Source organism: Nostoc sp. (genome assembly GCF_036917575.1).
In the GTDB taxonomy this organism is placed as follows: Bacteria; Cyanobacteriota; Cyanobacteriia; order Cyanobacteriales; family Nostocaceae; genus Nostoc.
This window is the reverse complement of record NZ_JBALDC010000065.1, coordinates 1-57,671: the sequence shown is the minus strand read 5'-3', so window position 1 is coordinate 57,671 and position 57,671 is coordinate 1. Positions and strand designations below refer to the sequence as shown.

General features: G+C 39.1%; 55 protein-coding genes and 4 pseudogenes (1 of these 59 running past the window's edge). 36 read left to right on the top strand and 23 right to left on the bottom strand.

Going from position 1 to position 57,671, the window contains the following annotated elements:
• On the bottom strand, nt 1–43 hold the 5' end (the start) of the coding sequence (pgsA, locus tag V7K79_RS19370) for a CDP-diacylglycerol--glycerol-3-phosphate 3-phosphatidyltransferase (RefSeq protein ID WP_335049613.1). 485 nt of this gene lie to the left of the window's left edge; only the first 43 of its 528 coding nucleotides appear in the window; the start codon lies at nt 41–43; the stop codon falls past the left edge of the window.
• Between the two features lie 168 nt (nt 44–211).
• On the opposite strand from pgsA, the gene V7K79_RS19365 reads away from it, so the two are divergent.
• The 3 genes from V7K79_RS19365 to V7K79_RS19355 all read left to right on the top strand — a co-directional run bounded on the left by V7K79_RS19365 (nt 212) and on the right by V7K79_RS19355 (nt 3,894).
• Entirely contained in the window at nt 212–1,633 is a 1,422-nt protein-coding gene (locus V7K79_RS19365; RefSeq protein WP_335049612.1) for an aspartate ammonia-lyase, read from the top strand.
• Nucleotides 1,634–1,718: 85 nt separating this feature from the next.
• The gene (locus V7K79_RS19360; protein WP_335049611.1) at nt 1,719–2,690 is read left to right on the top strand and encodes a DUF362 domain-containing protein; all 972 of its coding nucleotides are present in this window, start codon (nt 1,719–1,721) and stop codon (nt 2,688–2,690) included.
• Between the two features lie 1,018 nt (nt 2,691–3,708).
• Complete coding sequence (locus V7K79_RS19355) at nt 3,709–3,894, top strand: hypothetical protein (RefSeq protein WP_335049610.1); 186 nt, start codon at nt 3,709–3,711, stop codon at nt 3,892–3,894.
• A gap of 297 nt (nt 3,895–4,191) precedes the next feature.
• Here V7K79_RS19355 and V7K79_RS19350 read toward each other — a convergent pair whose 3' ends face one another.
• The 3 genes from V7K79_RS19350 to V7K79_RS19340 form a co-directional block, all read right to left on the bottom strand.
• Complete coding sequence (locus V7K79_RS19350) at nt 4,192–4,554, bottom strand: hypothetical protein (protein WP_335049609.1); 363 nt, start codon at nt 4,552–4,554, stop codon at nt 4,192–4,194.
• A 197-nt stretch (nt 4,555–4,751) separates the two neighbouring features.
• On the bottom strand, nt 4,752–5,702 hold the full coding sequence (locus tag V7K79_RS19345; RefSeq protein WP_335049608.1) for a hypothetical protein: 951 nt from the start codon (nt 5,700–5,702) through the stop codon (nt 4,752–4,754).
• 4 nt (nt 5,703–5,706) lie between these two features.
• Entirely contained in the window at nt 5,707–6,063 is a 357-nt protein-coding gene (locus tag V7K79_RS19340) for a PadR family transcriptional regulator (protein WP_335049607.1), read from the bottom strand.
• 239 nt (nt 6,064–6,302) lie between these two features.
• On the opposite strand from V7K79_RS19340, the gene V7K79_RS19335 reads away from it, so the two are divergent.
• From V7K79_RS19335 to V7K79_RS19315, 5 genes are all read left to right on the top strand, one after another.
• Nucleotides 6,303–6,428, top strand: a complete 126-nt coding sequence (locus tag V7K79_RS19335) for a hypothetical protein (protein ID WP_335049606.1) — start codon at nt 6,303–6,305, stop codon at nt 6,426–6,428.
• Nucleotides 6,429–6,465: 37 nt separating this feature from the next.
• The gene (locus V7K79_RS19330) at nt 6,466–6,978 is read left to right on the top strand and encodes an inorganic diphosphatase (protein ID WP_335049605.1); all 513 of its coding nucleotides are present in this window, start codon (nt 6,466–6,468) and stop codon (nt 6,976–6,978) included.
• Nucleotides 6,979–7,144: 166 nt separating this feature from the next.
• A complete protein-coding gene (panD, locus tag V7K79_RS19325; RefSeq protein WP_292723737.1) occupies nt 7,145–7,528 on the top strand; it encodes an aspartate 1-decarboxylase in 384 nt (127 codons plus the stop codon).
• Nucleotides 7,529–7,539: 11 nt separating this feature from the next.
• Complete coding sequence (locus tag V7K79_RS19320) at nt 7,540–8,445, top strand: MBL fold metallo-hydrolase (protein WP_335049604.1); 906 nt, start codon at nt 7,540–7,542, stop codon at nt 8,443–8,445.
• 48 nt (nt 8,446–8,493) lie between these two features.
• Entirely contained in the window at nt 8,494–8,706 is a 213-nt protein-coding gene (locus V7K79_RS19315) for a hypothetical protein (RefSeq protein WP_335049603.1), read from the top strand.
• Nucleotides 8,707–8,716: 10 nt separating this feature from the next.
• Here V7K79_RS19315 and V7K79_RS19310 read toward each other — a convergent pair whose 3' ends face one another.
• The 4 genes from V7K79_RS19310 to V7K79_RS19295 form a co-directional block, all read right to left on the bottom strand.
• On the bottom strand, nt 8,717–9,712 hold the full coding sequence (locus tag V7K79_RS19310; RefSeq protein ID WP_335049602.1) for a WD40 repeat domain-containing protein: 996 nt from the start codon (nt 9,710–9,712) through the stop codon (nt 8,717–8,719).
• 219 nt (nt 9,713–9,931) lie between these two features.
• Entirely contained in the window at nt 9,932–11,146 is a 1,215-nt protein-coding gene (locus V7K79_RS19305) for an HhoA/HhoB/HtrA family serine endopeptidase (RefSeq protein ID WP_335049601.1), read from the bottom strand.
• 267 nt (nt 11,147–11,413) lie between these two features.
• On the bottom strand, nt 11,414–12,736 hold the full coding sequence (locus V7K79_RS19300; RefSeq protein WP_335049600.1) for a D-alanyl-D-alanine carboxypeptidase: 1,323 nt from the start codon (nt 12,734–12,736) through the stop codon (nt 11,414–11,416).
• Between the two features lie 617 nt (nt 12,737–13,353).
• Nucleotides 13,354–14,424, bottom strand: coding sequence for an LOG family protein (locus V7K79_RS19295; protein WP_335049599.1), 1,071 nt, complete (start codon nt 14,422–14,424; stop codon nt 13,354–13,356).
• A 673-nt stretch (nt 14,425–15,097) separates the two neighbouring features.
• Here V7K79_RS19295 and V7K79_RS19290 point away from each other — a divergent pair.
• The 4 genes from V7K79_RS19290 to V7K79_RS19275 all read left to right on the top strand — a co-directional run bounded on the left by V7K79_RS19290 (nt 15,098) and on the right by V7K79_RS19275 (nt 21,330).
• Nucleotides 15,098–15,925 carry a GNAT family N-acetyltransferase gene (locus tag V7K79_RS19290; RefSeq protein ID WP_335049598.1) on the top strand — a complete coding sequence of 276 codons (828 nt, stop codon included), beginning with the start codon at nt 15,098–15,100 and terminating at the stop codon, nt 15,923–15,925.
• Nucleotides 15,926–16,428: 503 nt separating this feature from the next.
• Nucleotides 16,429–18,081 carry a glycosyltransferase family 39 protein gene (locus tag V7K79_RS19285; protein ID WP_335049597.1) on the top strand — a complete coding sequence of 551 codons (1,653 nt, stop codon included), beginning with the start codon at nt 16,429–16,431 and terminating at the stop codon, nt 18,079–18,081.
• Between the two features lie 574 nt (nt 18,082–18,655).
• A complete protein-coding gene (locus tag V7K79_RS19280; protein ID WP_335049596.1) occupies nt 18,656–20,278 on the top strand; it encodes a glycosyltransferase family 39 protein in 1,623 nt (540 codons plus the stop codon).
• A 332-nt stretch (nt 20,279–20,610) separates the two neighbouring features.
• On the top strand, nt 20,611–21,330 hold the full coding sequence (locus V7K79_RS19275; RefSeq protein ID WP_335049595.1) for a DUF4079 domain-containing protein: 720 nt from the start codon (nt 20,611–20,613) through the stop codon (nt 21,328–21,330).
• A gap of 183 nt (nt 21,331–21,513) precedes the next feature.
• Here V7K79_RS19275 and V7K79_RS19270 read toward each other — a convergent pair whose 3' ends face one another.
• Together V7K79_RS19270 and V7K79_RS19265 are read right to left on the bottom strand one after the other, a co-directional pair.
• Nucleotides 21,514–22,692 carry a hybrid sensor histidine kinase/response regulator gene (locus tag V7K79_RS19270; protein WP_335049594.1) on the bottom strand — a complete coding sequence of 393 codons (1,179 nt, stop codon included), beginning with the start codon at nt 22,690–22,692 and terminating at the stop codon, nt 21,514–21,516.
• A 552-nt stretch (nt 22,693–23,244) separates the two neighbouring features.
• A complete protein-coding gene (locus V7K79_RS19265) occupies nt 23,245–23,445 on the bottom strand; it encodes a hypothetical protein (RefSeq protein WP_335049593.1) in 201 nt (66 codons plus the stop codon).
• A 337-nt stretch (nt 23,446–23,782) separates the two neighbouring features.
• Between V7K79_RS19265 and V7K79_RS19260 the strand changes: the two genes are divergently transcribed.
• A complete protein-coding gene (locus V7K79_RS19260) occupies nt 23,783–24,280 on the top strand; it encodes a GNAT family N-acetyltransferase (protein ID WP_335049592.1) in 498 nt (165 codons plus the stop codon).
• A gap of 100 nt (nt 24,281–24,380) precedes the next feature.
• Here the strand turns inward: V7K79_RS19260 and V7K79_RS19255 are convergent, their stop codons facing one another.
• Nucleotides 24,381–24,998 carry a class I SAM-dependent methyltransferase gene (locus tag V7K79_RS19255; RefSeq protein WP_335049591.1) on the bottom strand — a complete coding sequence of 206 codons (618 nt, stop codon included), beginning with the start codon at nt 24,996–24,998 and terminating at the stop codon, nt 24,381–24,383.
• Between the two features lie 294 nt (nt 24,999–25,292).
• On the opposite strand from V7K79_RS19255, the gene V7K79_RS19250 reads away from it, so the two are divergent.
• The 8 genes and pseudogenes from V7K79_RS19250 to V7K79_RS19215 all read left to right on the top strand — a co-directional run bounded on the left by V7K79_RS19250 (nt 25,293) and on the right by V7K79_RS19215 (nt 30,814).
• Nucleotides 25,293–25,361, top strand: a complete 69-nt coding sequence (locus V7K79_RS19250) for a Mo-dependent nitrogenase C-terminal domain-containing protein (protein ID WP_335049625.1) — start codon at nt 25,293–25,295, stop codon at nt 25,359–25,361.
• 194 nt (nt 25,362–25,555) lie between these two features.
• Nucleotides 25,556–26,230, top strand: coding sequence for a response regulator transcription factor (locus V7K79_RS19245; RefSeq protein WP_335049590.1), 675 nt, complete (start codon nt 25,556–25,558; stop codon nt 26,228–26,230).
• 312 nt (nt 26,231–26,542) lie between these two features.
• A pseudogene (gene arsM / locus V7K79_RS19240) lies at nt 26,543–27,385 on the top strand (arsenosugar biosynthesis arsenite methyltransferase ArsM); the annotation flags it as partial.
• Nucleotides 27,386–27,496: 111 nt separating this feature from the next.
• Nucleotides 27,497–27,622, top strand: a pseudogene (locus tag V7K79_RS19235) (arsenosugar biosynthesis arsenite methyltransferase ArsM); the annotation flags it as partial.
• Between the two features lie 134 nt (nt 27,623–27,756).
• Entirely contained in the window at nt 27,757–28,722 is a 966-nt protein-coding gene (locus V7K79_RS19230) for an inorganic phosphate transporter (RefSeq protein ID WP_335049589.1), read from the top strand.
• 43 nt (nt 28,723–28,765) lie between these two features.
• Nucleotides 28,766–29,771: pseudogene (gene arsS, locus V7K79_RS19225) on the top strand (arsenosugar biosynthesis radical SAM (seleno)protein ArsS).
• Nucleotides 29,750–30,037: a hypothetical protein gene (locus tag V7K79_RS19220; protein WP_335049588.1), complete on the top strand. Its 288-nt coding sequence runs from the start codon at nt 29,750–29,752 to the stop codon at nt 30,035–30,037. Before arsS ends, V7K79_RS19220 begins: the two are co-directional and overlap by 22 nt.
• A 6-nt stretch (nt 30,038–30,043) precedes the next feature.
• Nucleotides 30,044–30,814, top strand: coding sequence for an SDR family NAD(P)-dependent oxidoreductase (locus V7K79_RS19215; protein WP_335049587.1), 771 nt, complete (start codon nt 30,044–30,046; stop codon nt 30,812–30,814).
• Between the two features lie 322 nt (nt 30,815–31,136).
• Here V7K79_RS19215 and V7K79_RS19210 read toward each other — a convergent pair whose 3' ends face one another.
• From V7K79_RS19210 to V7K79_RS19200, 3 genes and pseudogenes are all read right to left on the bottom strand, one after another.
• Nucleotides 31,137–31,892, bottom strand: a complete 756-nt coding sequence (locus tag V7K79_RS19210; protein WP_335049586.1) for a Uma2 family endonuclease — start codon at nt 31,890–31,892, stop codon at nt 31,137–31,139.
• Between the two features lie 30 nt (nt 31,893–31,922).
• Nucleotides 31,923–32,060: pseudogene (locus V7K79_RS19205) on the bottom strand (DUF3417 domain-containing protein); the annotation flags it as partial.
• A 120-nt stretch (nt 32,061–32,180) separates the two neighbouring features.
• Nucleotides 32,181–33,164, bottom strand: a complete 984-nt coding sequence (locus V7K79_RS19200; RefSeq protein WP_335049624.1) for a Rieske 2Fe-2S domain-containing protein — start codon at nt 33,162–33,164, stop codon at nt 32,181–32,183.
• Between the two features lie 61 nt (nt 33,165–33,225).
• On the opposite strand from V7K79_RS19200, the gene V7K79_RS19195 reads away from it, so the two are divergent.
• Entirely contained in the window at nt 33,226–34,038 is an 813-nt protein-coding gene (locus V7K79_RS19195) for a TetR family transcriptional regulator (protein WP_442938955.1), read from the top strand.
• A gap of 436 nt (nt 34,039–34,474) precedes the next feature.
• Here V7K79_RS19195 and V7K79_RS19185 read toward each other — a convergent pair whose 3' ends face one another.
• A complete protein-coding gene (locus V7K79_RS19185; RefSeq protein WP_335049584.1) occupies nt 34,475–35,140 on the bottom strand; it encodes a phosphoribosyltransferase in 666 nt (221 codons plus the stop codon).
• 803 nt (nt 35,141–35,943) lie between these two features.
• Here V7K79_RS19185 and V7K79_RS19180 point away from each other — a divergent pair.
• Nucleotides 35,944–36,447: a hypothetical protein gene (locus V7K79_RS19180; protein WP_335049583.1), complete on the top strand. Its 504-nt coding sequence runs from the start codon at nt 35,944–35,946 to the stop codon at nt 36,445–36,447.
• 449 nt (nt 36,448–36,896) lie between these two features.
• On the opposite strand, the gene V7K79_RS19175 is transcribed toward V7K79_RS19180, so the two are convergent.
• Nucleotides 36,897–37,688 carry an ion transporter gene (locus V7K79_RS19175; RefSeq protein ID WP_335049582.1) on the bottom strand — a complete coding sequence of 264 codons (792 nt, stop codon included), beginning with the start codon at nt 37,686–37,688 and terminating at the stop codon, nt 36,897–36,899.
• Nucleotides 37,689–37,776: 88 nt separating this feature from the next.
• Here V7K79_RS19175 and V7K79_RS19170 point away from each other — a divergent pair, with 88 nt between their 5' ends.
• Nucleotides 37,777–38,202, top strand: a complete 426-nt coding sequence (locus V7K79_RS19170; RefSeq protein ID WP_335049623.1) for a nucleoside deaminase — start codon at nt 37,777–37,779, stop codon at nt 38,200–38,202.
• Between the two features lie 72 nt (nt 38,203–38,274).
• Here the strand turns inward: V7K79_RS19170 and V7K79_RS19165 are convergent, their stop codons facing one another.
• The 3 genes from V7K79_RS19165 to V7K79_RS19155 form a co-directional block, all read right to left on the bottom strand.
• A complete protein-coding gene (locus V7K79_RS19165) occupies nt 38,275–38,895 on the bottom strand; it encodes an O-acetyl-ADP-ribose deacetylase (protein WP_335049581.1) in 621 nt (206 codons plus the stop codon).
• An 82-nt stretch (nt 38,896–38,977) separates the two neighbouring features.
• Nucleotides 38,978–39,640, bottom strand: coding sequence for a response regulator transcription factor (locus V7K79_RS19160; protein ID WP_335049580.1), 663 nt, complete (start codon nt 39,638–39,640; stop codon nt 38,978–38,980).
• Nucleotides 39,640–40,905 (bottom strand): sensor histidine kinase, encoded by a 1,266-nt coding sequence (locus V7K79_RS19155; RefSeq protein WP_335049579.1) that lies wholly within the window; start codon nt 40,903–40,905, stop codon nt 39,640–39,642. Before V7K79_RS19155 ends, V7K79_RS19160 begins: the two co-directional genes overlap by 1 nt.
• 330 nt (nt 40,906–41,235) lie before the next feature.
• On the opposite strand from V7K79_RS19155, the gene V7K79_RS19150 reads away from it, so the two are divergent.
• From V7K79_RS19150 to V7K79_RS19140, 3 genes are all read left to right on the top strand, one after another.
• The gene (locus tag V7K79_RS19150; protein WP_335049622.1) at nt 41,236–41,748 is read left to right on the top strand and encodes a Spy/CpxP family protein refolding chaperone; all 513 of its coding nucleotides are present in this window, start codon (nt 41,236–41,238) and stop codon (nt 41,746–41,748) included.
• A gap of 224 nt (nt 41,749–41,972) precedes the next feature.
• The gene (sipA, locus tag V7K79_RS19145; protein ID WP_335049578.1) at nt 41,973–42,215 is read left to right on the top strand and encodes a regulatory protein SipA; all 243 of its coding nucleotides are present in this window, start codon (nt 41,973–41,975) and stop codon (nt 42,213–42,215) included.
• Between the two features lie 57 nt (nt 42,216–42,272).
• Nucleotides 42,273–42,830 carry a peroxiredoxin gene (locus V7K79_RS19140; protein ID WP_335049577.1) on the top strand — a complete coding sequence of 186 codons (558 nt, stop codon included), beginning with the start codon at nt 42,273–42,275 and terminating at the stop codon, nt 42,828–42,830.
• A 38-nt stretch (nt 42,831–42,868) separates the two neighbouring features.
• On the opposite strand, the gene modA is transcribed toward V7K79_RS19140, so the two are convergent.
• Nucleotides 42,869–43,663, bottom strand: coding sequence for a molybdate ABC transporter substrate-binding protein (gene modA / locus V7K79_RS19135; protein WP_335049576.1), 795 nt, complete (start codon nt 43,661–43,663; stop codon nt 42,869–42,871).
• Nucleotides 43,664–43,757: 94 nt separating this feature from the next.
• Between modA and V7K79_RS19130 the strand changes: the two genes are divergently transcribed.
• Nucleotides 43,758–44,201 (top strand): TOBE domain-containing protein, encoded by a 444-nt coding sequence (locus V7K79_RS19130; protein ID WP_335049575.1) that lies wholly within the window; start codon nt 43,758–43,760, stop codon nt 44,199–44,201.
• Between the two features lie 205 nt (nt 44,202–44,406).
• Here the strand turns inward: V7K79_RS19130 and V7K79_RS19125 are convergent, their stop codons facing one another.
• Nucleotides 44,407–45,375 carry a TauD/TfdA dioxygenase family protein gene (locus tag V7K79_RS19125; RefSeq protein WP_335049574.1) on the bottom strand — a complete coding sequence of 323 codons (969 nt, stop codon included), beginning with the start codon at nt 45,373–45,375 and terminating at the stop codon, nt 44,407–44,409.
• Between the two features lie 622 nt (nt 45,376–45,997).
• Between V7K79_RS19125 and V7K79_RS19120 the strand changes: the two genes are divergently transcribed.
• On the top strand, nt 45,998–47,590 hold the full coding sequence (locus tag V7K79_RS19120; RefSeq protein ID WP_335049573.1) for a glycosyltransferase family 39 protein: 1,593 nt from the start codon (nt 45,998–46,000) through the stop codon (nt 47,588–47,590).
• A 302-nt stretch (nt 47,591–47,892) separates the two neighbouring features.
• Nucleotides 47,893–51,798 (top strand): DUF2157 domain-containing protein, encoded by a 3,906-nt coding sequence (locus tag V7K79_RS19115; protein ID WP_335049572.1) that lies wholly within the window; start codon nt 47,893–47,895, stop codon nt 51,796–51,798.
• A gap of 95 nt (nt 51,799–51,893) precedes the next feature.
• On the opposite strand, the gene V7K79_RS19110 is transcribed toward V7K79_RS19115, so the two are convergent.
• Nucleotides 51,894–52,109 (bottom strand): hypothetical protein, encoded by a 216-nt coding sequence (locus V7K79_RS19110; RefSeq protein ID WP_335049571.1) that lies wholly within the window; start codon nt 52,107–52,109, stop codon nt 51,894–51,896.
• Nucleotides 52,110–52,322: 213 nt separating this feature from the next.
• A complete protein-coding gene (locus V7K79_RS19105; protein ID WP_335049570.1) occupies nt 52,323–53,282 on the bottom strand; it encodes an NAD-dependent epimerase/dehydratase family protein in 960 nt (319 codons plus the stop codon).
• Between the two features lie 561 nt (nt 53,283–53,843).
• Between V7K79_RS19105 and purD the strand changes: the two genes are divergently transcribed.
• The 6 genes from purD (at nt 53,844) to V7K79_RS19075 (ending at nt 57,583) form a co-directional block, all read left to right on the top strand.
• The gene (purD, locus tag V7K79_RS19100; RefSeq protein ID WP_335049621.1) at nt 53,844–55,145 is read left to right on the top strand and encodes a phosphoribosylamine--glycine ligase; all 1,302 of its coding nucleotides are present in this window, start codon (nt 53,844–53,846) and stop codon (nt 55,143–55,145) included.
• Nucleotides 55,146–55,415: 270 nt separating this feature from the next.
• A complete protein-coding gene (locus V7K79_RS19095) occupies nt 55,416–55,685 on the top strand; it encodes a hypothetical protein (protein WP_335049569.1) in 270 nt (89 codons plus the stop codon).
• A gap of 10 nt (nt 55,686–55,695) precedes the next feature.
• Nucleotides 55,696–56,082 (top strand): hypothetical protein, encoded by a 387-nt coding sequence (locus V7K79_RS19090; protein WP_335049568.1) that lies wholly within the window; start codon nt 55,696–55,698, stop codon nt 56,080–56,082.
• 51 nt (nt 56,083–56,133) lie between these two features.
• On the top strand, nt 56,134–56,628 hold the full coding sequence (locus V7K79_RS19085) for a helix-turn-helix domain-containing protein (protein ID WP_335049567.1): 495 nt from the start codon (nt 56,134–56,136) through the stop codon (nt 56,626–56,628).
• Nucleotides 56,625–57,215 (top strand): transposase, encoded by a 591-nt coding sequence (locus tag V7K79_RS19080; protein ID WP_335049566.1) that lies wholly within the window; start codon nt 56,625–56,627, stop codon nt 57,213–57,215. The genes V7K79_RS19085 and V7K79_RS19080 overlap by 4 nt, the downstream gene beginning before the upstream one ends.
• Nucleotides 57,216–57,259: 44 nt before the next feature.
• Nucleotides 57,260–57,583: a hypothetical protein gene (locus V7K79_RS19075; protein WP_335049565.1), complete on the top strand. Its 324-nt coding sequence runs from the start codon at nt 57,260–57,262 to the stop codon at nt 57,581–57,583.
• The last annotated feature ends 88 nt before the right edge of the window (nt 57,584–57,671 follow it).

The window sequence follows — 57,671 nt, the reverse complement described above, 5'->3', positions numbered from 1 at the left end:
CACCCAGAAGGCGAGAGAAGGTAATCCAGTTGGGTAGAGTCACGTTGCTTCACTCCGAATTCAAAATTCAAAATTCCCATAAATAAATTTACTTGCCCTGTTATTAAAAAGAGGGCGGAGGGGACAAACTTATTACAACTTCTCTTTGTCTCCCCACTTTCTCCCTAAGCGTGGGAAAATCTGTTTTCTGTAGCTCTCCTAAAACAATACTATGATTGAACACACAGACTCCCAATTCCGCATCGAACGCGATTCGATGGGCGATCGCCAAATTGCTAGTAGCGTTTACTACGGTATTCAAACGCTACGAGCCATTGAAAACTTCCCAATTAGCGGCATCAAGCCTTTACCTACTTACGTAGATGCTGGATTAATCATTAAAAAAGCTACAGCAATAGTGAATGGAGAACTGAATTGCATTCCCCAAGATATTAGTCAGGCGATTGTGCAAGCAACTGATGAAATCTTAGCTGGGAAGTTCCGCGATCAATTTGTTGTGGATGTTTATCAAGCGGGTGCTGGAACATCCCACCACATGAATGTCAACGAAGTTTTAGCAAATCGCGCCTTAGAAATCCTTGGTGAAGAAAAGGGCAATTATAAACGTGTTAGTCCCAATGACCACGTTAATTATGGACAGTCTACCAATGATGTGATTCCTACGGCAATTCGCATTGGTGGTTTATTGGCATTATCTAAGACATTACACCCAGCAATAGATGGTGCGATCGCATCTTTAGAAAACAAAGCTGTAGAATTTCAAGATATAGTCAAATCTGGCAGAACCCACTTACAAGACGCTGTACCTGTACGTTTGGGTGAGAATTTTCGGGCTTGGGCGCAAATTCTTGCAGAACATCAAAACCGGATTTATACCGCTTCTGGAGATTTAATGGTACTGGGTTTGGGAGGTAGTGCAGCCGGAACGGGATTAAATACTCATCCTCTGTATCGTGCCCGTGTGGTAGAAGTTCTTTCAGAATTGATCGATACTCCTTTAGAACCTGCACCCCATCTCATGGCAGCTATGCAGAGTATGGCCCCATTTGTGAATGTTTCCGGTGCTTTGCGGAATTTAGCCCAGGATTTAGTTAAAATATCTCACGATTTACGGCTGATGGATTCAGGGCCGAAAACAGGCTTAAAAGAAATTCAACTGCCCCCAGTGCAACCCGGTTCCTCAATTATGCCAGGGAAATATAACCCAGTCATGGCAGAGATGACATCAATGGTGTGTTTTCAGGTAATGGGTTACGATAGTGCGATCGCTTTAGCTGCACAAGCCGGACAATTAGAATTAAATGTGATGATGCCATTGATTGCCTATAACCTAATTCACAGTATCGAAATTCTCGGCAATACCATCGCCGCACTCACTGAACGCTGTATCAAGGGAATTACTGCGAACCAGGAACGTTGTTTAGCTTATGCCGAAGGCAGTTTAGCTTTAGTAACTGCACTAAATACCCATATTGGTTATCTAAATGCCGCAGCTGTCGCCAAAGAATCTTTAGAAACTGGTAAATCCCTACGGCAGATTGTTTTAGAACGCGGATTGATGAGTGAAACAGACTTAGCTACAGTGCTAAATTTAGAACAAATGAGTGGTATCTTACCGCTCAAAACAGAATAATAGGGTATTGGGGACTGAGAAAGTATTCCTAAATATTTATTTCCTAGTCCCCAGTCTCCAGTCCCCAGTCCCCAGTCCCCTATCTATGCAGACTCCAAAACCAGCTGTTAGTCTCATTCGGGCTACATCCTACGAAAAAGAAGCTTTACGGGAATCTTTAACGATTCTCCTGGAACCTTTTAAAGGAATCGCAGCATTTGTGAAAAAAGGCGATCGCGTTTTACTCAAACCGAATCTACTTACAGGATCGCGTCCTGGTAAAGAGTGTATCACCCGTGCCGAACTAGTTTATGAAGTTGCCCAAATGGTAATTGAAGTTGGCGGTAAGCCATTTTTGGGCGATAGTCCTGCTTTTGGTAGTGCCAAAGGTGTAGCAATAACAAATGGCTATCTGCCTATTCTAGAAGAACTCAATCTTCCCATCATCAATTTTCACGGTCAGCGTTATCAAACCGTCAGTGACAATTTTAACCATCTGCGACTGTCTAAAGAAGCAATGGAAGCAGATGTAGTGATTAACCTACCAAAAGTGAAATCACACGCCCAGTTGACATTGACACTGGGCGTAAAAAACCTGTTTGGTTGTGTCCCTGGCAAAATGAAAGCTTGGTGGCACATGGAAGCGGGAAAAGATGCAAATAGATTTGGTGAAATGTTAGTAGAAACTGCCAGAGCGATTAACCCTGACTTAACCATATTAGATGGTATCATTGGTCATGAAGGTAATGGCCCTAGCAACGGGGAACCTCGCCAACTGGGCATTTTAGCAGCCGCATCAGATATATTTGCTTTAGATCGGGCAATGGTAGAAATCCTCAATGTTTCTCCTGAACAAGTGCCCACAGTTGCAGCTTCTCAAAGATTAGGATTTTGTCCAGAACTTGCTGCCATAGAGTTTCCGCATTTAAATCCTGATTTATTAAAAATAGAAGATTGGCGGCTACCAGACAAGTTAATGCCCATTGATTTTGGTATGCCTCGCGTAATTAAGTCTACGTTTAAGCATCTTTACACCCGATTTATCAAGGAACCAATGAGTGTTTATGGAAGGGATTAGGGAGATGAAGAAGCAGGGGAGCAGAGGATAAGTTGCAGTAAGTTTTTCCCCTGTGCCCCTCCGCTTCTTGTGCCTAATCCCCAATCCTCAATTTAGTACAAATGTCGTTACAGTAATTTCATTTATTAGCACAGTAACCTGCAATTTCCTTGGATTGCTTAACCAGACCGCCCTATTATATTTAGTGGCAGTTTTTTTAGCTAATTAATTTGTTATACAATTTTTCGTCTTAGATTTTAATTTATCCAAAAAGTTATACGGATTTAGGATCTGGAAATTGGGATTGGGTATTTTGTTTAGATATGAGGAAAGTTTGGTAATAAGCCACTATGAAATCTACGCCATCTTCTAAGACTTTTTTACTCTACCTTTATATAGATTGACAAAACTACTGTAATATTACATAGATTGCAAAATAAAAATTATTAAATATTTGTATAGTGATATCACTGAATCCATTCTGTCTTATACAGTTGATGTATGTGTATTTATTCGGTAGTTATCATTGCTTAGATAAATCATTCTTCCCATCTCTTCTTTGGTGTCAAATATTTTTGTGTATAACTACTATATAACAATCAAAAGTACTGAATATATATCAGTGCTTTTGCGGTTTTGTGTCCTGTATCACAAATTAGCAATTTAAGTAAAATGACCTTATCAAAGGCATTTTAGGATGTTATAATCATGAAGTATCGGACAAATATGTTTTGCTAATTAATCTTTAATCAGCGAAAAAATGTAACTTATGATGCTGTCAAAGTGGGCTATGCGTATGCAAGGCGTTACACCATACAGAGAAACATCTGAAAATATTAATTACAAAATAAAACATGATTTGTTTACTTGTAACTTTGTATTAAGAAGTCCATGTATAAAAAGGCTACTATGAAAGTTATATAACTGGTTTAAATTGTAGAATGCTATACATTTTACAGTTTAAAAATAGCTAAAATAGCATTAATACTCTTACTTAGAGAGTAAACTTATACAGTGTTACGAAGAACTTCAATTTTGTATGAATTCAAATAGCCAGTCTGCCAATGCCGATGCATACTCCCAACGTTTGGCAGACATTGTGGGAACTGCGATCGCTCTTTTGACTCTTACCCTACCCGTCTTTGTCATCGCCCACTATTCTTCAACCAATGTTCAAAATAATCAGCAACCTCTGATTCAAAACATACAAGGAAATCAAGATTGATCGAGCTTTCCAGTCGCATTTTTTCATGGGGAGACCTACAAAAAAGCAGAGCATTGATTATGAGAGAATTTCTGTAGATATCGGTGTAGTTCGTCAAACATAAGCTAAATCTGGATTGTGTAACTTCAGATTTCAGTTGTCTTAGCAAAGTTAGGACAAAAATTCCTCTAACAGCAATTAAGGGCGGAGGATATGAATAATACCCTCTTGGAAAAAGTGTTGTGAGGAAACTTTGCAACGCTTTTTCCATTTTTTGGCTAATTTTAAGAGGCTGTTTGAAAAGTTTTGAAAAGCCAATTATTTAATTGGTTGAGTTACAGTTCCAGTAATTGGCAGTCGCTCATTAACTTGTGGCGGGTTGCTGTAAAATCGCTGTGATATTAAGAGTGCAAAAATTCCAAAAAATCCAGCCGATAAGAAACCTAGTAAACTTAAGTAAGCAATGATCAATCCTGTATTTTCGCTGCTATTACGGCTGATTTGAGAAAGTTGGCGAAATAACTGGTTGAGTTGGTTATTTGTAGTTGTCGGATATTGATGTAATTTGTGACGTAACATAGTATTAAAGTATGGGTAAGTAAAAGTTGAGATTTTTTCTTGCCAGCTTTGCCAAAGTTGAGTACCTGTCTGAAAGTTGAGAGAGTCGGGCAGGGTGCTCATTTGGTAGTAAAACTCTGATGTTTATTTGACTTTTTTAAGAATTTCAAAAATCACTCATCAATTTTTTCATCCCAGTGCAAACGAATGTCGAGCATATAAGTCCTTCTATGTAAAGGTTTTAGCATTAGATCGTTAATCTCTGTTTTGAGAGATAAACTCTTGCTCAGTAAGCGTTTCATCAATTAGGTACGTTTGCCCTATTTTGTACGCCCTTTGTTTCTGGGTAGCCAGAGATTTTCAAAATTAATTAGAATGCAGAAAGCCCACAATGATTCCAGAATAGACCGTAGAATGATCGTTCTGATAAACCAGGTAGAGCGCTGGTCAAATTTCATCTGCTGATGTAAAGCTTCTAGTTCAGCAATGCATTCTTCTGGAAGAACAATAATTAATTGACCAGTTAAAGGTAGAGATATTTTATTTCCTTGTCTCAATAACAGTAGTAGCATTAATATGAATATCAACACTGCTGATATTAGGGATACAAATTCCTGTTGAAGCTGTGTCTGGGACTGCTTTGCCTGCCATAACTGCGCCTGCACCTGCGATTGTTTTGCCTGCCATAGCTTTGCCTGTGCCTTCTTGTCCTCATAGTTTGCTAATGCCTGACCCAGCTTTGTCTGAGACTGCTTCGCCTTCTTTTCTGCCAACTCCACCTTTTGGTTCCCTTCGGTCGCTGTCAACGCCAGGTTCTGCTTCGCCTGATTCAGCTTCTTGTGATCTTCCTCCCTCTGATCCTGCCATAACTTTACCTGCTCTGGCAAAGCCTGGAACTGCGCGTTTAACAAGTTCGCCTGGGACTGTGTCAGTTTTGTCTGCGCTTGTTTTGTCTGCGCCTGCAACAACTGCGTATCCTCCTCCTTGTACTGCTTTGCCAGCGCCAGATTCGCCTGAGTTTGCTCCCTCTCCCCTTGGTATCGATCTACCTCCCCTTGGGACTGCACCATCTCCTTTTCGGACTGCATAACCTTTGCCAGTAGATCCTCCACCGACGCCTGATTATTCCACTTCGCGTGGAACTGCTCGAAATGATTGTACACTCTTGGCGCTTTTACAACTAAAAAGCCGAGCGAGGTAGATATACATAAACCTATAACTAGTCGCTCACACCAAATCCGTTTTAGTTTCCGTTTAGTATTCTTATCCACTACCTCAAATACTCCCCAGTGCAGTTTGCCCTTGAGCAGCTTGCATAGCTAGCTGAGAACGATATATTTGCCACTGGTTAAATACATTTGCACCTAACCCCGTGACTTTGTAGTATTTCCGTCTTGCACCACCAGTTCCCTCTTGTTCATCACCCCATCGCCATTCGATAAATCCCTTTTTCTCTAACCGATTTAAAGTAGGATAAAGACTACCAAAACTTAAAGAAATGGGCCTTCCTGGGTTGAGTTTCTCAAGAATTTCTAGACCATATAGTTCTCTAGCAGTTAACAATACAGTCAGAATATCTCCCTCAAGAGTTGAAATATTTAGTATTTCATCATTTTTACTTTTTTTTTCCATAGCTCCAATGACTCGGAGGTTCTATTGGTTTCAATAGTATTATATAAATCTATAAATGTCTATATTTATCTAAAAAATATTTTCGTCAGCTACTTCTATCTATTCACTGCTCACAGCCTATACTGAGATATATTTTTTACCAGCCTGTCCGGCTTTTCAAACACCCTCTAAGGGAACTAATAATTGGGGAGATGTAGCTTTAGCTTCCCACAGGGTGGTAAATGATAGAGAAATAACCAATGCTCTTCAGAATTACTGTTAGCGGTAGCGGAACATTTAGCCCAATGCCCAATGCCCTGGAACAAATACCTTGGGAAGAGATCCATATTGCCCTAAAATTCTACACGGGGAGCGAAGCTGACTGAGTGCCCCCATGATTCACCGTTATCAGAGGAGTTTTTTGTGGACTTATCTCGTATCCCTGCCCAACCAAAACCGGGTCTAATCAACGTTCTGATTGAAATTACTGGCAAAAGTAAAAATAAATATGAATACGACAAGGAACTACAAGCTTTTGCTCTAGACCGAGTACTTTATTCCTCAGTGCAATATCCTTATGACTACGGCTTTGTACCTAATACTTTGGCTGATGATGGCGATCCCCTAGATGGTATGGTCATAATTGATGAGCCGACCTTTCCCGGCTGCGTTATTGCTGCGCGACCGATTGGCTTCTTGGAGATGATTGACGGTGGCGATCGCGATGAAAAAATCCTTTGTGTTCCTGACAAAGATCCGCGCTACACTCAGGTAAAATCTCTGAAAGACCTAGCGCCACACCGCTTAGATGAAATTGCTGAATTTTTCCGTAGTTATAAAAATTTGGAAAAAAAGGTGACTGAAATTCTCGGTTGGCAAGATGTGGACAAGGTTGCAGCAATAGTTGAAAAATCCGTCAAAGCTTATAGAGGATAATAGAGGAGTTAAGAGTTATGAATTTTTATTCTTAACTTTTGTACAGACGCGATTAATGAGCCAGCGCGTTGCAGTGGCTCCCCGTTGTAGCGACTGGCGTCGTGTCTGTACTCATAGCTTTCGCTTGTTACGGATTCGCAAAAACTGCCACCAACCCCAAATCAGAATGCAGCGTACTCTCCTTTTGGCAAAAATTCATAACTGCACCCTTACGGGAGCGAACATCAACTACGTGGGTAGTATCAGCATTGATGAAATCCTTTTGGAAAAAGCTGGTATCTTACCTTATGAGCAGGTGCAAGTAGTTAATAGTGCCAACGGTCAGCGCTTTATTACCTATGCGATTCCCGCTCCAGCTCATTCAGGAATAATTGAGTTAAATGGGGGTGCGGCACGTCTAGGCATTATTGGCGATCGCTTGATTATAATGACTTACGGGCAGTTCACTCCAGAAGAGTTAAAAAGTTACTCTCCTACGGTAGTCATTGTGGACGAAAAAAACAGGCTCTTAGAAGTTCGGCGCTACGATGACCTGCTCAGTAAGGTCTAATTTCAAGGAAAATGTCAAATTTTGAGTTGTCGGATTCCCAGAGCTATATAACAGAAAAGTCATCTACCCTACCCAGTAGCCTAGCAGGAGGTGAATTTATCGTGCAATTCTGGGGTGTCAGAGGTTTGATTCCCACTCCCAGTAGCAATACTATTCGTTATGGTGGTAATACCGCTTGTGTAGAAATGCATGTAGCTGGGAAACGCTTGATTTTTGATGGCGGTACTGGCTTACGCATACTGGGTAAAACTTGGCAAGAATTGCAACAGCCACTAGAAGCCCATTTATTTTTTACCAACTGCCAATCAAATAGAATTCAAGGGTTTCCCTTTTTTGCTCCCGCATTTATTAGGGAAAATTGCTTCCATATTTACGGCACAGCTGCCTCAAATGGAGCCTCAATTAAACAATGTTTGTACGATCAGATGCTCCAGCCACACTTTCCTTACCCTTTACAAGTAATACAGTCAGAATTGCAGTTTTACAATCTGACTTCAGAAAGTGAAGTGAAGTTAAATGATGTCACCATTACAACTGCATTAATTAATCAAACTCAGCGGTCAGTTGGCTACCGAGTTACTTGGCAAGAGTATAGCGTTGCCTACATCACGGATTTGCATCAAAATGCCGATCAAGTGGAGCGAGAGCGGATTTTACGGTTCATTCAAGGCGTTGACTTACTGATTGCCAATGCCACTTACACTCCGCCTACCTCTCACAACCATGATTCTGCTGATTTACTCTGGCAAGCTGCGGTGAATGTAGCTCTGAATGCTGGCGTTCAATGGCTAGCTATTTCTCATCATCACCCAGATGACCATGATGATTTTCTTGACCGGATTCAAGTCGATATTAAATCTGTTTTTCCTCAAGCCATACTAGCCCATGAAGGTCTAGTTTTATCTGTTGGTAAGTGATTTAAACACGATCAAGTTTCTAAGAGCAGTTGATAGTCTAATTCGATCGTGAATAGTGTCGATCGAGTGCTGAAAGACGCTTTGCAACTTTCCTCTGAGCAGCAAGAAATGCTGATCAAGATTCTCCAAAACCGCCACCGCGAAAATCGTCGTGCAGAAATAGCGACGGATGCCCAACAAACGCTAGCTGATTTTTATACAGGTAAATTTCGGCATCAGTCAGCCCAAGATGTTATTTCAGCATTACGGGGGGTTAGCTAAGATAGAGGCTTTAATGATTACAGCAACTCCCATTACTATGCCAAACTTTGATGCTGTCATTAAAGGCATAGCTGACAATGGTTTTCCCATCTAGGCTAATTGTGAGATTGTCAATCCTAGACTTATGCCCATACAGTACACAAAGCTGCTGCCTATTCTCTAGATCCCAAACTTCAATTTCGTTAATATTGCCAACGGCAAGCAGTGAGCCATCAGGTGTCATAGTATTATGAGGCATACCCGAATCAGGTTCGCGCTGGCTGATACCAAGTGTATAAAGGAATTCCGTGGTTTGTATATCCCAAATGGCAACAGTCGTTTCTTCACTAGGTTTGTTCCTTTGTGCCACAGCAGCAATGATTTGACCATTTGGGCGAGTTGCAACTGCATCAAGCCAATGCCTACAAACACAGTTGGGGAAATGGAGGGAAAAATTTGAAGCTAGAGCATTAAATGTGCTGAGAACTTGCCCATTTTGCCAATCCCAAACTTGAGTTAGGAGATCAAATGCTTGAGCTACCAAAATACTACCATCTGGGCTGGCTAGTAAACAGCGAATTGGAAGATATGCATTTGCAAATAGGAAGGTGCGGAGTAATTGTCCCGTTGAGGATTCAATAACATTAATCTCAATCGTGGCATTCGTACCATAAGGAGCTTTGCAGGTAGCTGAAAATAATACTTTTCCATCAGGAGTAAATGCTAAAGCACTGGAATCTCCTTGAAAACAGAAGACTTCCTCTCCTGTCCAAAAGTCATAGGTTCGGAGATTGCCATAGCTATCATTACTGATGATGCTTTTCCAGTCTGGATTTACCAAAGTATTAAAGTGACCATACCGATCTCCATGCAGTTCAAATGAATGGTTGGTATTCCCAGTGGTTAAATCCCAAACCTTGACAAGATTGTGAAAACAGCCTATCAGAAGAATTCCATCTGGGCTTAAGCTCAAGCTGTTTAAGTACTCTGAATGAGGTTCATCAAAGGTATGAAGACATGGAAACATAAACAGACTCTAGAAAAGAGTTCAGCGATAATAAATTTTTTAAATTACATATTTGGGTGGAAAAGAAGGTAGAATCGGGAAATCTACCTCATTGGGCTGCTGCCGCTAGTAAACGAGACAAAGCCTTACAGGGGGCATTCCCAGCCAGAGGCTGGGAACGAGAGAAAGCTTTTCTAGACTGTCTAATATGCTTAAGTTGACACCAATAACAGATGTGTTCTACGAAGCATTTTGCAACTCAGCTGTGCGTACTGAAAGCTGCTGTGTTTGATTACCACGTTGCACTTTCACCTTTAATACTTGACCAAGTTGACTATCTTCGACAATATTCTGCAATTGTTCAGCACTGGTAATAGCTTTACCATCAATTTGAAGAATTACATCCCCGCGCCGGATACCCGCAGATGCAGCTGGAGAATTGGGGACAACTCGCATGACAAAAACACCATTAATTTCTGGTATTTGAATAGGAGAATTAGGATCGGTGTTATTTTCCTTGGCCAGATCGGGTGTCAAAGTTAGCATTTGCACGCCTAGATAGGGATGAGCAACTTTGCCATCACGTTGTAGTTGCGTAGCGATCGCTTTAGCTTTATCAATGGGAATTGCAAACCCAATACCCATTGCATCAGGGCGAATAGCTGTGTTAATACCAATTACTTCACCTTGACCATTCAATAGTGGCCCACCAGAGTTACCAGGGTTAATCGCTGCATCTGTCTGAATGAAATCCAAACGTTTGTCGCTAATGCCGACTTGGGCGCTGGAACGTTTGAGGGTGCTGACAATTCCCAAGGTAACAGTGTTATCAAATCCCAAAGGATTACCAACTGCGATCGCCCAGTCTCCTACTTGCACATTACTAGAAGAACCCAAGGGCGCTACTGGTAAATCATTACCAGCGTTAATTTTGATTACTGCCAAATCTGTGACTTCATCAATACCTTGAACTTTCCCTTCAAAGGTGCGACCATCTTTGAGTCGGACTGTTACTTTATCAGCCTTATCGACCACATGAGCATTAGTCATAACTAACCCGCTCTTGTCAATAATGAAACCTGAGCCTAAACCACGTAATTGCTCAGAAGGCATCTGTTGGGAGAAACCGTCACCAAAAAACCGACGAAAAAAGGGGTCTTCCATAAATGGATCGACGCGGCGAGTAATTGTCCGCTCAGTATCAATGCGGACAACTGCTGAACCAACACGATTTACTGCGGCTGTGACAAAGCTACTGCTACCGATCGCAGCGCTAGTTGGTGATTGCCGTTGAGCAATCAGTTCTGAAGTATTTCCAGCAGTTATTATGGGTGCTGGTTCGGCTTGGGAAGGTAACACCTGCAATGTGCTAACCACTAGCAGAACTCCTAGTGCGATCGCTAAAACATGAGTAGTGAGTTGACGTAAAGACCGAGATAATTTGGAAAATCGCATAATCACAACCTAATTTCTAAGCTTAATTGTTGCTTAGTCGTGACAAATCTATTTACAGTTATTTTTATTTCAGGTTTCGTCTGCTCTTTCCCCAACTGGGGTTAGGGCTTTTTGCGAACAACCTGTAATCAACTTAATAGAAAATTTAACCCAAAAGCTATTATGGACATTTACTCTTTACAAGTTCGGTTTTTACCCATCAATAAAACTTTTAAATTGCCAATCCGATTAGTCTGCTCTCTGTTTTAACTCTAGACTATGGATAAACTAACTTTTGTATAAGATTTCATTCCGATTAGCTGCACCTAGTGGGGGTAAAGAGTTGATGGCTGAGTGGGGAGTCAGGGCAATAGGAACGGTTGGAGGTAATTGTAATTGTTTAACAACACTTTGCAAAAGTTGGTCTTGTCCAGTCCGCAAACCCCAGACATTTGTCCCACGGTTGATAATAGCAAACCAAACCAAACCGCGATCGCGTGTGGGCATCACTCCTGCTAAAGCGCTCACATCGCGGAGGGTGCCAGTTTTGATTACAGTCGCCAGGGGAATGTGTCTAGTGTGTAGTGTTCCCCGATGATCGAATCCAGACATGGGGAACAAGTCAGCTAAATTCAGTTGATGTACAGATGCCTCCGCTTGAATAGCCATAAACATGGCACAAACAGCTCTAGGGGAAATGCGATTTTCCGGCCCCAATCCAGAACCATTGATTAATTGAATTTCTACTTGTGGCACTCTCGCCAGGTTAGCAGCAGTTGATTGGACTACAGTTGCTCCTCCCACTGAGTCTGCTAGCATCTCTGCCATATCGTTGTTACTATAAACGTTCATTTCCTTGAGCAGTTGCCTCAAAGGCAATGAGCGGTGACGCAGTAACAAAGTTTGTTGAGGATTTGGTTGCGCCTCAACTTTCACCGCACCCGCAATTACAACTTGAGGCTTGGGCGTTCCCTTGGGCATGATTGAGTATGTATAAATCGCAGGGCGTCCCCAAGTTGCACGATTTAGTGCTTGCTTGAGCATTAGACCTGCTAGCATTGGCTGACGTTGGAAATTCATGGCAAAACTGCCAGTAATAATTAAATTTCCCTTTACTTGCTTGATGCCCATTTTATTGAGAGTATTACCAAGAGCGATCGCTTCTTGCCAAACAAACAAAGGATCGCCACGGCCTGTAATCACCAAATCGCCCTGTACAACTCCATTTACCACTGGCCCAGTGACACTCACCAAAGTATCAAATTGGTAATCTGGCCCCCAAATTTTCAAAGCAACTAATGAAGTGGCAATTTTAGTTAAAGAAGCAGCCGGCAGAGGAGTCGTACCTTGGTGATTTGCCATCAGCATTGGCCCCGACTGCATCCAAATCCCCTGACTCTCAGCCAGATTTTGCGCTACTACTTTTGATGCGATCAGCTTTTTCAAATATTCCTGCACCGTAGTCGCCCCAGATGGATTTGGATCGGGGGCAAGAACCAAGCCAGGGCTACTTTGCCAAGTTAGTGCATCTAAGGCATCTAGAGGCTTAATTTGTACCCCAGCCATCTCCAGCCAAAGCGACACTAAACCTGAACCCAATAATTCCAGCATTTTTTATTCCTCTGTCAGGATTTGAAACGTTGTTTACTGTGCTAATATACAAGTTTTTTTACGACAATCAGTATTGAGCCATAATAACTAGTGTTTTTCTCATCTATTAAGTAAGATGAATCATATTGTTTTTATGGCTTGCTTTGACAATGCTAAAACACCCTTTGCTCATGAAGATAGCCGCATGAAAATAAAAAATATTTTTGATATGTGCAGATAAGTAGGTCAGCGTAAATAATTATCGTTGGGATAAGGCAGTTCTTGCTGGGAGCAGGGGAAAAAGGGTTTGAGCCTTGTTTACTTTTCTTCACACAGTTTGGTTTTATTGTGTCAACTTTCTTACTATGCCCTTAGCCTGATTCAGCAACTGGCGATGTCAACGACCGACTATTATGTACGCTTGTACCCTGACAAGAGAAGCAAGACCCGCCCCTAAAGATAGTCTATAATTACCTGGACGAGGAATGTGGGACGGAAGAATGTTCAAAATTCTCCCCCTTTTTTCCCTTAAATAAACTAATCAGCATTCGAGTTGCATAATCAGGGCGGATTAAGATGTCCAGCCCATAAAATATTGAGAAAATTTTAATATACAAATTAGATGTGTTTTAGCTTACCTACTTTCTTTCTGGATGTGCTGCATCCTCTGGTGAAGGAGTACCCATCCGGTTAATTGTGGCAATCATCTGATACAATCGCCCCAAGTCGCGTTGATTGAAGTACAAAATGAGGCGAGGTAATCCAACAGTTTCATCTTGTGCTTCTTGAGGTAATGCCTGACTTTTTTCAATTCTTCCTTGAATTATAATGTCGCTAAAATCAGCATTAAGTTGTTCTAAAAGAGCGTCTGATATATCTGTCTTCAGGCGGATGACTAATTTATCGCCTACATAGCGGCTGGAATGATAAACCTGGTAAAAACAGGTGATAGCGTCACAAGCCGCATCCAGGTTATCTGTCACCGTGTAAAGGCTGGGGTCTTCAGGATTGACAAGACCATTTTGCACTAATTGCTTATCAATATATTCACTCCAAGAGCGCCAGTAATCACCACCAGGGCGATCAATTAAAACTAAAGGTACTGGCCCAAATTTACCATTTTGGCTTAATGTCATACATTCAAAAGCTTCATCTTGAGTGCCAAAGCCTCCTGGAAACAAGGCTATAGCATCACTTTCTTTGAGGAGAAACAGCTTGCGGGTAAAGAAATATTTGAAGTTAATTAGCTTGGGATCGCCCTCTATAAAAGGGTTTGCTTGCTGTTCAAAGGGTAACTGAATGTTTAATCCAAAGGAATTTTCTCGCCCAGCACCTTCATGACCTGCCTGCATGATTCCACCACCACCACCAGTCATCACCATAAATCCTAATTGAGAAATAGCACGAGCAAACTCAAGGGCCATTTGGTATTCTGGCCTATCAGGAGCTAGACGAGCAGAACCAAAGATGGTAACTTTGCGAACGTGTCGGTAATCATAAAAAAGCTGGAAACCGCGCTCCATATCTGCTAATGCAGACGATAATATTTTCCAATCGAGACGCTCAATTTCGGTATCAGCTAGACGAACAATAGTAGTAAGTGCTTGCAGAATAAATTGCCGATTTTTTAATGTCGGTAAACGAACGATCAAGTCAGCGATATCCGCCTGTAAAGACTCTAATGTGTCAAACGACGCAGATGAGGTCATGAGAACTGCTGCAACAATGGCACTATATTTTACGTGAACTACTCACACTCTAGCAAGCGGGAATAGCCCTCTAAGTGCAATTAGCAAATTTAGAACTGATTTTGAAGCTGGAAATTCTAAAATTTTTTAATCGGGCTTGTTGCGATAATGCAACTTTTTAATACCATAGCAAGTTATCTTGGTCAAGTAATTGAGAGAACTCCCTCACTGATGTTACTTGTTGCCACAATATATATCAGGGTTTATATAAAATGGTATGACTTACATCTATAGCGTATATCAAAGGAAAATTTTGTATCTTATTGCCAGATTTTTTGGGAATTAATGTCCATAATAAAAGCACTCTATCCTTAATCTACGAAAGTAAAAAAACTCTCTAGACCACAATACCGTTTAGTTAAACTTAAAATCCTTGGTAGAGACGCGAAATTGGACTCGGCTTCTCTACGAGACGCTGCGCGAACTCCTCGTTATGTTAATGTCCCGTTGTACTAACGCGTTTTTACAGGTCAAAAATCAGTACCAAAAATCCTTAACTCAAGCGTATTGCTCTAAAGGAGCTTTTATCGAAAACCCTCTCAATTACACTTCGATACATTAATGCATAATGTGAGCTATTTATTAGTGCCTAAATCCTAGTAGAATATTTTCGCAAATCTAAGTAGGAAGATAGATGGAAGTTTCTGGACGCATCAATTACCCACTGAATCCTCCTCCCCCTCTTGAAGATTTTCCTGTCCTTCAAACTGAAAAGTATACCCTACGGCTAGCTTCAACTGAAGAAGAATTAGAATCAATTTTTCGGTTACGCTTTGAGGTTTTTAATCTTGAACTAGGCTTGGGATTTTCTGTTTCTAACTTTACCCAGATGGATATAGATAAGTTTGATGCGGTTTGCCATCATTTAATCCTAATCTCCAAACACACAGGTAAAACGATTGGAACTTATCGGATGCAGACCTATATAATGGCTTCTCAAAGACTAGGCTTTGATGCTACCGATATATTTAATCTTAATGGAATTCCCAATTCTGTGCTTCAGGTATCAGTGGAAATTGGGCGTGTATGTATAGCTAAAGAATATCGCAATAGTCAGACACTTTTATTACTCTGGGAAGGGCTAGCAAATTATCTCATCTGGAGTAAAAACCAATATTTCTTTGGCTGTGCATCATTACTCACACAATGTCCTGGGCAAGCTAGTTATGCTTATGATTATTTTCGGCAGAATAACTTGATGCATCCAAGTATTTTAGTTTATCCAAATTCACAATTTTGTCTAGAACTGACTCAAAATTATCCAGATTCATCTCATGTTGAGATTCCTAAAATTTTGCAGGCATACTTAAATATTGGAGCTAAAATATGCAGCCTTCCTGCTATTGATCGGCAGTTTAAAACTATTGATTTTTTAACTATATCTAATATTGCAGATTTTGCCAGATGGCGTTATCCAAATCCTCTTAAAAAACCTTTACCACTGAGGATTTTTCACGATTAATAACCAGTGAACTATCGTTGAGGCGATCAACCGAATGAATTTCCCCTTGTGTACTCGCAAAAGCTATTGGCTTTAAGGACTTGAATAACTGCATTTGATGTCATACTCTGTACTATGCTAGAGGTAAAAAACAATCCTTTATTCACCGTTAGAGAATTAAGAACTATAACCTACAAAGCGATCGCTCAATGCACGATAGCTATGGAGTCGCCTGACCACAGATACAGCTATACTTAGCGTATTTTACACTCCATTGATAATATCACGGTTTCAAAACCAAATCCATTTTTGCGGGATTTGATACAATCTTGCCCATTTATTTTTGTAGTTAATAAAAGAGAGGTGTTGATTGTCAATCTTCCCAATCAAATTAAAGTCTGGTTGGCGATGTTTCACAAAAAAACTTTGCTTGAAGTCTTGGCTATGTCTACAACAGGCGTAGTAGCACCTCATATAGCTTACTTAATTAGATGATTTGAGAAAACTTTTTAGGAAACTCACTTATGCGCCATCTCAAATTTGCTCCGAGTTGGTTGCGATTTTTAACTATCTTCTTGTTGACGATAGGTATATTGTTTCGCTTTTCTAATCTTGATGGTAAAGTTTTCTGGCAGGATGAAACTTATGCCTCATTGCGAATTTCTGGTTACACAATTAATGAAGCTAAACAGCAACTTTTTAATAATCGTGTGATTAGCAAAGAAAATTTTGCTCAGTTTCAAGGTGCAAATCCAGTAAAAAGCTTAAATGACACAATTATGTCTTTGGCAAAACAAGATTCTCAACATCCACCGTTGTATTACATAATAGCCAGATTGTGGATGGAAATCTTTGGTAATTCCGTGACTGCGATTAGAAGTTTATCAGCCTGCATTAGTTTGCTGGTTTTTCCTTGTGTTTATTGGCTATGCCGAGAATTATTTAATGTGCCATTATCGGTTTCTGGTGTTGCGATCGCACTCATGGCTATCTCTCCAATTCACCTAGTATATGCCCAAGAAGCACAAGAATATATTCTTTGGTTAGTCACTATTTTACTATCTAGTGCGTCTCTGCTGCGAGCCATACGGCTAGAGAATGAGTTAGTAAAAGAAAGACAAAAACCAGATTTATTCACTATCTGGAGTATTTATACATTCGCTTTAGCTATTAGTCTTTATACATTTATTTGGAGTGCATTTGTAGCAGTTGCTCATGGAATTTACGTGATGATAACTGCTAAATTTCAGTTGACTGAAACTGTGAGAGCTTATCTACTCGCATCACTAGTCGGTTTTTTAGCTTTCATGCCTTGGATAACAGTTGTAATTGGTAACTTATTTCAGTTTTTAATTTCAGCAGACAAAACAAGGATTCATTCAGATTTGATACCTGGGGCTCCTTTTTTATTAATGCAGTTAAGTCGGCTATTTTTTGATATAAACCTTAGTTCGGAAAATTCTCTAAGCTATTTAATTACACTACCTTTTTTAACTTTAGTAGGATATTCAATTTATTTTATTTGTCGAACAACTAACTATAAAGTTTGGTCTTTTATCATCACATTAATTGTAATACCAGCATTACCCCTAATACTACCAGATATAATTGTTGGGAGTATACGATCGTCTATTGAACCATATTTAATTCCATCTTATTTAGGAATACAAGTAGCTGTTGCTTATCTACTAACTACGCAACTATATAATAGAAGGATGTTAAGCCGTAGCTTTTGGCACATAATTATGGCATTAGTAATTATTTGTGGTTTGATTTCTTTTAAAGTAAGTTCCCAGGCAGAAACTTGGTGGAATAAGGGTATGAATTCTGGCAATCCACAAGTTGCCCGAATCATTAATGAGAGTAATCGTCCACTTTTGATTAGTGATGCTTCGGGCAATCATGATGGTGATATTTTTTCTTTAAGCTATCTTTTGAATCCAAAAGTGCGATTTCTGTTAGTGAAAAATCAAAAAATTCCTAAAATTCCTGATGGATTTACTGATATATTTTTACTTAATCCATCAGATATTTGGAGTAAAATAATAGAAACAAAGTATAAATTAAAAACAGATATTGTTTATAGTGATAACTATTATTCAATCTGGAAATTAGCTAAAATTCGTAGTTTACGCAGACGTAATATACAAAGTAGTCATCTTTTAAGAAGTAATTAAGGAGTGCATCTCAATTTTTATTTGTTAATGATAAAATAATTGTCATTGCGTTCGTGTAGCGTCTCCTAAAGAAAATAAATGATGAGGTAATCGCATTAACTCGCTCTGAATTGGAGGATTTTACGATTGCTTATCTTTGCTACGTAACGCTAATAATGACATGCAAAAAAGTAGGATGCTCTCTAATTAACTTCATGTAAATACTTACTTTGTGAGGTAATAATAAGGGAATTACGTTTAATTACACCCCATATTTTTTGCTTTGAGATCAGCTGTTTAGCGTGTAATTTTCATATTAGTAAATTGTGTAAGTTTATAGTGGGTATGTAATAAACACTAAAAGTTACAGTTTATCAACAGTATAATCAAGATTTCTTACAAAAACATCCTATTAAACACACTTTTTCCACTTCAATAAACAGTTAACTTTGTAGCTAGGTATACAAATTTTTTGGTAAATTACTATTTCTGTTACTTAACTCACTTGCAATTGTAAATAGCAATAGTTTTAAAAGTCATAAAGTTGTTTCGTTAAAGTAGATAATTGCTATACAAGTTATTGTGAAATTTAATTATGCAACATCTTCAACTTACTCAAAATAGGTTACGGTTTCTTATTGTCATGTTGTTAATGGTAGGTATATTTTTTCGTTTCTTTAACCTTGACTGCAAAGTTTATTGGCACGATGAGACTTTCACTTCATTGCGGATTTCTGGTTATACAGTAAATCAAGTCAAGCAGCAAATATTTAATGGTCGTATAATTAATAAGGAAAGTTTTGCCAAATTCCAAAGTCCCAATATTGAGAAAGGTTTAAATGACACAATTATATCTTTGGAAGTAGACGATCCACAGCATCCACCACTATATTATATAATCGCTCGGTTTTGGGTGGAAAGATTTGGCAATTCTGTGACAATAATCAGAAGTTTATCAGCATGTATCAGCTTGTTGATTTTTCCGAGTATTTATTGGCTGTGTAGAGAATTATTTAAAGCATCAGCATGGGTATCGGAGGTTGCGATCGCACTCATGGCAATCTCCCCTATTCACTTAGTATACGCCCAAGAAGCACGAGAATATATTCTCTGGATAGTAACTGTATTACTATGCAGCGCTTCATTACTACGAGCATTACGGTTAGAATCAAAAGGGCGAGTGTTACGCGTATTAAATTGGGGAATATATGCAGTCACTTTATTGCTTAGTCTATATACATTTTTGTTTAGTGGATTTGTTGTAGTTGCTCATGGTATTTATATAATTGCCATTGCCAAATTTAGATTTACTAAAACTGTAAAAGCTTATTTATTAGCATCTTTAGCAGGGTTTTTAGCTTTTACACCTTGGATAATGGTTGTAATAGTTAACTTCTTGCAAGTAAAAAGTTCAACAGCCTGGACAAAGAGACATTTACCTTTAGACACTTTAATTCAATCTTGGCTTTTACAGTTAAATCGGATTTTTCTTGATTTGGACATTGGCTTTGAAAATCCGTTTAGTTATGTAATTACTCCTCTTGTTTTAGTTTTTATTGGATATTCTATTTATTTTACTTGTCGAACAACTAACTATAAAATTTGGTTATTTATTGTTACGCTGATTATGATTCCTGCATTACCTTTAATGCTACCAGATTTACTTTTTGGGGGTATACGCTCACTTGCCGAACGTTATTTATTGATTTCTTACTTAGGAATTCAACTAGCTATTACTTACCTACTAGCTACACAGCTAAACAATAAAAGTTTTGCCCGCCGGAGAATCTGGCAAATAATCATGGGAATAGTGATTATTTGTGGGCTAGTTTCTTATGGGGTAAGTTCTCAGGCTGAAACCTGGTGGAGTAAGGTTATTAGTTCTGGTAATCCACAAGTTGCAAAAATTCTCAATCAGGCTAGTCATCCACTTTTGATTAGTAATGATTTTGGTATTAATTATGGTAATGTCTTTTCTCTCAGCTATCTTGTACAGCCAAAAGTACAGTTTCAATTAGTAAAAGACTGTTCTATCCCCAATATTCCTGATGGGTTCACTGATATTTTTTTATTAAATCCTTCAGATACCTGGCGCAAGCAAATAGAAGTAAATTATAATTATAAAACGTTTTTTGTGTATGGTGACAAAAATTACTTGCTCTGGAAAATAGAAAATCCACATAGCAATGCAATGTATTTTAAAAAAATTAAGACGTAACCATAACTACAGGCTATAGTATAAAATTCATGTACACAAATTCGTGTCTCGTAGAAAAGAGGCTTTATTGTCTTTACTTGGAAATTATTCTTTTCGATTATCTATTTACGTAATTTTATATTAATAAATATTTCCGTATATCTTTTAATATATAAAAATATTTTTTAAATTCATCATCTTTTATAAGATATTTAAATATTTGTAATTAAAATTAACTAAAAATAACAAAAATAAATATTAAACAAATTCTCATCTGAAATTAATTTAAGTAATGGTACGATGCTTTAAATTATCCTTTGTGATGAATTCAATGATTCATTGAAAGGTGTTGTATGCAAATAACAGATTTTCTTGGTCTTTTACATCCAGCGATCGCAATTATATTCGTGTTTCCACTCATCGGTACAGTAGTTAATTTTGCTTGGCAAACACGTCAACGTAGATTGCAAATTTTAGCGGGAAGTAAGAGTAAAATTCCTCCAGTTGTGGGTGCAGAACATAAGCAATTAGGTGAAAGGCTCACAAGTGCAGTTGTTGGATTAACTTTAATCGGATTAAGCTACCCTATTGGCAAAAATATTATCAAAAATCAATTGTGGAAGCAAACACCTTTTCAAGTTATTTTTATACTGCTAATATTTGCTGCCACTATTGCCTCATTAGTATTTCTTTATCGGGCAAAGCAACGGGTGTGGCGGGCAGTTTTTGCAACTTTAACTGGTGTAGGTTTAGTAATTCTAGGCTGTCAAGATGGGGTCTATCGCCTCACCAATGAGTGGTATTGGTCACATTATTATATTGGAATTACCGCAGCAGTGCTAATGATTTTTTCATTGGCAATTGTTCAAGATATTTATCAAGACAAGTCCAATCGCTGGCGTATCGTCCATACGATTTTAAACTGCATTGCTTTGTTGCTATTTATTGGACAAGGCATGACAGGAGTGCGAGACTTGTTAGAAATTCCCCTGAGTTGGCAAGAACCCTATATTTATCAGTGTGATTTTGCTAATAAAACTTGTCCAACGCCAAATCCCCAAGCACTAAAATAAGCAAGGGAGAATAACTCATAACAATGCCCAATGCCCAACTATGATAATTTATAGCGGTAGTCGAAGCATAGGTTAAGACTATATTGATTGCTAAAACCTTTGATAATACTGAGTTTATACTCAGCACGGGCTAAACGCTCCGCTGACGTTAACAGCACTCAGCACTTTGCTATACTTGCCTAATCATTGTAGTGGCAGAGTGACAATTACTGTTGTACCAACACCCTGCTCACTTTCTAATTGAATATGACCACCATGTAACTCTACACATTTTTTAACGATGGTAAGTCCTAGTCCTGTTCCTTGAATTATACCCACATTGCTAGCGCGATAGAAGGTTTGAAATAGATAAGTTTGGTCTTTGAGGGGAATGCCCATTCCTTGGTCTCTAATCTGGAAAATTGCGAGGCAATCTTTGCAAATCAAATTAAACCAAATAGTATCATTTTCAGGGGAATATTTAATGGCATTGGAAATCAAATTTGTTAAAATACAATTTAGTAGGTCTTCATCAATTTGGGTTTGGGTCGATTCTCCTTGAAAAGTAAAGATAATGCTGTGCTTACTACCTGCATTTAGTTGAAGAATATCTGTGAGTTCGCTACAGAAACTTTCTAAATTTATAAGTGTAGGTTGGTATTCGAGTTTAGCTGCTTCCGTTTTACTCAAAAACAATATTTCATTTAAGAGATTAAGCATCTGGATGATGGCATTTTGTATTCGCTCGAAATATTTAGTTCTTCGGACATCAGTTAGTTTATTACTGTTATATTCAAGCATATCTACAGCCGTCTGAATCGTAGTCATAGGGGTGCGGAACTCGTGAGAAACCATTGCGACAAAGTTTGATTTTAACTCGTTGAGTTCCTGTTCCTTTGCTAACGCTTGACGTGTGCGTTCTTCACTCTCGCGTAGTTGGTTGAGAATTTCGCTTCTTTCAATGGCATAGCGAATGGCACGCACTAACCATTGTATAGTTATTTTATCTTTAACTAGATAGTCTTGCGCTCCTTCTGCTAATGCTTGTAATGCTAAATCTTCATCATCAACGCCTGTTAATACCACAACTGGGATATCAGGTACTGCTGCCTTAAATTCTTTCAATGTGTCCAGTCCAATAGAGTCTGGAAGGCTAAGGTCTAATAAAACTAGGTCAAATCTGGATTGCTTTCGACTCTCTATCTGAGAATTACTAAAAGTGGACGCAGAAAAAACTCTGCTAGCTTCTATTGCCTCAGATAACCGTTCAACATGTAACATCTGCCATTGTTCTCGATCTAAATTTAAAAATATCCGGTGTAGCAGATAAGCATCACTTGCACTATCTTCTACTAATAGAATGTGAATTGTGAGCTTTTCCATAATACAGGGTTATATCAATTTGTTAGATAATCACCTGATTTCCTATTTTTTACGCTTACTAGGAGGTTACTAAGCAGTTGTTAGGTATATATTTAAAGATACCTCAATTTGCGTTGAAGGTAATATAAAATACTATTCCTACACCCGGCTCGGATCTGACTTAGCTTAGATGCAACTACCATACTGTTCTCGACTAGGATGAAGATGGCGAAAAACCTCAAAAACTCGCTCAAGATATTGAGAGTAATTACCCTGAGCGATCGCTGTATATAAAATACTGAGAATAGACTCAGTATTTGCTTTGTTTTATCAATCATATATTCATCATTCATACCACTATTTTGCAACATTTTATGCTAACTGTATCAGAGTTTTTGACTACGATTCCTGCGGGAAAGAACCCTAAGATACGTAGAGATAATGTAGCTCATCATACAAAAAAATAAGTGGATATTTGCAGCTATTACACTACATATCCACTCAATACTTACTGTATTAGGGTGATTACAAAAACCTGACAAAATGATTAAAACTTTTCCAAGTTTTAATCATTTAACGTGACTCAGTTCCTTGATTAGGGCTACCTGCTACACCATCTTCTCCTGGTGCTTCTGGAGTAGCAGTTGCTTTAGCATCACTCTTTTCAGCATCACCAGTTTTGCGGATACCTTCTTCAACAGGGGTTTGGTAGCCACCAGAAGCGGTAGGTGTAGCTTCTTGATTATTAGATTTTTCTTTTTGTTCTTCAGCCATGACTACAATTCCTAATTATTTATTATTCTTAGGATTATCTTAAAAAAATAAAGAGTGTGAGTGCATCTATCCAGAATATAGTTATTTCAGATTTGTTCCTCTATCGTAAGTATTGTTTAGTACTATTCATGTATGCTGATCAAAATCCATAAATATAGAATTTGTTAACCTGAGAACGCTTACTGTCGTTAAGGGAGTACTTGGAATAAGCTTTATGTCCAAGATACTTTTAAAATTTCTTCATTGATAGTTGACAGAAAAAGCCAAATAATTAAACTGGATCTGTAATGAATAGTATAGTGTGATGATTGTAATACAAACTATCAAAGTGTAATTAATGAGCCAGAACAATCTATCGTTACCATCTGGATGTGTGCTTCGCAAGGCAACCTCTACGGATCGGTGGTCGATTCGATTGCTGGTATTTTCAGCGAAACTTGACCCAACCCAATTAAATTGGCAGCAATTTTGGGTAATTGAATACAATCAGAATCTGATAGCTTGTGGACAACTGCGTAATTTTTCAGGGGCACAAGAACTTGGTAGCTTGGTCGTTGCATCAGCTTGGAAAGGTCGCGGTTTGGGTAGTTTGCTAACACAGCATTTGATTAATACAGCAATGCAACCACTTTATCTGGAATGCTTAGGTCAACGGCTAGTGCAGTTTTACAGTCGCTTTGACTTTGTGCCAATATCTTTTGAAGACTTGCCACAATTTCCTAAGACAATAGGCTTATCTACGCTCAAGGATAAATTTAGATTCTCGCAGTTAGCTAAAAGACTGCTCAAAGTTCCTGTGGTGTTTATGGAATATCGAGGTCAGACTAATTCGTAATACTCGCCTCCAGCGAGAAGCAAGCTACGTAATTTAAGATATACAGAACAAGGCTTACTACAAGATGTTTCTAGCCCTTTACTCTTCCCCATTTCCGATTTCAATTTGGAGGTTTAGCAAAAATCGTTAGTAAGACAGGCCCTAGTAAATAATGGTGATTCAAACACAATAGCCCAGCAGAGGAGCCAAGAAGTTGACGTTGATTAGGGCTGTAGAGTCTAATTCCACGGGGAGAGACTGGCAATAATTGAGGTTCTGTCTCTTTTTTGGAAGTAATGTCAACCAAATAAAAGCGTCCACCAGGAGAAAGTACCCGTGCTACCTCACTAACCACCTGTTTAGGTTCCAAATAGTGCAAGAAGCTGATAGTACTGAAAACGGCATCAAATTGACTATCTGTAAAGGCAAGAGACTCAGCTTTGCCCTGAATATAAATTAAGCGTGGATGGTGGCGGTTGCTCTCTCTTGCTACCTGTAACATATTGGCAGATAAATCCAATCCGGTAGCTCGGAGATTGGGAAACTGAGTAGCAAGGCGTTCAAGCAAGCGTCCAGTACCACAGCCAATATCAAGTATATTCGCTGGCTCTGGTAAATCGACGTACTCTAACAACCGTTGGTGAACGGCTCGATAAAACACTGAAGGAAAGAACCAATCATAACTTGATGCCCATAGGTCAAAAAGTAGCTTTTTGTGATTGAAAAAGTCATCAGTCATTAGTTTTCGCAGCTTTCTTAAAGCTTGATACTTTTTCGGGCTTTAGCTGCGCCTCCAAGAATTTGGTTAACAACACAAGTTAACTATAGCGGTTCTAAATTGGTTGTAATATCTGGCTTTTGTCGAGTTAGTTACACTAAGCTAAAAACTGGCTAATATCTAGGTTCAATCCCAGATAAAATTAATATTTATACCGATTTGCTATCAAGAGGTTGGGAGAAAAAATATCCTTGTGCATGCACATTTGCATTTCATGGCTGCACGCACTCGTTGGAGGTAGTTTTCACCTAGTGCATCCTGCGTTTTAAAGCGCTCTGTTATTTTGCCGATGAATGTGGTGAAGATATCACAGCTTATTGCTGATAGCTAGGTTGGATTGTTATTTGCTCAAGCAGCGATCGCTAATTGCAGATTTACGGTTGTTACTTACTCAGGTTTATACTAAGCTAACGTACACCTAATTAGATGTTTGGCTATGTAAGTGGCTGACACCTCACTAAAGTGTTTCCAGAACGTATTGTTGCTTACCGTATCCTGCTGAAATCATTAACATTACCATGACGCACATCTTACTGATTGAAGATGAGGTCAAACTGGCACGATTTGTCGAATTGGAATTGAATTATGAAGGCTATCAAGTCAGTATTGCCTACGATGGATTAACTGCACTCACCGCAGCGCGTGAGTTACATCTGGATTTAGTAATTTTAGACTGGATGTTGCCTGGTTTGTCAGGGTTGGAAATTTGCCACCGCTTGCGATGTATAGCCGAGAAAGTACCGATCATCTTATTAACCGTCAAAGATGAAGTGAGCGATCGCATTGCAGGCTTAGAAGCTGGTGCTGATGATTACCTCGTTAAACCCTTCAGCATTGATGAATTATTAGCCAGAGTCGGCGCTCACCTGCGAAGAAGCAAGCAACCACAGACCGCAGATGTTTTAGAATTTGAAGACCTAAGTTTAAATCGTCGCACGCAAGAAGTGTATCGAGATGGGCGGTTAATTGAGTTAACTGCTAAGGAATTTGATTTACTAGAATATTTACTAGCTCATCCGCGACAGGTAATTAGCTGCGATCGCATTTTAGAGGAAGTTTGGGGTTACGACTTCATCAGCGATGCCAACATCATTGAACCTTACATTAACTACCTGCGCCTGAAACTTGAAGCCAATAACGAAAAATGTCTAATTCAAACTGTGATCGGTATTGGCTACACATTGCATGATTGAATTTGGGCAAACAGGGAAGAGAGTTGGGGACTCTTGAGAATTAGGGACAAGGGGAAGGGAAAGACTTGTTGCAAGTTCTAACTTTTGTCACCTTGTCCCCTTGTTTCCCTTGTTCCCCTTATCCCCTACTCCTTCATCTTTTCTTACTTCTTGTCCAACTTCCAATTTAAAATAATACTAAAACCCCAAAATTTTCCATGATAGAAAGATTTGGGACTTTTGGCAATCTCAACAAAAACTCATCCAACTAAAAGTTAATTATACTAAGATGCACAAAGCTGTGATTATCTAAAATCCAAAACCCAAAATGGCATGACCTATCTAGAAACAGCAGCACAATTCTACCGCGAAGTTGCCCAAACCCCGCAAGTTGGACTTTGTTGTGTACAAAGTACGCCCCTGCAACTACCAGGATTGAAAATTCCTTTGCCAATGCAGGAAATGAATTATGGTTGTGGCACCACTGTTCACCCCACCGAACTAGGAAAGCAACCTACTGTGCTGTACGTCGGCGTTGGCGGCGGCTTAGAAGCATTGCAATGTGCTTATTTTTCTCCCTATGCAAGTGCTGTAATTGCCGTTGAACCGGTTGGGGCTATGCGGGAAGCAGCTGCACGTAATCTGGAAATTGCTGCTCAAGAAAATCCCTGGTTTAACACCAGCTTTGTCGATATCCGCGAAGGTGATGCTTTTAACTTACCTGTTGCTGATGCTAGCGTCGATATCGTGGCACAAAATTGCCTTTTCAACATCTTTGAACCAGAAGATTTAACTCGTGCTTTAAAAGAAGCACATCGCGTATTAAAACCAGGTGGACGCTTGCAGATGAGCGATCCTATTGCCACTCGTCCAATTCCAGCACATCTTCAAGAAGATGAGCGATTGAGAGCAATGTCTTTACCCTGCGCACTCACATATCAACAGTATACTGAAAGGATTATAGATGCTGGTTTTGGTCAAATTGAAATTCGTGCCCGTCGTCCTTATCGTCTATTAGATTCCCAGACTTATAATTTAGAAGACAACCTACTTTTAGAAAGTCTAGATTCTGTCTCATTTAAAGTTGTAGTTCCAGAAAATGGTGCTTGCATTTTCACGGCAAAAACGGCAATTTATGCTGGTTCGGAACTTTTCTTTGATGATTTAGCAGGTCATATATAGCAATCCGATTTGATTTCTGAATCATTCGTAGAGGTAAGGGACTGGGGACTCTTAAGAAGGAATAAAGGTGTACTGAGTTTTGTTCAAAAATCAAATATGAGTCCTATACTTAAGCTAGGTATTCCGGCTGCGGTGTGTGATAAAACCGCTGTTAAACTTGCTGCTACCAAGCCAGCAGAAATAATTGCTACTGATTCAACCTGGCATTATAGCGGTGGTGGCTGCTGTTAATTTATCTAATAATTCAGTGTCAGAAGTCAGAAATTAGAATGGTTCTGTGCGACTGGATAATGAATGCAGAATTTGAATATTTCACTAATTAAATTCTAGATTCTGAATTTTGAATTTTTCTTTATTAACCCAAAATGTTGTTAATTAGTCTATTTTTAGCTACGCTTTTTTTAGCATATTCAAATGGAGCAAATGATAATTTTCAAGGTGTAGCAACTTTGTTTGGTAGCCGAACTAGCAGCTATCAAACAGCAATTTTATGGGCAACTTTTACAACTTTTGCTGGTGCAATAACTGCAACTTTTTTGGCAGGAGGATTAATTAAAAACTTCTCTGGGAAAGGACTATTACCTGATGCGATCGCTAATTCTCCAGAGTTCCATCTAGCAGTAGCGATCGCTACTGGATTAACTGTACTCATTGCTACTATCATGGGGTTTCCCATTTCCACAACTCACAGTTTAACAGGTGCGCTGGTTGGCGCTGGATTAGTTGCGATCGGACTACAAGTTAATTTTGCTGCCTTGGGAAATTCCTTTATTTTGCCTTTATTACTCAGTCCAATCATTGCTATTCCCTTGGGAGCAGGAATTTACAGCTTATCTGGCTATATTAATTCAAAATGGCATCTACCATTTAATCAAAAAATGATTGATGGTTGCCATTTTTTCAGTGCTGGAATTATCAGTTTTGCTAGAGGATTAAATGATACTCCTAAACTTATTTCACTCATCTTAATTATTGAGTATTTCTCGATTCAGGGAGGAATGATCACGATAGCGCTCGCAACGGCACTTGGCGGTTTACTCAACTCTCAGAAAGTTGCAATAACCATGAGTGAAAAGATTACCTCAATGAATTATAATCAAGGTTTATCAGCAAATATAGTAACTGGGGTTCTGATCATTGCAGCTACTCAGTTTGGGCTTCCAGTTTCTACCACTTACGTTTCAGTTAGTTCTATTTTTGGTGTAGGATTAATTAGCAAAAAATCTAAATCTAATATTCGTGTTTTTTATCAGATTTTACTATCGTGGATTTTAACTTTACCAACTGCCGCAACTATTAGTGCAATCACCTACAGATTATTGCAAGGATAGGGAAAATAAATATTGTTGTGGAATTGTTTAGGAGTAGTAACTAATGAAAACTCAAACAAAAATTTTACTAGATACAGCAATCACAGCTTTTAAAAATAAACTCAGCTCACCTTTGAAAAAAAAAGGAATTACTGTTTTACAAATTAATTTAGGTAAGCGTTGTAATCTTGCTTGTACACACTGTCATGTTGAAGCTGGGCCAAAACGTGCAGAAGAACTTTATCCTGAAATTTGCCAACAATTGATTTCACTAATCCATAAATTTCCCGAAATTAAAATTGTAGATTTGACTGGTGGCGCACCCGAAATGAACTATGGATTTAAGCCACTGGTAGAAGCAGCAAAAGCAAGTGGTAAACAAGTGATTGTCCGGTCTAATTTGACTATTTATTTTGAAGATGGATTTGGTGATTTACCAGAATATTTTGCTAAACACCAAGTAAGAGTTGTAGCTTCCTTACCCTGTTACTTAGCAGATAATGTTGACAAAATGCACGGTACTGGTGTCTTTGATAGTTCAGTCAAAGCTTTACAGTGGCTTAACCAACTCAGCTATGGTAAAGAGCAAAATTTAATTTTGGACTTGGTTTTTAATCCTCAGTTGCCCACTAATGAAAAATTTTCTTTAGCCCCCGAACAGAGTAACTTAGAACAATATTAAAATGTTCTTGCAAGAGCATTTTAATATTGTATTTAACAACCTATTCACCTTTACCAACTTACCCGTTGGTAGAACTAAAATGCATTTAGAACGGAGAAAATTATACACCAGCTATTTGCAGTTTTTAGAGTCGCATTTTAATCCCAGCACAGTTGAATATTTAATGTATTGCGATGAACTTTCAATTGACTATCTAGGTAATGTATATGATTGTGACTTTAACCAAATGATGAATTTGCCTGCAAAAACTCGCAATGGTGAAACTTTAACAGTTGGCAAATTGTTAGAAACTGGCAATTTAGACCTGATTAGTCAGGTGCAAACTGCTGCTTATTGCTATGGTTGTACTGCTGGGTGTGGTTCTAGTTGTGGTGGCGCTTTGCTCTAAGAACTAGAGCATTTACTTGTCTAATCCGACATCTCTTAGGAAGAGTCAGCATTTGTACATCACTTTGCAGTTCCACACTACTGGCTTGGGCTGTTGAACACGTACAAACACTTAGTAAACGTTATTTACCTCTAGATTGCGATGATTCGTGTCCGCGCCTGAGAGTAGTATATGAAGGCTTTAGTTTTTGCGATCGCAGCCAGAGACAAATTGGTGCTTATTTTGCCTATGGCTATGAATATCAAATCCCTCCACAAGTTATCTAAATTGATATGTCTTTTATCGATGAAACTAATCCTGTCAATGCTTTGATTGTGGGAGCCAGCCAAGGTATTGGTTTGGGTTTTGTGAAAAAATTGCTACAAGATCGTAGGATAGCTAAAATTTATGCAACTTCTCGTCAACCGGAATCGGCCTTAGAGTTAATAACTCTTGCAGACAAATATCCTGAGCGATTAATTTGTTTGGAGATGGATATTAGTGACGAGTTACAAATTATTGAAGCTGTTCAAAAAATACATATTCAAGTTGACAAACTGCATTTAGTAGTCAACTGTGTAGGACTGTTACATGAAGATACTTTCCAACCTGAAAAAAGCTTAAGACAGATCAATTCAGAAAATTTGCTGCGCTACTTTCAGATAAATAGTATTGGTGCTGTCTTACTGGCTAAACATTTATTGCCTTTGTTTCGTCATAGAGAACGCAGCGTGTTCGCCACTATTTCTGCTAAATTGGGCAGTATTGGCGATAACCAACTTGGTGGATGGTACGGCTATCGGGCTTCTAAAGCAGCACTCAATATGTTGATGCGAACTGCGGCAATTGAGTATAAAAGAAGTTGTCCCAAAGCATTAATAGTAACATTGCATCCTGGTACAACTGATACCCGTCTTTCTCGTCCTTTCCAGGGAAATGTACCTGCGGAAAAATTATTTTCAGTGGAACGCACTGTTACCCAATTATTGGCTGTCATCGAGCAGCTTCAAGAAGATAATAGTGGACAGTTTTTCTCATGGGATGGGAGCAGATTGCCTTGGTAATTGGGTTACGCTTGTGCTAGTGAAACTCACGTTACTTATAATTAAAGCCTATGAAGTTTTTTGTGCCAACAGCCAAGGATATGGCAACAAGTACCACAGTTACCATTTACAAAGGGGAGCGTCGCAGTTACTTACTCCGGAATGCATTTGTCACAAGTGATGACAAATAAACCGTCTATTGACATTTATCCAAAAGATTTGTCTGCATTGCCTCCTGCCATTTTTTAGCTCGTCGAACTCACGTTAATTTAGGATTTTCATCGCAAACTAGTCGGTTTTGCACAATCAGATAATTATTGTAAAAACAATTTATGAATTGCCTTTACTCAAACGGGGGCAAATTATTCGGGTCAATACCCTGAGATTGCAAATAAGTAATCAGTCGTTCTTTCTGCTGACGTTCTTGTTCAGCACGTTGGCGTTCTTGTTCAATCTGTTCTACAGCCCACGGTAACAAATTACCATCTCGATCCCACCAGCGCAGCCAATACCCAGTACGACCTTCTTCTGTTCCTTGCCAAGTTCCCAAAAATAAGCCCATCACATCGAGCCAGTAATGACCATTTTCGTCGGGTTGCTTTAACTCATAGCGCTTATTTTCCAGTTGATAATATTCTAATAAACCGCCGTCAGGTTCAAAAATAACGTAGATGGGAATCTGTAAAATTTGCTCGTAGAAAAACCATTTTCCTGGTGGATAAGTTCGCTTTACCGAATATTTTCCACCCTCAGTATCGGATAAAAATTCAATAGCGATCGCCGGAATATCTCCTTCTAAATTAGGTGTATAACTTTTGCGGTTAGCCACCACTTGATTAACCGACGGCACATAAACCCAGTCTGGTGCTTTGGCAATAAATTGCTGGTTGATAGTGGCACAAAGACCAAAGTTTAAAGCTATCAACATCTGGGATTGAATGAATCCACTGATTTCTAAGCTTTCACGCAAAGCACCAGCCAAAAGTGGCTGACCAATATTCTCCACTGGTTCATCCTCTAGTTGAAAATCTTTGGGCAAGGCTTCCCAAGAGATTACCAGTTCTGTTGGTGATTTGGCTTGGCTAAGTTGAGTTGCCATAAACACAGCACGAATTTATTCTCGATCTTAAGTTGCCGATTCTAAAATTGCTACTGGATTATGCCCACAGCGTTCCCATTCTTGGGGATCAATACTTTGAAATAGAAAGATGCGATCGCTGCTATGTCTAATTGCAGATGGATGGGCGATGCTATTTTCCCTAGTAATGTGGTCTTTTAGACCTGACGATCCACGACGGACAGTTTTGGTTGACTGCTTAAATGCAATGACCAACTACATTTAGGCATTTATAGGTAAAGTAGCAACATCTGAAAATATTCTCAAAATTTACTTAGAAAGGTTAGGTGAAACTACATTAGGAAAACTTTCAAAATTACGTCGTACCCAATCCATACCTATTTCATTGTTGAGTTTAATTTTCTGAGGCGTATCTGGATAAATTTTTCCAAGAATATCAGAATCTTGATCCACTATGACCTTGCCAAACTTAAGATAAGTGTTGCCAAAAACTTTAAAAGCAGGATGCTTGGCTTGACCGAATAGCAAAATGTAAGTTCGTGTCCGATTCTCCGTTTCTGGCACAAAAATGTGACACTGCGCCACTTTACCCAACGGCGTTTCTCCATGAAAAATTACCAGGGATGGGAAATGATTTTCTAGATGGGCCTTAATAGTGCTAGGTAGCAGAAATAAATCTGGTTTTCTGAGCTTCTCCACTAAACTGTAAGGGGTCGTGGGCATTTCATAAAACGCATGGGAGTGATGTCCATTATCAATGAATTGATGAAATTCCACCTCAGTAATCCGAAATAAGTCTCGGTGAGTGCCGTTTTGATGATTGTAGTCGTGCATATTCAGCAGCATAGTTAGTAAGTCTGTCTCAATACTTCGATCTGCGGTATGCCCAACAAAGTAGTAAGTGTTTGTAATTTCATTCAGCACAGTAGGAATGGATATTTTTGGCTGATATTCCCCATAAGACCAGACGAAATCACCTTGAATTTTTAGTTCTAAAGGTTTCAGTTGGGGTAACGTTTTCTTGCTCGATCCGGGCAACACAGTGCAGCCCGATCCATCAAACTTCAGGGCATGAAACGGACAGACTATAGCACTTGTGCGATCGCTTTGGGCTTCGCACCATCCTTCTGATAGCATTGCTCCCAGATGGGGGCAAGCGTTGGGTAAAGCATGGATGTCTCCAACAGTATCCTTCCACATCACATAGTCAGCACCATACAAAGAAATTTTTCGAGGTTGATTCACTGCCAGCATAGACTTGTGTGCTAACAACCAAGGCGCTCCAAGAAGCATAGATTGCATAGTATTCTCCACTAAAGATAAAATTGTGAAAGATTTGTCGCATTTTCAAAATATGACAAAATATTCGCATTCGTCAAGTAGCTTGCGCCACCAACCCAAACAGCAGCGAGGTAAGGAACGAGTTGAAAAAATCCTAGATGCTGCTGCTGCTGTATTTGATGAAATGGGCTATGAAGCAGCAACAACTCATCAGATTGCAGCAAAAGCAGGGACAGCGATCGGCTCTCTGTATCAATTTTTTCCTGACAAAGCTGCTATTTTCAAGGCGATGGAGTTACGCCATGTTGAGCGGGTGAAGGCTATGTGGGCACAGATAGACATCCTTATAATCGTTCAGTTGCCATTCCGTCAAATGATTCATGCGCTTGTAACGACTGTTGCAAAACTGTTTGAACAGCCGGTATCACGGGTAGTGTTTGTGCAGTTTTTTCTAGCACGCGAAATTTTCCAGTCGATCGATGAAAGCATGACCCAAGAGGCGATCAACTTTATGGCGAATATGCTGAAGCAGCGAAATCCCGCACTGAAGGAGGAACATTACAGTTTACTAGCAGAAGTGTGTGTGCATAGTAGCAATGCGGTTATGCTAGCGGCACTTCGCAGCCCCGATGAGGAGTACCGTAAACAGTTGACTCAACAGATTGAAGATTTGATGGTTTCATATTTAGAGCCATATATGGATGACAATCGGTTGAGTCATGTAATGAAAGTAATGATATGTCCTCGCTGTCAATCGAAGCAGTTATCCAAAAACGGGTATCGACGCGGGAAACAGTGTTATCGCTGTAAGGAATGTGGCAAACAGTTAGTAGAGAATTCCCAGCGATCGGTTATGTTGAAGACATCTCTGACCGATCAAAAGTGAGCAAAAGCGATCGTTTTCTTAAGAGCGATTGTTTTATTTCCTAAATGAATTTGAATACGGTACAAAACTTAACTCTCAAGTATTCGGTAGAAAAAGACGATAGGATTCGCTATCCATCAAAATTATGAAAGCTGACGAAAGAATAAGGGTTTCAGGCGACGTTATTAGAGCTTTCCGTCACGACCAGAAGCGTAGACGCAAAGCGGCTTGTCTTAGACATCGCTCTTAAGTCCATCCAGAACAGAAGTACTTGAAAGGTTGACTATGTTCAAGATATCGTCTGGCTATCTGAGCCGAATGCTTGCTTTGTAAGCCGAAATTTAAAGTTATTGACGTGTCGAACCGATGATGATTTCATATCATCACACCGTTTGATTTCTGTGCCGTTAAAACTTCAGTTGATGAGTTAAGACTATCTCATGAACTTAATCTTTATCTACGTAGCAAGAGGTATTGCTCTACCGTTCTTTGTCGCTTTTGCGAGTAAGTCGCGGACTTCTTCATCAGTAGTTTGAGGAAAGCTTTCGTACCAAAGACCAACGCTCTGGAAAGGGCTGGGTTTGGAAATACAAACGATTTCGTCTACCTCAGTTTCTAACTCTTGACAAGTTTCAGGTGCAGCTACAGGCACAGCAATCACAATCTTAGCAGGTTGCTGTTTTTGCACAGTTATAACAGCAGCCCACATGGTTGCACCCGTGGCTAAACCATCATCTACCAAGATGACTGTACGTCCTTGTAAATCTTTTAAGGGGCGATTTTCCCGATAAAGCCGTTCTCGTCGCTCTAACTCCCGTTCTTCTTGCGCCGCCACTCTGGCAATTACTTCATCGGATATTTTCACCAGGCTGATAATATATTTATTAACTATACGCACACCCCCAGAAGCGATCGCTCCCATCGCTAGTTCTTCTTGATCGGGCACACCCAATTTACGTACCACTAAAACATCTAAGGAAGCATTTAACGTTTTGGCAACTTCAAAAGCAACAGGTATACCACCCCTTGGTAGCCCTAATACCAAAACATTTGGGTCATTGGCATAAGCGGTTAACTCCTTAGCCAAAACTTGACCTGCAAACCTCCGATCTTTAAATAGCATGGTGTGATATTCCTAATTGGTTTCCAAAAAATTAAATAAATATTTACATAGGTTTATTATTGGCTATCAACCTCAAACAATGGAGCTATTGAGCAGATTCCAAACTTGTTATGATAGTTCAAATGTTCTAATTCAATCTTAAAAAGCTAAATATTCCCTGTCCTCCACTAACGGAGCGACATCTTCTATCTCCAGTTCTACCAAATGGATGACTTAGCTTTAATGCAACAAGATTTCTGCATCTTCGGCTAAGACTATTTTACTACTCTACACTCAATATTCATCCCCAAATCGCTTGTTAGGGAAGACACACTGATGCCAGTTAACTCTTGCTCTAAAGGGTTTACTGCTGTAAGTAACTGGTGTTAGCGTGAAGCAAAGTTATAATGCGACCACAAAATAAGGGTGACATGGAAAACCTAATGTTTAAGTAGGGATACATTTGAAAACTGCTATAAGTTTTGCCACTTGCTAACGTTTGCTGTTAAGCTTTTACTGAGTATTTTTTTTACCGCTACTTATGATAGTACTTAATTACTAGCAGATGCAAAAATCTATGAAAATCCAGTAATAAACCAATTGTTAATTCTTTGCGTGTTTCCTGTTGCTGACATTATATTGATATTATCTTTACATTATCCCTAAATTGTGAATATAAGATAATGCATCATCTTCTTGTTCAATATATAATGCTTAATATTACAGATAAAAGTCAAGAAAGTTACCCATTTAACACTTTGAAATAGAAATTAATAGGGTAGAATCACTGAATATGCTTGAAAATGAAAAGAAGGGTGTTTTTAATGATCGGCTTAACTAATTCAGAAAATGGCAAAGTTAGCAGCATAGCAGCCACTAAGAGACTAGCAAGGGCGATGATGGTTTCTGGTGGAGAATTTTCACTATTATTGGTGTGTTGTAACTGTGTTCAAAGGCAGCAGCAAGTGCTGAATTTGTTAACAGAATTCTCATCAGCAGATATCCATGAAATTTTGCTCTCGCCTACAGATGAAAAATTATACACAGCGATTACAAATGAAATTGGCACTACTCAACCGGAAGCTTTGATGGTAAGCGGCTTAGAATCTGTAGTGGCAATTAACCAACTAATTATTAGTACCAATATCATGCGAGATGAGTTTCGGAAACAGTTCCAGTTTCCCTTGGTGCTATGGGTCAATGATGAAATTCTGCGTAAGTTAGTCTGGCTAGCACCCGATTTCAAAGACTGGGCGGCTAGTACTATTAGATTTGATATACCGAATAATCAGCTAATTGAATCTGAACAACAAGCCATCAGCGCCTAATATTGCCTGAAACTACTTTCAAAATCTTATATCCGCTAGGTTGAACCTGAGAAAAACCGAAGCTGATGTTCTGTCAGATTCTTTTCTAAAACTACTTTTATTGAACCCTTCCTTACCAAAGTAAGATAAAAACCCTTGGAAGCTATTTTTCACATTAGAATATATTATGTGTGTCAGGTGTGTTATCGCTTTAGTATGCGATCACCATAAAAATGTATAAATTAAGCTGCGATCGCCTTTTACAAAGAATAGGCTATTTTTTTTGGAAATGATCGCACTATTCTTACTCTATCAATTATTCTACTTCAACAGCACTAACTGTAATTGTTATTGAACCTGGGTTTTCCTCAAGAGAGATATCCTATAGGAGTGAAAAAGAATGTAGAAACATCGCAGTGCTACATCTTCCCAAGGATTGTGGATAACGCATATTTAATTTCACCAGATGTTTAATCAATCCTGCGACTAGGTAACTTAGTCCCGCACCTCTGACAAAACCCAGCATTTACATCATGAAAAGCTAAACCACAACCTAAACAAACTATTTCTACCTGATTAGCAGTTTTCACTACTTGCTTAATTAAATCTCCCACTTGCCAAGGAATCAATGCAATTCCGGTAAAAATCATCAATACTGTTAGCAAGCGTCCTAATTCCGAAATTGGAATAACATCGCCAAATCCTACAGTTGTCATTGTGACAACAGAGAAGTAGAACGCATCCAAAAATGTACCATAATTTTCAGGATTAACTGGATGCTCAACTTGATAAATTAAGCCAGAGTAAATAAAAACAATTGCAAATAACGTAAATAATATTCGCGCAAAAATCATTCCATCTTCACTGCTGATACTAGCGAATAAAAACTTTTTATCTATAAATCTAATTAATCGTAAAATCCGAAACCATCGTAATAGGCGGATAAAGCTAATATCCACCATACCTATAAAAAATGGCATAATCGCCATTAAGTCAATAATCGAATAAAAGCTAAAAATATACTTAATTTTGTTTTCTGCACTCCACAAGCGGAGTAAATATTCTACAGCGAAAATGATAACGATCGCAGTATCAGCTACATTTAACTGAAACCGCATATCATCAGGAATATTATATGTTTCTGCCACAAAAATTCCTGATGATATTAGCACCAAAGAGGCAAGTGTTAAATTAATCGCTTTACCTATTGGTGTTTCTAAGTCTTCTAGGTAAAATTCTGTTTCTTGTCGGCTCAATAACATATTCGACTATTAATACATCTTAATTCCCAGTTATAACATTAGAAATACGATATTATTAATCATTATCCTTATGTTAACCTCAGCTTATATGAACCCAGAATATTTTATGCGTTTAGCATTGGCAGAAGCAAAAGAAGGTGATGCACCCTATGGTGCAGTGATTGTTAAAGATAACGAAGTCATTGCCGTAGCTCATAATACTGTGAGAAGAGACAACGATCCATCAGCCCATGCAGAAATCAATGCTATTCGTAGTTTAACAGCTAAACTTAAAAATCCTTCTTTAGAAGGTTATAGCATATATACAACTGGCGAACCTTGTCCGATGTGTGCAACTGCTTGTGTTTGGAGTGGTTTATCAGAAATTGTATATGGTGCTTCAATTCAAGATTTAATTAATGTAAATCAATTACAAATTAGTATATCTTGTGAAGAGGTAATCGCTAAGTCATTTAGAAGCATCAAAGTCACAAAAGACGTTTTGAAAAATGAATGTTTGGAATTATTTAAATAAGTTACTAAAAAACTTATTTTTAGGAGTATTTCTTCCAAAGGAACTCGAAAAATCTTGTTCTTTATCTTCGGTCTAATCCGTAGCTCCTAAAATATTTGTATATATTCCATAATTTTCTGAATCATAGCAGCAAAAAATTATTCTTTGTGGACAACCATTTTTTTGTAGCTGTTGATAACATATTTTCACTGCAACCTCAGCTGCTAAAATTTTAGGATATTTATAAATGCCTGTACTAATGCAAGGAAATGCCAAACTATTAAACTCTTGATCTGCGGCAATTTGCATACATTTATAATAACATTGAGCAAGAAGTTCGGGTTCTCCGTGATTACCTCCTCGCCATATCGGGCCTACGGTATGAATGATGAAACTTGCAGGTAAGCGATATCCTTTGGTTAGTTTAGCATCGCCAATTTTACATCCTCCAAGTGACCTACACTCATCAACTAGGTTCGATCCAGATGCCTTGTGTACCGCTCCATCTACGCCACCACCACCAAGCAGACTAGTATTTGCAGCATTGACGATAGCATCAACTTCTAACTTTGTGATGTCACCCAAAATAACTTCCATAAAACAATTAAGACTAATTAAGACTAATCTAAATAATATAATAGTTTTAGCTTCAAGTTTAACGATCGCTCTGCTTGATATAATGAGCGATCGCTTGCTTTTTTCTGATTGATTCAATCATTCTTTCTAATTTATTCATTAGTAGAAGTACCTCGGCAAATAATTACATTAGCAACGTAGGAGCATCATTACGAATTATTTAACTTAGCTCATTTAAATAGGATAAATATGTATTTGCCCAAATCGCAGCTTGAGTGCGATCGCGCAAATTTAATCTGTTTAAAATATTTGTAACATGATTTTTCACCGTTCCCTCAGAAATGTAGAGTTCCTGAGCAATTTCTCGGTTACTAGCGCCTGTAGCAATTAACCGCAAAACCTCTTTTTCTCTAGGAGTAAGTTCAGTTAAACTAGATGGTACAGGTGGTGACTGGGTTGATGCAACATGAGAAAACTTAGTCAACAGCTTTTTAACTATACCTGGGCCTAAGTGAGTATATCCCTTATGAACGGCACGAATAGCAACAGCTAATTCTTCTGATGGTGTATCTTTCAATAAATAACCCATTGCCCCATTTTTTAAAGCTGCTGATACATATTCATCATCATCAAAAGTCGTTAGTACTAAAATCTTAGTTTTGGCAAAACGTTTTTGAATCTCCTGCGTAGCTGCAACTCCATCCATAATCGGCATTCTGATATCTAGCAATATTACATCTGGCTGAAATTTTGCAACAAAATTAATCGCTTGTTCGCCGTTTTCTGCTTCTCCAACTATTTCTAAATCTGGTTCTAGTTCCAATAACGCTCTTAATCCTTGACGAATTAAACTTTGGTCATCTACCAGCAATACTTTAATCATTATGTTAGCCTTGTTAATGGAATATTAACTGTAATTTTGCAACCATAGCCAAGAGCGCTATTAATATCGAACTTACCCCCAAGTGTTAAAGTGCGATCGCGCATACTCTGAAGTCCAAAACCAGTAGTATTTTGCTCTACATCAAAACCTTTACCATTATCCTGAATTACCAATCGCAAATTGCCTTTAGTCGTAGTTAGTTCCAATTTAACCTCTGTGGCATCCGCATATTTAGATATATTAGTTAAAGATTCTTGAGTAATTCGATAAATAGCAGTATTTATTTCAGGTGGTAGAGAATATTCTAGGTTGATTTGATAAATTGGTAATATCCCATTAAAACGATGAAAATTTTTTGAAAGACTAGCGATCGCATCTTCTAAAGATTGTTCTTGTAAGGGATTAGAACGCATAGTAGAAACAGATTGACGAACATCTTTTAGCGCCTTTGAACCTAATTCCTTTGCAGTTGCGAGAAATGTTTCAGCCTTACCTGGGTTAGATTGCCATAGTTTTAAAGCAGTTTCTAATTGTAGATTTAAAGCAGTCAGAGAGTGTCCTAATGAATCATGAATTTCACGAGCAATGCGGTTACGTTCTTCTAAGGTAGCTTGATTTTTAATTTGCATGGCATATTGACGGAGTTTTTCGTTAGCAAGAGTTAGCTTTTCTCGACTTTGTCGTTCAGACAAAACTGCATTCATCAGCAACAACACAAAAACTAAGCTTAAGCCAAATACTAGCGACGAATTCAAAATCAAAAATCGATATCGCTCTTGTGCCTGCGGCGATGCTTGAAAATTGAATAACTGATATTTTAGTTGTGTAGTAATTAAAAATAAGGCAAATGACAAAGCTGTAACGAATAAACGCCCATTTAACTGAAAAATTAAACAACTGCGAGTCACTAAAATGATATATAAAAAAGGAAAAAGCCGAGCAAATCTTTCCCCAAAAAGCCCAATTATTAAAATTAGAAAGAATTCGATAGTTGTATATATTATTTTAGTTGTCTGGTTCTTTCTGGGTAATCTTAAGCCCATTACTGCAAAAACAATCAGACTATAAATTGATAGTTCTGGTAATATGCTACAACCTGACAAATCTGGAAATGCACCACAAATTGATAGTTCTAGAGGCTTGGGACGAAAACGCCGTAACGGAGGTGGTATAACAGCTGTCAGTGCCGTAATCGCTAGTAATGTCCACTCCAGATAAAGCAGAGATGGAAAAGGATGTTTCTTAATTTCAGTTGGAGGACTCATTATTCGCATTGCTTCAGTTATAAGTTAGGAATTAAAAGTTAATAATTCTGAAAGTTTTGGTAGATATTTCACCGCTTATTTTTTTTGATAAGTGAGAAATAAAAAGTAAATTTCAATAACAAAGCAGTTATTTAATCAGCTAGATAATGACTTATAAAATCATCATAATCAAAATTTTCATTTTATAACTCCTAACTTTTAACTTTTAACTATCTATTGTCAATCATGACTAAAGTCATGGGCATAACCATGACTTTCTCCTCATGTAACTGCTGAAGATAAGTTCTTATGATAGTGGCATCCAACCAGGAAAAAACCACCAGACAAGTAATGAAACTCAAAGCATTATCGCTAGTTGCTTCCGTCATCGCTCTCACTTTAACTGCAACCTCCTTTGCCGTTCACGCTCAAACAGCCTCTCCTTCACCCGTCTTGCTTGCACAAACTCCACAAAAAGAAAGAGGCCCTTGGAAAGATTTGGGTCTAACAGATGCCCAAAAAAACCAAATTCAGACGATTCGCCGTGATAGCCGCACCAAACTTGAAGCAATTTTGACCCCAGAACAAAAAGCAAAATTAGAGGCAACGAAACAAGCACGGCGGGCTGAATGGCAAGCGCGTAAAGCTCAAGGGCAAACAGGTCAACGGCAACCTGGTCAACATCGAGGAAAGGGTGGTTTTGCTGACTTAAATCTAACTGAAGCACAAAAAACCCAAATGCGACAAATCCACGAGTCTGAGAAACAACAGATTCAAGCAGTCTTAACCGCAGAACAACGGCAAAAATTAGAGCAATTCCGTCAAAATGCTCCTTCACGCCGTCAACAAGGCAATCCTCAATAATCAATCTTTCAAAAAATAAGAATTCTGGAGTAGGCAGTGCCACCCATCTCAATCCCAAAATAAATTATGATGCAAAGTTAAAAATTAATAGACTTCTTGCAGAAGATGCGGAAAGGGGAAAAACTTCATCCCCTTTCCCTTTCCCTATTTATTCCCCTGCTCAATTTAGTAGACTTTCAAGCTAGTTTTGAGTTATGAGTTAATCAAAACTCCGCTTGATTAAAATGTCAAAAGAATTCGCAATTGGTAGTAAAGTCCGTGTTGTGGCACTACCAGCTTATGTTAAAACTGCTGAACCTATGCCCATGCTACGCCCCCCTAATGTAATTCACATCGGTGAAGAAGGTATAGTCATTGACCGCAGACCCGGTGGATATTGGGGTATTCGCTTTGCTAGGGGGGTCTTTCTCCTAGATAGTCAATATATCGAAAGCACAGATATCCCTCCTGAATCTCACTTAGAATAAGATTTCTGGCAACAAAGAATTGTAAACTTGTGTAAAGTTGTGATTCTGGTTTTCACTATGATTTCCCGTTACATTTTTTTAAGCATATTATTTGCAAGTTGTATTTCTGCGATCATCTGGCTGAGTTTTACCCCTGTTGCTAATGCTCTTGGTGGTAAACTTCCGGCAATTAATCAACCCGCACCAGAGTTTACTTTGCCAACCAATACAGGTGATGGCAAAGTTTCCCTCTCTGACTTACGCGGTAAATGGCTAGTGCTGTACTTTTATCCTAAAGACTTCACCTCTGGTTGTACTATAGAGGCTCGTCGTTTTCAGCAAGACTTACCCCAATACCTGGAAAAAAACGCTCAGATTATTGGCATTAGTGCTGATGACATTGATTCCCATGCCAAATTTTGTGATTCAGAAGGACTAAAATTCCCCTTGTTGGCTGACACAGATGGTTCAGTGAGTAAAGCTTACGGTTCGTGGATCGGCTTTTTATCTATGCGCCATAGTTTCATCATCGATCCTCAAGGCGTCTTGCGCGAGACTTTTGTCAAAGTCAACCCAACTATTCACAGTTCAGAAGTGCTGGCACGACTAGAAAAATTACAGTCCACAGCTTCTTAAATTTCAATTAACAAGACAAGGGGCTTAAGCCCCTAATTTTAACTCACAATAAACCCATATTTTCTGAGTACGGTTTTGACTTGACTACCAGATAAAAACTGGACAAATTCTTTGGCAGCAGAAGGATTTTTACTGCTTTTAATTATTGCTACCGGATAGACAATTGGGGAATGAAATTTATCATCAGCAGCAACTACGACTTTTACCTTGTTAGAAATTTTGGCATCAGTGGCATAAACTAAACCTGCTTCGGCATTACCACTTTCTACTGCTGCCAAAACTTGACGCACATTGTTAGCAAAGACAAATTTCGACTTGAGGCGATCGTAAATTTTCAATTTCTTCAAGACTTGCTCGCCATATTGACCGGCGGGTACGCTTCTGGGTTCACCGATCGCAATTTTTTTAATCTTACTATCTGTTAAATTGTAGAAGCTACTAATGCCAACAACATCCTGAGCCACAATCAAGACTAGACGGTTATTTGCTAGGTTAATACGGCTACCTGGTAGCAACAGTCCTTTTTCTTCCAAAGCATCCACTTGCTTTTTGCCAGCAGAAATAAAGATATCCGCTGGCGCACCTTGCTCAATCTGTTGCTGCAAGGCACCAGAAGCCCCAAAATTATAACTAATATTGATATTTGATTTACTTTGTTGGTACAAAGGCTTAATTTCTTCTAGTGCATCTTTTAAGCTGGCAGCTGCGGACACGAGTATGCTGGTGTTCGACTGTGCTATTACTGGAGAAGGAGGAACCAACGGTAAACCAATTGCTAGCAGCAAGCCAGCGATCGCTATACCTAAAAAACCAAAAATTTGTCTTCTTTTCATAGAAAAGGTGTTTGAAGGGTTTCTTTCATAAAATTGACGCTAGGTAAAATAGTAGCAAAAATACCAACATCTAACCAACTATATCGGTAAAAATATGCCTAGAAAAGAACAAGGATGGGTAACATTCCAAACTTCAGAAGAGGAGCGAAAGATTTTGGAAGAGTTTTGTGGCCAGTCTCAGCGAACTAAGACCGAGATTCTCCGAGAACTGGTACGTGGTCTTAATCAACACTCTTCACCATCAAATTTGCTACCATCCATAAACACAAAAGAGGAAGATATATACACTCAAATACCTGAGATAGAAATTAGTGTTCAAAAAAAGCCACTCAAAGTTAGCTCTCGCAATATTCTCAAGGGCGTTGTTAAACGAGTTGTTACTGGAGCCGTTAATAGTGAAGTAACGTTAGAGATTGTTCATAAAGTTGAGTTAACTTCAATCATCACCAGAGTATCGGTAGAAGAATTGGATTTGTCTGAAGGGAAAGAAGCTTATGCTGTTATTAAATCCAACGATATAGTTATCGCCAGGGAATAGGCTGTGGTCATGTCTCTAAACTATTGCTTGGGTTAGGTGTAGACATTGCTATTCACTCAACAAAAATGATCGTAATGTTTTCATGAATCATTCAAAGTTGCTGTAAAAATTACTTAATGCTACACAAATAAATTTATATTTCGCTAATACCTCAGTAGGTAAACTGGGCTATGAACAGTGTAGCCCTTGTTTACCACTTTGTAGCTTATGAAAGCGCTGGTACTGCTTCTAATTTTTCAGCTTTGTTCTTCAATACGGTTGGTAGTTCGCTATTGAACGCCTCACCTTCAACCACTTGCGATCGGAAACCATCGGGCCCAACTGGAACATCGCCCGTAATAGTGGTGCGATAAAGGACGCGCTCGACTTCTAGATGATCCAAGTCTTGAGGGGCCAAATGGGAGGTGGCGCGGTTGTCCCAGAAAGCGATGTCACCGTTATTCCAGCGGAAGCGGGTGGTGTAGGCGGGCTTGGCGATCTGGTTGAAGAATAACTCAAGCAGTAGATCGCTCTCTTGTCGTGATACGTCGATAATGTGCGAGGTGAAGCCAGGGTTGACGAACAATGCGCGTTCACCAGTCTCAGGATGAACTCTTACTACTGGATGGATTGAAACCAGGGGATTGGCTGCAATGCGCTGGGCAAGCTTGCTGTTGCTGGGCAAATTCAAACGCGCATTGAAGCGATGTTCGGCTTTTAATGTGTCTGCCAAGGCCCGCAGGGGTGCTGATAGACCCTCATAGGCTGCAACTAGATTTGTCCATTGTGTGTCACCCCCGAAGCTAGGGACATTAACCGCACGCAGAATTGACCCCGCAGGTGGGTTTACAACTGCTGTGACATCGGTGTGCCAACGGTTCTCGTAGCTGGAACGGCGCAGACCATTGCGCCGCTCGTAACGGCTGCGGTCAATGGGCAGGATTTCTGAGAAGCCTTCAATCGGCTCATCTTCGTGCGGATGTGCGTAAGTCACTTCACCGAAACGAGCCGTGAATGCAATCTGTGCCGCATGATCGATGTTTTGACCGCGAAAGAACACGACTTTCCACTTCAATAGTGCTTGACGAATTTCTTTGACTGCATCATCGTGCAAAGGATGTGACAGGTCTACGCCGCTGATTTCGGCACCGATGAAACCTGCTACCTGTTTGACTTCAATGTGTTTGTTGCTCATGTCAATTCTCCATAATTCGATCAATAGGGCGGTGTTCGCAAGCGATCGCAATTTCAACATAGTACTATAAAACGATCAAGTTACCGTAGTATTTATTTGCGATATTTTAGAACTGTTGGAACAACGGTCGATTTAGTCTAAGTAAGGAAAAGTAAAAATTCGCAACGCAGATTAAGAAGCTAGCTACGTAATTAAATGGGTATAGAGCAAGCACTAAATTTTTACTACAAGTGTCTTTTTTGTAATTTACAACGATTTCATCATAATATCTCTGTAATATTCGTTATGTAAATATGTGTTTTATAATACTCTATATAAAATTTACAAAACATTTTTATTTGTAACATCAGTATTTAAGTGATTAATTTATACTATAGGATGAAAAATAAATAATTATATTTATAGTAAATATAATTTTGCCAAAAACCGCAAAATAAATACTGGTAAAAAATAATGCCTTTTATTTATTTTTTAATTTGTAAAATATATAAATTCTTAGTTTTAATCTACTCTCCTATTTCAAAATACTAATTTTATTTTTTCATTAACACTAGACTAATAACAATTTATGAGTTGCCTTTTTACTAACGACGATTAAGGCTTTAAGGAAATTAAAAACTACATGAAAAAGCAATTATCACAAAAATGGGTTATTTCTAAATATTGGTTAAAGTTTTTAATTATCATTTTATTAGGAATAGGCGTATTTTTTCGCTTTGTCAACATTGACAAAAAAATTTATTGGGGTGATGAAGTTTTTTCATCATTACGTATATCTGGCTATACGCAGTCAGAAGTGAAAACGCAATTAGCTAATGGTCGTTTGATTGGCATAGAAGATTTACATAAATACCAGTATCCTAATCCTGAAAAAAATATAGTTGATACGATTCAAGGGCTTATTTTAGAAGACTCGCAGATTTTGCCACTATACATCTTGATTACCCAGTTTTGGGTAAAGTGCTTTGGCAATTCTATAGTAGCTATCAGAAGTTTTTCAGCATTTATTAGTCTGCTTACCTTTCCTTGTATTTATTGGCTATGTCAAGAATTATTTGAATCTTCATTAGTAGGGTGGATAGCCGTCGGGTTAGTAGCTATTTCACCTATTCATATCGTGTATGCACAAGAAGCGCGATCGTATAGTTTAGCAATAGTAGCCATATTAATATCGAGCGTAGCACTGCTGCGAGCCATGCGCCTTCAAACAAATATTAGTTGGTGTATTTATGTAGCAACGTTATCAATAGGGTTTTATACCCATCTACTTTTTATCTTGGTTGCTTTTGCACAGGGAATTTATGTAGTTGCAATCGAAGGTTTTCGATTGAGTAAAATATTAATTTACTACGTTTTATCATTGCTTGCAGGGGTTATAACTTTTTTCCCTTGGATTTGGATTATTATTACCAATCCTCAGCCAGAAGCAGTCACTTGGGCGGATACTAAACAAACATTATTGATGTCAGCTACAAGGTGGGCTGGGATCTTTAGTCGTGCGTTTCTTGATTTAGGTATTAGTCCTAACGAACCAGGAAAACTTAAGTTTGTTTTAATTCCTTTTATTTTAATTATTTTAGCTTTAATTAGCTACTCTATTTATTTTGTATGTCGAAAAACCTCTAAAAAAGTTTGGTTATTTATCTTAACTTTGATTGGATCTCTAGGGCTTCCTTTACTGGTAACAGATTTCGTTTTTCAAAAGCGATTTGCTACTAGTCGATATACACTTCCTTCAGTTTTAAGCATACAGTTAGCTGTTGCTTACCTATTTACTACTAAGATCACGTCTATTTATACTCAACCTTGGCAAAAAAAGTTTTGGTCACTTGTAGCGTTTATGGTAATTATGGGCGGAGTTGTATCTTGTGTGGTTCACTCTCAAGCGCAGATTTGGTGGAACCAATTCCCTGAAAAATACCAAAAATATCCTGAAATTGCTAATATTATTAATCAGAGTCAAAAACCGCTTTTAATTAGTGATGAAGATAACATTCTTCCACCACTACAAGTACTTAGTGAATTAATCGATCCAAAAGTACGATTTCAAATTGTAGGAAAAAATCAGTTACCAGAGATTACTAATGGCTTTAGTGACATATTTTTGTTCTTGTTTGAGCCGTCTGACTTTTTAAAAGCTGGAGTTGAAAAAGTTTATAAATCAAAGTTACAGCAGGTAGATAATTTTCTCTGGAAAATAACAAAACTTAATTAAACCAAGCACACGCGGATGTCTCAGGTTTGGGAGACTGCAAGGTGGAAAATAAAAGCAGATAGTTAGTGTTTGTAATATCGCTTGTAGGTTAAAATCAATCTGCTTGGATTAAGGGTTATTGGTGTAGATAATTGGTCTTGAAAGACGTGATAAATCGCGTCTATACATTAGGGTTTTGGGCTTATCTGAACTGTATTGGGTTAAAAATTAATATCAATTAGCCTTATAAGTTGCACAGGTAGAGCAAAAATATACTTTAATTAAACAAATAATTTAAGTATATACTTGTACTGCTGCCGCTTATGTCATCGCCCCTTGAGCGCCCGCTAAAAATTGAAATAAGACTGCCATCTTCCCATCCTCAATTATTAGAAGGACTGGATATATGGCTGCGTTTAGGTCTAATATCTGATGCCCAAGTCGAGCAGTTATGTCGAGAGTTTCTGGTGTGTGCGGTAATGTTGCAACCCCAGGCTGAATCTAAAACAAAGGTAGTATTTGCAACTTCTGACCCCGTACAACAGTTGCCCATAGCAGCTTTACAATCTAGTATTGGTAAAAAATCACAGCAAAAACCAGTTAAACCCAACTTCATTGGCACAATGTTGCAGTCTTTGGGGGCAGAACTGAGTGTGCGTTGGCTACTTTTTCTAGGGGTTTTCTTAGTAGTCGTATCTTCTGGGGTACTGGCTGCTAGTCAATGGGCGAGGTTTCCTGCTGCTGGACAATACGGGGTTTTATTTGCTTATACTTTGAGTTTTTGGGGGTTAAGCTTTTGGGCAACTAGACAAAATAACCTCAGATTGACGGCTCAGACATTGCTGATTGCTACTCTTTTATTAGTGCCAGTGAATTTTTGGGCAATGGATAGCTTTCGGTTGTGGCAAAATCCTATAGATTGGATTGTAGTTGCGATCGCCTGTCCTACCCTGACTGCTATAACTGTTTTACTCTCCAAAAATCGAACTATTTTTACCAATTTACATCCTGGCAAATTACCTCTGGTAAATATTCTGATGCTGAGTTATCTGCATTGGGGTTGGCAATTAAGAGGATTTCCTTTAATTGCTGTTTATCTGGCAACGATCGCCACAACTATCATTACCGTTTATCACAATCTTTTTCAACAGCCTCATACTGGCAGCGACGATCGCCGGAGGTTAAGTATTAGCTTACCTGCTGCTGTAATTATTTATTCTTTAATAGTATTGTTGGTGCGGGCAGTTTTTGTTACCAAGGTAGATGTCACACTGTTGGGGTTAGCTATTGGCATTTGCGGCTGGTTGATGACTTGGTTAGCACAGCAGGGGAGCAGAAAAGCAGGGGAGCAAACAGAAAATTTTGCTTTTTTACCGCCCTACTCTTTACTCTGGGAAACACTTGGGGGCGTTTTACTGTTTCTGGGTTGGGTGGTATCGGTAGAAAATTATCCTTGGCAAGCAATAGGTGTCAGTGGTTTTGGTTTGTGGTTTGTGGGGAGTCGCTTGTGGCAGTACAGTTTAAAGCGAGACTTTGCAGCAGTTTTCGTCATCGGCTTACAGACGATTTTGCTGGGTTGGCGATTAGTACCTGATAACTTACAGAAATTAGCGCTCGCAACTGCTACTCAACTCACCAATTCTCAAAATCAACCTTGGGCGCTACTGGGTATAGCTTTATTTCCCTACGTAATTTTGATGGTGGCGCTTACAGATAGTTTGTATTGCAGCCAAAAGCGAGAATTAGCTAAATTTGGCGAACTGCTCGCTCTGTTATTTGGAGCTTTTTTAACAACGATCGCTATAGTAAATCCCACATTGCGATCGCTAAATCTGCTATTTTCTACCGTCACTTTGGCATTTGTTACTCAACGCCGCTCCCCCTTATCTCTTCCCCTGGTATACCTAACTCACATCATGGGGGTGCTGACGTTTTGCTTTACGATTAATTGGTTATTCCCCAGCCTGACTCAACAAGCTTGGGCAAGTATTCTATTGGCTCTCATGGTTGCAGAATGGCGATTTAGCTTAGAGGAAGGATTATGGCAACGTAGTGCATGGGATATCGGTTTAGGACTAGCCGCAGCGAGTTTTTTCCTCTTGTGGATGAATGCAGAATCATCTTGGTATGGCATCGCTGATAACCGATCTGATTGGGGAGTCTTATGGCTAGTTACGCCTTTAGCTCTGACGGGTGTTGCCAATGCCACAATTATCGAGCGGCGGCTTACTAGCCGTTACTTGAGTGTCTTAGCTGTGATAATTGCCCAGTTAGTGACTTTACAACTACCAGGAATCAGATTAATCGGTTTAGCTGTAGGTGCTGGATTGATGTTTGCAAATACGCGCTATTTGCGAAACCAAGTATCTGCCGTAATTACAGAAGGATTTGTTTTAAATTTCATTGTAGTGCTGCTGTGGACGGGTGTGCCTGGTTTACCTCGCCTAACGGTAGCAGGTTGGTTTGTCACCGGAGCGATCGCCACTCTCAGTCTATGGTTAGCGCGGACTGTTTTGAATCGACGCGGTAACGAATTAGCAGTTATCTATGCAGCCGCTAGTGATAAATGGGCGATCGCTTTGTGTGCTTTTGAATTGTTGAGTTTGACGCTGCACTTAGTGCTGATTTACCAAGGATTTACTACTTCAGGATTTTTGTTCTTAATTGCCACTGCAATAACCCTGGCAGCCATTGTTTATCGCAGTTGGCGATCACCGACAAATTGGGCATTTTATGGGATTGGTTGGTGTTTGGAATTGTTGATTGCTCAGGTGTTAGGGTTGGAGGAACGCTCAATTATTAGAATTGCGATCGCAAACATCGCCTTGGGTTTAATTACTCAACTTGTCGGCGAGTGGTGGCGGCGACGACATCAATTAGAAAAGTTTCCTAGCAGCTTGCACATTTTGCCATTAATTTATGGTGCATTCAGTGTATTGCTGCGTTTGAACACCTTCACTGAATGGACAGGTTTGTATTCCTTGGGTGTAGCTTTAATTATTATTGGCGTGGGGCGACGGCGCAAAAGCTTCAAACCCTTGCTGTATTTAGGAATTATTGGCGTATCAATTTCTGCTTATGAACTTTTGTTTTATCAAATGTCACAAGCTTCAGGAGGAGCATTAGGTGATGGATTAATTGCCATGTCTGCCCTTGGCGCGAGTATTATGTATGCTTATCGCATTCTGTCGCCAAGGCTAGTCAGCTACTTACGCCTAACTCCCCAAGAATTGAAAAGAATTGCCCATATTCATTGGGTTTGGAGTAGCTGTTTATTAATGGCTGCTATTATTACACCCATTGGAATTAACCGTTTGCTGGGATTGGGAACTGGAGTATTTTTGATTCGCTATGCCATCTTTCAGGGACGAAATTCACGCACCTCCCCCAGTTTTTTCGGAGGAATTACAATCGCCGAAATGTGGGTTTACCTTGGGTTATTAGAGGTAGCCGGCATGAGGATTTATTGGCGAGAGACAGCAGTAGGGCGATTTTGGGCTGGGCCATTAGTTCCTTGGAATGGTGCGATCGCTTGTATAGTAGCCTACTTTCTGTACATTCTACCTTGGGAAAATTGGGGTTGGTCTAAAAGACCTTGGCAACAAGCTGCATACATCACACCTCTGATCATTTTATGGGAAACCAGACTGCAAACTTACCCCATAACCTTAATAATCGCGGCTGGATTCTACATCTTCCTTGCAAAAGTAGGTGAAAATATCCGTTTCACCTATATTAGTGTGGCGTTGATTGATTGGGCACTTTATCGCTGGTTTGATTCTTTACGCTTGACTGATACTTTGTGGTATGTAACACTAATTGGGTTATCACTGCTTTATATTGCTCAAGTAGATATTCAACTGAAGCTACCAGAATACAAAACATCTCGTCATCTTCTGAGAGTGCTAGGGAGTGGCTTAATTTGTGGGTGGGCAATTTTATTTCATCAAAATACAGCCTGGATACCGGGAATTTTCAGTCTCATCGCCATTTTTGCTGGATTAGCTTTACGAGTACGAGCTTTTCTCTACATTGGTACAGCCACTTTTTTAATTACTACAATTTATCAATCGGTAATTTTCAGCTTGCAGTATTCCTTTTTAAAATGGGTAGTTGGGTTGTTAGTTGGCATTTTACTGATTTATATCGCCGCCAACTTTGAAACCCGTCGCGCTCAAATCACTTCCTTAATTCGTAGCGCCATTGATGAATTTCAATCATGGGAATAGGTGAGCTAAGGATTAAACTAATTAGACAGGCGATCGCCTAAATTTAAGATACTTGTAAAATTAAGCAAGAGCGATGGCTCTGCCAAAGTTTTAGGCTAACGCATAGAAGTACAAAACAATGGCACGGATTGCATTAACAGAAGCTCAACTTCGTTTACCTGAACTGATTGCAAGTCTGCTACCCGGTGAAGAAGTGTAGATTTTTTCCGGCGATGTCTACGACGGGCTACACCTACGCACCGTTGCCAGATTGATTGGTGAATTCCAACCACCCCGAAAGCCTCGCCAGCCTGGTAGTGCAATCGGAACACTAACCATCCAGTCCGAAGATGAAACCCACTTGGAAGACTTTCACGACTACATACTATGAAGTTTCTGCTCGATACTCAAGCATTTGTCTGGTTTGTACTCACCAACGCAAGCGTACTGTGCGCCAAGGTGTTGTTTTGACTACCAGCTAAGGGCAAAAATCTTATTCATAAGGTTTACATAACAGTTAATAAAGATAAGGAGAATGAAAAAAATTAGGAGGATAGGGAATACAAAGATTTCACCCATTCCCATTCCTGTATCAAACCTTCTCTTAAAGAGACTTGTGGCTGATATCCGAGAATTTTCTGCGCTTTAGATACATCAGCAGCCGTGTGGCGCGCGTCTCCCATCGCTTTTTCTATGTGGTTCCTTTTGATTGGCTTCCCAACAATTTCTTCAATCGTATTTAAGACTTCTGCTAAAACCACCCTGCTACCACCACCGATATTAAAGATTTCTCCCACTGCTTGGGGTGCGGTAGCGGCGGCTAAATTAGCGGCAACAATATCACTAACAAACGTAAACTCTCGCGTTTGCTGGCCATCACCGTAAATAGGAATCACCTCATCGTGCAAAATGGATTGAAAAAACTTATGAAATGCCATATCCGGACGCTGTTTGGGACCATAGACTGTAAAATAGCGTAATGTAACACAAGGCACACCAAAGTTTTTGTAATACAGTTCACACAAAAACTCTGCTGCTAGTTTTGTAATACCGTAAGGAGAAACTGGTTGAGGACAAATTCTCTCGTGGGTAGGTAATGTTTCTGCATCACCATATACACTAGATGAAGAGGCAAACACCAATCTTTTCAGATTTTTAGCATCCTTAGCTGCTTCTAGCAAAACTTGTGTAGCGTTAACATTTCGTTCTGTATAATCTCGAAACGCTTTACCCCAACTTGCTCTTACACCTGCTTGTGCCGCTTGATGGTAAACTACATGAATATCTTTTAAGAGTTTCTGCCAATCTAAAGACTGAATATCTCCTTCAATTAATGTAAAGCCAGGTGAACGATCTAAGTGTGCAATATTGTTACGCTTTAACATCGGATCGTAATAATCATTGAATTCATCAATTCCGATTACTTCTTCTCCTTGTTCTAGTAATTTTTCTGCAAGCTGAGAACCAATAAAGCCTGCGACTCCAGTAACGATACTTTTAGCCATATTATCGATTATTTTATATCCTGGTTAACCGCGATATTCACAAGTTAATAATTATAATCATAAATTGGTTATGAATTGAGCCTTTTTTCATAGTTTATTTTGATTTTTATCAGCATGAAAGATAATCAAACTAATATATTAATATTAAATAATATGTTATTAACTTGATTTAATAACTAATAATAAAAATTAAAACTGTCATAATGAGTGAAATTTAATTTGGAGAATAAATATAGTTAAAATTTAATTTTCAAAATAGTTCAACAGTTAAAATAATTAAAGTAATGCGCAAATAGAGGACTATTATTTTGTTTTTCAAAAAATACATAAAAAACCAGTTACTTGAGCAGGTTTTCTGACTTGTGCAAACTGGCGTTGTGTTAGCGAGAGCGTAACGCATCATTCTTAAAAATTTGGTGCGTTGGGATGAAATCCGTAACGCACCCTACTGGTGTGATTGAGCTATCAGAGGCTTGCACAAGTGTAAGAATTAATGAAAAAATTGCTCTGCGAGAGCCGAATCAGGTATTCTCATTTTGCAAGAGACGCACGAGGAAATCAGTGAAAGTTTTAGTTGTTGGTAATGGGGGGCGCGAACACGCTCTGGCGTGGAAACTGTTGCAATCTAAGCAAATTGAGCAAGTTATCTGTGTACCAGGGAATGGGGGCACGGCAAGTATGAAAGGTTGCCAAAACTTGCTCTTAGCAGTAGATGATTTTGAGGGAATGAGCCGATATGCTCTAGAACATGGCATAACTCTGGTAATTGTTGGGCCAGAAGTCCCCCTATCAAAGGGAATCACAGATTACCTCCAAGACAAAGGATTGATGGTATTTGGCCCAGTCAGAGCGGGAGCGCAAATTGAAGCGAGTAAAGCTTGGGCAAAAGCCCTGATGCTAGAAGCACGGATTCCGACGGCCAGGGCTGCGGTATTTACGGAGGCTGCGGCAGCTAAATCTTATGTCAAATCTCAGGGAGCGCCAATTGTTGTTAAAGCTGATGGCTTGGCGGCTGGTAAGGGTGTAACGGTAGCTGAAACAGTTGCACAGGCAGAAAGTGCCGTTGATGCAATTTTTCAAGGACAATTTGGCAGTGCTGGTGAATTTGTCGTCATTGAAGAATGTTTGATTGGGCAAGAGGTGTCAGTTTTAGCATTAACTGATGGGTTAACAATTAGACCCTTATTACCAGCTCAAGATCATAAACGGATTGGTGACGGTGATACAGGGGAAAATACTGGTGGCATGGGAGCATACAGCCCCGCACCTATCGCTACACCAGAGTTGATGGCACGCATTCAAACAGAAGTATTAGAAAAGGCGATCGCCACTTTACGAGCCAAAGGCATTGATTACCGAGGCGTGCTGTATGCTGGGTTAATGATTGCACCCGATGGCAACTTGAAAGTTTTGGAATTTAACTGTCGCTTTGGCGATCCCGAAACCCAGGTGATTTTGCCACTGTTAGAAACACCCCTAGAAGAGTTGATTCTAGCCTGTGTACAGCAGCGATTAAGTGAATTGCCACCCATTGCTTGGAAAGGAGGAGCATCTGCCACTGTTGTTGCCGCTTCCGGTGGTTATCCAAGAGAATATCATAAGGGTCAGGTGATTACTGGCATTGAAGAGGCAGAAGCAACAGGAGCAACTGTATTTCATGCAGGTACAAAGCTGAACCAACAAAAAGAAATAGTCACAGATGGGGGTCGAGTATTAAATGTGACGGGAATCGGGGAAAATTTTGAGCAAGCGATCGCTCAAGCCTACGCAGGTATCAAACATATTCAGTTTCAGGGAATGTATTACCGGAGAGATATTGGGCATAGAGTAGTCAGTGTCAAGCAGGGGGAGAAAACACCATAAGCGATCGCTTGATGTTTGTAGTTGATCTGCGGGTGATTCTTGTGTTATGAAACTCTATTATGTGCCAATAGGTTAACAATGGGGTACACCGTATGGAGAATCCCGCACATTTAACAGGTATAGGGTAGTTAACTATGCCTAAATTGAACTATGCTTAGGCATCGTAGACATAAATGATAATACTTGTACAACAAGCTACCTGACAAATATTATACTAAGAGGAGAAAACTTAGGTCAAATCTTCTAAAGCAATATTGTTACAGGCAAGATATGCCAGGAAAAGAAATCCCAGATAGTGCTATTGAGTTGGTTGCCAAACATATCAACACAAGAAGCAACAAAAGTTATGGTATTCCTGTAATTGGGCACGAGGAGAATATAGAAACTCCTCAAATATTTGAAATCATTCCATTCGATCAAATTGATGACATTGACAGAAGATTTTATGCGATAGATGGCAGTTATAACAGTGAGCAATTATATAACGGTTCTATGTATCGCTATTTATGCTGGTGGTTACATCTGCTTTCACAAGGGTAAGCAAATTAGGATGAACTCATTCGATGATCCAGTAATACTTGGACAGGCATATTATCCACAGAATATTCTTATTACACATCCAGGTCACTTGAATGATATTTACGATGAGCTTCTAACTTTAGAGCCAATAAAAAGTTTATTGAAGTTTTTAGAAGATATACCAGATAAAGTTTTCGCCTACAAAAGAGAACAAATTTGTGTGAATCTATCAACACTGCTGGGATTCTGTCAGGAAGTTTTGGAGATTGCGCTTATTTTTGAAATAATTGAGCGCCCAGAAACAAAGGCTGGAGATTTTATTTTACGAGATGGTACGTTGCGACCTCTACAAGTAAAACAGTCTTACTTAGTGAAATTAGGAGAATATGCTCATCATAAGCACCTTATACCAATTTAATATGAGGCTGCATATAATAAAAAGAAGCAAACTGGATAAGTTCAAGTACCTATGAGCCGCCCATTTAAGATTGAAATCGCAGAGAGCGAAGAGGAACTAAAAAAACGCCTACAGACAGCTAGGCAGGGAAACCAGAAAGAAAAGTTACAGATGTTGTGGTGGCTTAAAAGTGGGCAGGTAAAGGAACAGCAGGAATTAGGGAAACGCTTGGGGAGAGATACTTCAACAGTGACAAGATGGTTACAAAAATATAGATTGGGTGGGCTTTCTAGGTTATTGTCCATTAAGAAAGCACCAGGCGCAAACCGAAAAATAAATGATGCTGCGATCGCAGCACTCAAGCAGGAGCTGAAAACAGGGAAAGGGTTTAGTAGTTACGGTGCAATAGTCGAGTGGTTAAAACTCCAACATGGGTTGGATATCGAGTATGGGACAGTCTATGCCTGGGTTCGATATCGATTTGGTGCCAAACTCAAAGTACCACGCCCCCAAAGCTATAAGCAGGACGAAAAACTGATATCTGAATTTAAAAAAAACTCGGTGTGATTCTACTAAGCCTGGAAAAACTTCTAGCACGTGTTAAGTGTGTTCGCTACCTGTGCCAGGATGAAACTAGGGTTGGACTGAAAACTCTCACAGGAAAAATGATTACTGCTTCTGGAGTCAAGCCTACTGTTGAGGTGAAATGGGAAAGGGAAAATTTTTGGATTTATGGTGCAATTGAACCTTTAACAGGAAAGCATTTCGAGCATGAAGATCCAAAACTTAATGGCGAATACTTTCAGCAGTTCTTGGACGGATTATCTCAACAATTAGGCTATGATTACGCAATTTTACAGATTGATCAATCACCTGCTAAAACAAGTTCGGTGATTCGCTGGCCAGAGAATATTATTCCTCTGCTTCAGCCACCTCATGCCCCTGAACTGAATCCAATTGAGAGACTTTGGCAGTTAGTAAAAAAAATACTCAAAAACGAACTTTTCTCTTGTCTACAAACTTTACGCGTAGGCGTAGCCCGCCCTAGGCATCGCATTCAAGAAATATTCGACCAACTTACATTTGAGCAGGTAATATCTGTCTCTTCTTATAACTTTATCCTAGAAGCTCTTTTCTATGCAGCTTCACATTAAATTGGTATAAGGTAGTTGCTGTTACTAAACAATCTTTTACCAAGATGGAACTAGCTTATACATTTAAACAAATTGATAATTATCTTCAGGATCAACTTAAGTATGAGTATCCTTTTATAGAAACAGATCCAAAGCGCAAGAAACTTTATTGCTGGTTTGAAATTCCTGATGTAGTTCTCAAAGCAGCATATCAGGGAGATATGTTTATCAAAAAATCGATTCGCGGAGGAAGAGGATTTGGGTTATTTATGGCAGCTCGGTTAGATTATGTGGAAAAGCTACAAAACTACGATTGGCTTATACTGGATGTCAATATCTTTGATGCTATTCCAGAAATTAGAGCAAACACCTTGGAAAGAGATAAGTAGAACGACGTGAAAAAACCAAACTATGTAAAGATAAATAAATACGTAGAATGTATCTACCGAGGTAAGTGAAATATGGGCGCTCGTATAA

Bases quoted from the DNA above. Each gene is read 5' to 3' on its own strand.
- V7K79_RS19365 (WP_335049612.1), top strand. From the start codon at position 212: ATGATTGAACACACAGACTCCCAATTCCGCATCGAACGCGATTCGATG.
- V7K79_RS19360 (WP_335049611.1), top strand. From the start codon at position 1,719: ATGCAGACTCCAAAACCAGCTGTTAGTCTCATTCGGGCTACATCCTAC.
- V7K79_RS19355 (WP_335049610.1), top strand. From the start codon at position 3,709: ATGAATTCAAATAGCCAGTCTGCCAATGCCGATGCATACTCCCAACGT.
- V7K79_RS19350 (WP_335049609.1), bottom strand. From the start codon at position 4,554: ATGAGCACCCTGCCCGACTCTCTCAACTTTCAGACAGGTACTCAACTT.
- V7K79_RS19340 (WP_335049607.1), bottom strand. From the start codon at position 6,063: ATGGAAAAAAAAAGTAAAAATGATGAAATACTAAATATTTCAACTCTT.
- V7K79_RS19335 (WP_335049606.1), top strand. From the start codon at position 6,303: ATGCTCTTCAGAATTACTGTTAGCGGTAGCGGAACATTTAGCCCAATG.
- panD (WP_292723737.1), top strand. From the start codon at position 7,145: ATGCAGCGTACTCTCCTTTTGGCAAAAATTCATAACTGCACCCTTACG.
- V7K79_RS19320 (WP_335049604.1), top strand. From the start codon at position 7,540: ATGTCAAATTTTGAGTTGTCGGATTCCCAGAGCTATATAACAGAAAAG.
- V7K79_RS19310 (WP_335049602.1), bottom strand. From the start codon at position 9,712: ATGTTTCCATGTCTTCATACCTTTGATGAACCTCATTCAGAGTACTTA.
- V7K79_RS19305 (WP_335049601.1), bottom strand. From the start codon at position 11,146: ATGCGATTTTCCAAATTATCTCGGTCTTTACGTCAACTCACTACTCAT.
- V7K79_RS19300 (WP_335049600.1), bottom strand. From the start codon at position 12,736: ATGCTGGAATTATTGGGTTCAGGTTTAGTGTCGCTTTGGCTGGAGATG.
- V7K79_RS19295 (WP_335049599.1), bottom strand. From the start codon at position 14,424: ATGACCTCATCTGCGTCGTTTGACACATTAGAGTCTTTACAGGCGGAT.
- V7K79_RS19290 (WP_335049598.1), top strand. From the start codon at position 15,098: ATGGAAGTTTCTGGACGCATCAATTACCCACTGAATCCTCCTCCCCCT.
- V7K79_RS19285 (WP_335049597.1), top strand. From the start codon at position 16,429: ATGCGCCATCTCAAATTTGCTCCGAGTTGGTTGCGATTTTTAACTATC.
- V7K79_RS19280 (WP_335049596.1), top strand. From the start codon at position 18,656: ATGCAACATCTTCAACTTACTCAAAATAGGTTACGGTTTCTTATTGTC.
- V7K79_RS19275 (WP_335049595.1), top strand. From the start codon at position 20,611: ATGCAAATAACAGATTTTCTTGGTCTTTTACATCCAGCGATCGCAATT.
- V7K79_RS19270 (WP_335049594.1), bottom strand. From the start codon at position 22,692: ATGGAAAAGCTCACAATTCACATTCTATTAGTAGAAGATAGTGCAAGT.
- V7K79_RS19265 (WP_335049593.1), bottom strand. From the start codon at position 23,445: ATGGCTGAAGAACAAAAAGAAAAATCTAATAATCAAGAAGCTACACCT.
- V7K79_RS19260 (WP_335049592.1), top strand. From the start codon at position 23,783: ATGAGCCAGAACAATCTATCGTTACCATCTGGATGTGTGCTTCGCAAG.
- V7K79_RS19255 (WP_335049591.1), bottom strand. From the start codon at position 24,998: ATGACTGATGACTTTTTCAATCACAAAAAGCTACTTTTTGACCTATGG.
- V7K79_RS19245 (WP_335049590.1), top strand. From the start codon at position 25,556: ATGACGCACATCTTACTGATTGAAGATGAGGTCAAACTGGCACGATTT.
- V7K79_RS19230 (WP_335049589.1), top strand. From the start codon at position 27,757: ATGTTGTTAATTAGTCTATTTTTAGCTACGCTTTTTTTAGCATATTCA.
- V7K79_RS19215 (WP_335049587.1), top strand. From the start codon at position 30,044: ATGTCTTTTATCGATGAAACTAATCCTGTCAATGCTTTGATTGTGGGA.
- V7K79_RS19210 (WP_335049586.1), bottom strand. From the start codon at position 31,892: ATGGCAACTCAACTTAGCCAAGCCAAATCACCAACAGAACTGGTAATC.
- V7K79_RS19200 (WP_335049624.1), bottom strand. From the start codon at position 33,164: ATGCTTCTTGGAGCGCCTTGGTTGTTAGCACACAAGTCTATGCTGGCA.
- V7K79_RS19195 (WP_442938955.1), top strand. From the start codon at position 33,226: ATGACAAAATATTCGCATTCGTCAAGTAGCTTGCGCCACCAACCCAAA.
- V7K79_RS19185 (WP_335049584.1), bottom strand. From the start codon at position 35,140: ATGCTATTTAAAGATCGGAGGTTTGCAGGTCAAGTTTTGGCTAAGGAG.
- V7K79_RS19180 (WP_335049583.1), top strand. From the start codon at position 35,944: ATGATCGGCTTAACTAATTCAGAAAATGGCAAAGTTAGCAGCATAGCA.
- V7K79_RS19175 (WP_335049582.1), bottom strand. From the start codon at position 37,688: ATGTTATTGAGCCGACAAGAAACAGAATTTTACCTAGAAGACTTAGAA.
- V7K79_RS19170 (WP_335049623.1), top strand. From the start codon at position 37,777: ATGAACCCAGAATATTTTATGCGTTTAGCATTGGCAGAAGCAAAAGAA.
- V7K79_RS19160 (WP_335049580.1), bottom strand. From the start codon at position 39,640: ATGATTAAAGTATTGCTGGTAGATGACCAAAGTTTAATTCGTCAAGGA.
- V7K79_RS19155 (WP_335049579.1), bottom strand. From the start codon at position 40,905: ATGAGTCCTCCAACTGAAATTAAGAAACATCCTTTTCCATCTCTGCTT.
- V7K79_RS19150 (WP_335049622.1), top strand. From the start codon at position 41,236: ATGAAACTCAAAGCATTATCGCTAGTTGCTTCCGTCATCGCTCTCACT.
- sipA (WP_335049578.1), top strand. From the start codon at position 41,973: ATGTCAAAAGAATTCGCAATTGGTAGTAAAGTCCGTGTTGTGGCACTA.
- V7K79_RS19140 (WP_335049577.1), top strand. From the start codon at position 42,273: ATGATTTCCCGTTACATTTTTTTAAGCATATTATTTGCAAGTTGTATT.
- modA (WP_335049576.1), bottom strand. From the start codon at position 43,663: ATGAAAAGAAGACAAATTTTTGGTTTTTTAGGTATAGCGATCGCTGGC.
- V7K79_RS19130 (WP_335049575.1), top strand. From the start codon at position 43,758: ATGCCTAGAAAAGAACAAGGATGGGTAACATTCCAAACTTCAGAAGAG.
- V7K79_RS19125 (WP_335049574.1), bottom strand. From the start codon at position 45,375: ATGAGCAACAAACACATTGAAGTCAAACAGGTAGCAGGTTTCATCGGT.
- V7K79_RS19120 (WP_335049573.1), top strand. From the start codon at position 45,998: ATGAAAAAGCAATTATCACAAAAATGGGTTATTTCTAAATATTGGTTA.
- V7K79_RS19115 (WP_335049572.1), top strand. From the start codon at position 47,893: ATGTCATCGCCCCTTGAGCGCCCGCTAAAAATTGAAATAAGACTGCCA.
- V7K79_RS19105 (WP_335049570.1), bottom strand. From the start codon at position 53,282: ATGGCTAAAAGTATCGTTACTGGAGTCGCAGGCTTTATTGGTTCTCAG.
- V7K79_RS19095 (WP_335049569.1), top strand. From the start codon at position 55,416: ATGCCAGGAAAAGAAATCCCAGATAGTGCTATTGAGTTGGTTGCCAAA.
- V7K79_RS19090 (WP_335049568.1), top strand. From the start codon at position 55,696: ATGAACTCATTCGATGATCCAGTAATACTTGGACAGGCATATTATCCA.
- V7K79_RS19085 (WP_335049567.1), top strand. From the start codon at position 56,134: ATGAGCCGCCCATTTAAGATTGAAATCGCAGAGAGCGAAGAGGAACTA.
- V7K79_RS19075 (WP_335049565.1), top strand. From the start codon at position 57,260: ATGGAACTAGCTTATACATTTAAACAAATTGATAATTATCTTCAGGAT.